The sequence below is a fragment of the Pseudomonas sp. EMN2 genome, from assembly GCF_009650555.1.
In the GTDB taxonomy this organism is placed as follows: Bacteria; Pseudomonadota; Gammaproteobacteria; order Pseudomonadales; family Pseudomonadaceae; genus Aquipseudomonas; species Aquipseudomonas sichuanensis.
Genome location: NZ_VZZR01000066.1, coordinates 1 through 52,568 on the forward strand (window position 1 = coordinate 1; position 52,568 = coordinate 52,568).

At 65.4% G+C, this 52,568-nt stretch carries 53 protein-coding genes; 25 read left to right on the top strand and 28 right to left on the bottom strand.

The window, feature by feature from the left end; all coding sequences use genetic code 11:
- Window positions 1–202: 202 nt before the first annotated feature.
- The gene (hppD, locus tag F6X61_RS19230) at window positions 203–1,279 is read right to left on the bottom strand and encodes a 4-hydroxyphenylpyruvate dioxygenase (RefSeq protein WP_153787963.1); all 1,077 of its coding nucleotides are present in this window, start codon (window positions 1,277–1,279) and stop codon (window positions 203–205) included.
- Between the two features lie 314 nt (window positions 1,280–1,593).
- Here hppD and F6X61_RS19235 point away from each other — a divergent pair, with 314 nt between their 5' ends.
- Both F6X61_RS19235 and rarD read left to right on the top strand, forming a co-directional pair.
- Window positions 1,594–3,180 (top strand): EAL domain-containing protein, encoded by a 1,587-nt coding sequence (locus F6X61_RS19235; protein ID WP_153787964.1) that lies wholly within the window; start codon window positions 1,594–1,596, stop codon window positions 3,178–3,180.
- A 36-nt stretch (window positions 3,181–3,216) separates the two neighbouring features.
- Window positions 3,217–4,104, top strand: coding sequence for an EamA family transporter RarD (gene rarD / locus F6X61_RS19240; RefSeq protein WP_153787965.1), 888 nt, complete (start codon window positions 3,217–3,219; stop codon window positions 4,102–4,104).
- Here rarD and F6X61_RS19245 read toward each other — a convergent pair.
- The gene (locus F6X61_RS19245; protein ID WP_153787966.1) at window positions 4,067–5,638 is read right to left on the bottom strand and encodes a TerC family protein; all 1,572 of its coding nucleotides are present in this window, start codon (window positions 5,636–5,638) and stop codon (window positions 4,067–4,069) included. The two genes, rarD and F6X61_RS19245, sit on opposite strands and share 38 nt — an antisense overlap.
- 260 nt (window positions 5,639–5,898) lie before the next feature.
- Between F6X61_RS19245 and F6X61_RS19250 the strand changes: the two genes are divergently transcribed.
- On the top strand, window positions 5,899–6,483 hold the full coding sequence (locus F6X61_RS19250) for a LysE family translocator (RefSeq protein WP_110992597.1): 585 nt from the start codon (window positions 5,899–5,901) through the stop codon (window positions 6,481–6,483).
- Between the two features lie 72 nt (window positions 6,484–6,555).
- Here the strand turns inward: F6X61_RS19250 and F6X61_RS19255 are convergent, their stop codons facing one another.
- Window positions 6,556–7,335, bottom strand: a complete 780-nt coding sequence (locus tag F6X61_RS19255; protein ID WP_153787967.1) for an AraC family transcriptional regulator — start codon at window positions 7,333–7,335, stop codon at window positions 6,556–6,558.
- A 10-nt stretch (window positions 7,336–7,345) separates the two neighbouring features.
- Window positions 7,346–7,888 (bottom strand): helix-turn-helix domain-containing protein, encoded by a 543-nt coding sequence (locus F6X61_RS19260; protein ID WP_153787968.1) that lies wholly within the window; start codon window positions 7,886–7,888, stop codon window positions 7,346–7,348.
- A 154-nt stretch (window positions 7,889–8,042) separates the two neighbouring features.
- Here F6X61_RS19260 and F6X61_RS19265 point away from each other — a divergent pair, with 154 nt between their 5' ends.
- Window positions 8,043–8,825 (top strand): aldolase, encoded by a 783-nt coding sequence (locus tag F6X61_RS19265; protein ID WP_153787969.1) that lies wholly within the window; start codon window positions 8,043–8,045, stop codon window positions 8,823–8,825.
- A gap of 33 nt (window positions 8,826–8,858) precedes the next feature.
- Entirely contained in the window at window positions 8,859–9,752 is an 894-nt protein-coding gene (locus tag F6X61_RS19270) for a dihydrodipicolinate synthase family protein (RefSeq protein WP_153787970.1), read from the top strand.
- A gap of 66 nt (window positions 9,753–9,818) precedes the next feature.
- Here the strand turns inward: F6X61_RS19270 and F6X61_RS19275 are convergent, their stop codons facing one another.
- From F6X61_RS19275 to F6X61_RS19295, 5 genes are all read right to left on the bottom strand, one after another.
- The gene (locus F6X61_RS19275) at window positions 9,819–10,460 is read right to left on the bottom strand and encodes a hypothetical protein (protein ID WP_153787971.1); all 642 of its coding nucleotides are present in this window, start codon (window positions 10,458–10,460) and stop codon (window positions 9,819–9,821) included.
- 168 nt (window positions 10,461–10,628) lie between these two features.
- A complete protein-coding gene (locus F6X61_RS19280; protein ID WP_153787972.1) occupies window positions 10,629–12,851 on the bottom strand; it encodes a TonB-dependent siderophore receptor in 2,223 nt (740 codons plus the stop codon).
- 158 nt (window positions 12,852–13,009) lie between these two features.
- Window positions 13,010–14,428, bottom strand: coding sequence for a short-chain fatty acid transporter (locus F6X61_RS19285; protein ID WP_153787973.1), 1,419 nt, complete (start codon window positions 14,426–14,428; stop codon window positions 13,010–13,012).
- A 192-nt stretch (window positions 14,429–14,620) separates the two neighbouring features.
- The gene (locus F6X61_RS19290) at window positions 14,621–15,277 is read right to left on the bottom strand and encodes a CoA transferase subunit B (RefSeq protein WP_125463893.1); all 657 of its coding nucleotides are present in this window, start codon (window positions 15,275–15,277) and stop codon (window positions 14,621–14,623) included.
- A 35-nt stretch (window positions 15,278–15,312) separates the two neighbouring features.
- Window positions 15,313–16,011 (bottom strand): CoA transferase subunit A, encoded by a 699-nt coding sequence (locus F6X61_RS19295; RefSeq protein WP_125463892.1) that lies wholly within the window; start codon window positions 16,009–16,011, stop codon window positions 15,313–15,315.
- A gap of 120 nt (window positions 16,012–16,131) precedes the next feature.
- Here F6X61_RS19295 and F6X61_RS19300 point away from each other — a divergent pair, with 120 nt between their 5' ends.
- Window positions 16,132–17,037 (top strand): LysR family transcriptional regulator, encoded by a 906-nt coding sequence (locus F6X61_RS19300; RefSeq protein ID WP_110995782.1) that lies wholly within the window; start codon window positions 16,132–16,134, stop codon window positions 17,035–17,037.
- Window positions 17,025–17,846 (top strand): aldo/keto reductase, encoded by an 822-nt coding sequence (locus tag F6X61_RS19305; RefSeq protein WP_153787974.1) that lies wholly within the window; start codon window positions 17,025–17,027, stop codon window positions 17,844–17,846. The genes F6X61_RS19300 and F6X61_RS19305 overlap by 13 nt, the downstream gene beginning before the upstream one ends.
- A 67-nt stretch (window positions 17,847–17,913) precedes the next feature.
- Here F6X61_RS19305 and F6X61_RS19310 read toward each other — a convergent pair whose 3' ends face one another.
- The 4 genes from F6X61_RS19310 to lexA are packed head-to-tail and all read right to left on the bottom strand — an operon-like array spanning window position 17,914 to window position 23,635.
- Window positions 17,914–21,015: an error-prone DNA polymerase gene (locus F6X61_RS19310; RefSeq protein ID WP_218575547.1), complete on the bottom strand. Its 3,102-nt coding sequence runs from the start codon at window positions 21,013–21,015 to the stop codon at window positions 17,914–17,916.
- Complete coding sequence (locus tag F6X61_RS19315; RefSeq protein ID WP_153787976.1) at window positions 20,991–22,409, bottom strand: DNA polymerase Y family protein; 1,419 nt, start codon at window positions 22,407–22,409, stop codon at window positions 20,991–20,993. The genes F6X61_RS19310 and F6X61_RS19315 overlap by 25 nt, the downstream gene beginning before the upstream one ends.
- 6 nt (window positions 22,410–22,415) lie before the next feature.
- Complete coding sequence (imuA, locus tag F6X61_RS19320; RefSeq protein WP_153787977.1) at window positions 22,416–23,027, bottom strand: translesion DNA synthesis-associated protein ImuA; 612 nt, start codon at window positions 23,025–23,027, stop codon at window positions 22,416–22,418.
- Window positions 23,027–23,635, bottom strand: coding sequence for a transcriptional repressor LexA (lexA, locus tag F6X61_RS19325; RefSeq protein WP_153787978.1), 609 nt, complete (start codon window positions 23,633–23,635; stop codon window positions 23,027–23,029). The genes imuA and lexA overlap by 1 nt, the downstream gene beginning before the upstream one ends.
- A 102-nt stretch (window positions 23,636–23,737) precedes the next feature.
- On the opposite strand from lexA, the gene F6X61_RS19330 reads away from it, so the two are divergent.
- Window positions 23,738–24,397: an HAD family phosphatase gene (locus tag F6X61_RS19330; RefSeq protein WP_153787979.1), complete on the top strand. Its 660-nt coding sequence runs from the start codon at window positions 23,738–23,740 to the stop codon at window positions 24,395–24,397.
- Here the strand turns inward: F6X61_RS19330 and F6X61_RS27305 are convergent.
- On the bottom strand, window positions 24,394–24,705 hold the full coding sequence (locus tag F6X61_RS27305; protein WP_256671387.1) for a hypothetical protein: 312 nt from the start codon (window positions 24,703–24,705) through the stop codon (window positions 24,394–24,396). The two genes, F6X61_RS19330 and F6X61_RS27305, sit on opposite strands and share 4 nt — an antisense overlap.
- A gap of 166 nt (window positions 24,706–24,871) precedes the next feature.
- Between F6X61_RS27305 and F6X61_RS19335 the strand changes: the two genes are divergently transcribed.
- Entirely contained in the window at window positions 24,872–25,600 is a 729-nt protein-coding gene (locus F6X61_RS19335) for a thioredoxin family protein (RefSeq protein ID WP_153787980.1), read from the top strand.
- Window positions 25,601–25,610: 10 nt separating this feature from the next.
- On the opposite strand, the gene F6X61_RS19340 is transcribed toward F6X61_RS19335, so the two are convergent.
- On the bottom strand, window positions 25,611–26,192 hold the full coding sequence (locus F6X61_RS19340; protein ID WP_153787981.1) for a flavin reductase family protein: 582 nt from the start codon (window positions 26,190–26,192) through the stop codon (window positions 25,611–25,613).
- A 235-nt stretch (window positions 26,193–26,427) separates the two neighbouring features.
- Here F6X61_RS19340 and F6X61_RS19345 point away from each other — a divergent pair, with 235 nt between their 5' ends.
- Window positions 26,428–26,766, top strand: coding sequence for a hypothetical protein (locus tag F6X61_RS19345; protein ID WP_153787982.1), 339 nt, complete (start codon window positions 26,428–26,430; stop codon window positions 26,764–26,766).
- A 93-nt stretch (window positions 26,767–26,859) separates the two neighbouring features.
- A complete protein-coding gene (locus F6X61_RS19350) occupies window positions 26,860–28,293 on the top strand; it encodes a PLP-dependent aminotransferase family protein (protein WP_153787983.1) in 1,434 nt (477 codons plus the stop codon).
- On the opposite strand, the gene F6X61_RS19355 is transcribed toward F6X61_RS19350, so the two are convergent.
- Window positions 28,286–29,479 (bottom strand): cyanate transporter, encoded by a 1,194-nt coding sequence (locus F6X61_RS19355; RefSeq protein WP_153787984.1) that lies wholly within the window; start codon window positions 29,477–29,479, stop codon window positions 28,286–28,288. The two genes, F6X61_RS19350 and F6X61_RS19355, sit on opposite strands and share 8 nt — an antisense overlap.
- A complete protein-coding gene (locus tag F6X61_RS19360) occupies window positions 29,476–29,934 on the bottom strand; it encodes a nucleoside deaminase (protein WP_125858446.1) in 459 nt (152 codons plus the stop codon). Before F6X61_RS19360 ends, F6X61_RS19355 begins: the two co-directional genes overlap by 4 nt.
- Before the next feature lie 195 nt (window positions 29,935–30,129).
- Here F6X61_RS19360 and F6X61_RS19365 point away from each other — a divergent pair, with 195 nt between their 5' ends.
- Complete coding sequence (locus tag F6X61_RS19365; RefSeq protein WP_153787985.1) at window positions 30,130–30,567, top strand: carboxymuconolactone decarboxylase family protein; 438 nt, start codon at window positions 30,130–30,132, stop codon at window positions 30,565–30,567.
- Window positions 30,568–30,661: 94 nt separating this feature from the next.
- Here F6X61_RS19365 and F6X61_RS19370 read toward each other — a convergent pair whose 3' ends face one another.
- On the bottom strand, window positions 30,662–31,672 hold the full coding sequence (locus tag F6X61_RS19370; protein WP_153787986.1) for an AraC family transcriptional regulator: 1,011 nt from the start codon (window positions 31,670–31,672) through the stop codon (window positions 30,662–30,664).
- Window positions 31,673–31,838: 166 nt separating this feature from the next.
- Here F6X61_RS19370 and F6X61_RS19375 point away from each other — a divergent pair, with 166 nt between their 5' ends.
- From F6X61_RS19375 to F6X61_RS19385, 3 genes are read left to right on the top strand one after another with little or no spacing between them, the layout of a single operon-like run.
- Complete coding sequence (locus tag F6X61_RS19375; RefSeq protein WP_153787987.1) at window positions 31,839–33,023, top strand: acetyl-CoA C-acyltransferase family protein; 1,185 nt, start codon at window positions 31,839–31,841, stop codon at window positions 33,021–33,023.
- A 12-nt stretch (window positions 33,024–33,035) separates the two neighbouring features.
- Window positions 33,036–33,884: a 3-hydroxybutyryl-CoA dehydrogenase gene (locus F6X61_RS19380; protein ID WP_125463877.1), complete on the top strand. Its 849-nt coding sequence runs from the start codon at window positions 33,036–33,038 to the stop codon at window positions 33,882–33,884.
- Between the two features lie 10 nt (window positions 33,885–33,894).
- A complete protein-coding gene (locus F6X61_RS19385) occupies window positions 33,895–34,482 on the top strand; it encodes a TetR/AcrR family transcriptional regulator (RefSeq protein WP_153787988.1) in 588 nt (195 codons plus the stop codon).
- On the opposite strand, the gene F6X61_RS19390 is transcribed toward F6X61_RS19385, so the two are convergent.
- Window positions 34,479–35,468 carry a bile acid:sodium symporter family protein gene (locus F6X61_RS19390; RefSeq protein ID WP_153787989.1) on the bottom strand — a complete coding sequence of 330 codons (990 nt, stop codon included), beginning with the start codon at window positions 35,466–35,468 and terminating at the stop codon, window positions 34,479–34,481. The genes F6X61_RS19385 and F6X61_RS19390 overlap by 4 nt on opposite strands.
- 133 nt (window positions 35,469–35,601) lie before the next feature.
- Between F6X61_RS19390 and ampC the strand changes: the two genes are divergently transcribed.
- From ampC to F6X61_RS19410, 4 genes are all read left to right on the top strand, one after another.
- Complete coding sequence (gene ampC, locus F6X61_RS19395; protein ID WP_153787990.1) at window positions 35,602–36,741, top strand: class C beta-lactamase; 1,140 nt, start codon at window positions 35,602–35,604, stop codon at window positions 36,739–36,741.
- 2 nt (window positions 36,742–36,743) lie between these two features.
- Entirely contained in the window at window positions 36,744–37,367 is a 624-nt protein-coding gene (locus F6X61_RS19400) for a glutathione S-transferase family protein (RefSeq protein ID WP_153787991.1), read from the top strand.
- A gap of 308 nt (window positions 37,368–37,675) precedes the next feature.
- Window positions 37,676–38,008, top strand: a complete 333-nt coding sequence (locus tag F6X61_RS19405; RefSeq protein ID WP_110995763.1) for a hypothetical protein — start codon at window positions 37,676–37,678, stop codon at window positions 38,006–38,008.
- 96 nt (window positions 38,009–38,104) lie between these two features.
- Window positions 38,105–38,527, top strand: a complete 423-nt coding sequence (locus F6X61_RS19410; RefSeq protein ID WP_153787992.1) for a group II truncated hemoglobin — start codon at window positions 38,105–38,107, stop codon at window positions 38,525–38,527.
- Here F6X61_RS19410 and F6X61_RS19415 read toward each other — a convergent pair.
- The 4 genes from F6X61_RS19415 to F6X61_RS19430 all read right to left on the bottom strand — a co-directional run bounded on the left by F6X61_RS19415 (window position 38,518) and on the right by F6X61_RS19430 (window position 40,636).
- The gene (locus tag F6X61_RS19415; RefSeq protein ID WP_153787993.1) at window positions 38,518–38,823 is read right to left on the bottom strand and encodes a hypothetical protein; all 306 of its coding nucleotides are present in this window, start codon (window positions 38,821–38,823) and stop codon (window positions 38,518–38,520) included. The two genes, F6X61_RS19410 and F6X61_RS19415, sit on opposite strands and share 10 nt — an antisense overlap.
- A gap of 140 nt (window positions 38,824–38,963) precedes the next feature.
- Window positions 38,964–39,152, bottom strand: a complete 189-nt coding sequence (locus F6X61_RS19420) for a hypothetical protein (protein WP_125463870.1) — start codon at window positions 39,150–39,152, stop codon at window positions 38,964–38,966.
- A gap of 140 nt (window positions 39,153–39,292) precedes the next feature.
- Window positions 39,293–39,613 carry a YbjQ family protein gene (locus F6X61_RS19425; protein ID WP_110995759.1) on the bottom strand — a complete coding sequence of 107 codons (321 nt, stop codon included), beginning with the start codon at window positions 39,611–39,613 and terminating at the stop codon, window positions 39,293–39,295.
- Between the two features lie 138 nt (window positions 39,614–39,751).
- A complete protein-coding gene (locus F6X61_RS19430) occupies window positions 39,752–40,636 on the bottom strand; it encodes an EamA family transporter (RefSeq protein WP_153787994.1) in 885 nt (294 codons plus the stop codon).
- A gap of 262 nt (window positions 40,637–40,898) precedes the next feature.
- On the opposite strand from F6X61_RS19430, the gene F6X61_RS19435 reads away from it, so the two are divergent.
- Together F6X61_RS19435 and F6X61_RS19440 are read left to right on the top strand one after the other, a co-directional pair.
- Complete coding sequence (locus tag F6X61_RS19435) at window positions 40,899–42,296, top strand: cytosine permease (RefSeq protein WP_153787995.1); 1,398 nt, start codon at window positions 40,899–40,901, stop codon at window positions 42,294–42,296.
- Between the two features lie 186 nt (window positions 42,297–42,482).
- Window positions 42,483–43,790: a substrate-binding domain-containing protein gene (locus F6X61_RS19440; RefSeq protein ID WP_153787996.1), complete on the top strand. Its 1,308-nt coding sequence runs from the start codon at window positions 42,483–42,485 to the stop codon at window positions 43,788–43,790.
- A 3-nt stretch (window positions 43,791–43,793) separates the two neighbouring features.
- Here F6X61_RS19440 and F6X61_RS19445 read toward each other — a convergent pair whose 3' ends face one another.
- Together F6X61_RS19445 and F6X61_RS19450 are read right to left on the bottom strand one after the other, a co-directional pair.
- Window positions 43,794–45,128 (bottom strand): ATP-binding protein, encoded by a 1,335-nt coding sequence (locus F6X61_RS19445; RefSeq protein ID WP_153787997.1) that lies wholly within the window; start codon window positions 45,126–45,128, stop codon window positions 43,794–43,796.
- Entirely contained in the window at window positions 45,125–45,832 is a 708-nt protein-coding gene (locus F6X61_RS19450; protein ID WP_178125851.1) for a response regulator, read from the bottom strand. Before F6X61_RS19450 ends, F6X61_RS19445 begins: the two co-directional genes overlap by 4 nt.
- A 158-nt stretch (window positions 45,833–45,990) precedes the next feature.
- On the opposite strand from F6X61_RS19450, the gene F6X61_RS19455 reads away from it, so the two are divergent.
- Together F6X61_RS19455 and F6X61_RS19460 are read left to right on the top strand one after the other, a co-directional pair.
- A complete protein-coding gene (locus F6X61_RS19455; RefSeq protein ID WP_153787999.1) occupies window positions 45,991–46,299 on the top strand; it encodes a hypothetical protein in 309 nt (102 codons plus the stop codon).
- Window positions 46,296–46,955: a DUF3313 domain-containing protein gene (locus F6X61_RS19460; RefSeq protein WP_153788000.1), complete on the top strand. Its 660-nt coding sequence runs from the start codon at window positions 46,296–46,298 to the stop codon at window positions 46,953–46,955. Before F6X61_RS19455 ends, F6X61_RS19460 begins: the two co-directional genes overlap by 4 nt.
- Before the next feature lie 55 nt (window positions 46,956–47,010).
- On the opposite strand, the gene F6X61_RS19465 is transcribed toward F6X61_RS19460, so the two are convergent.
- Window positions 47,011–49,245 carry a TonB-dependent siderophore receptor gene (locus F6X61_RS19465; RefSeq protein ID WP_256671386.1) on the bottom strand — a complete coding sequence of 745 codons (2,235 nt, stop codon included), beginning with the start codon at window positions 49,243–49,245 and terminating at the stop codon, window positions 47,011–47,013.
- Window positions 49,246–49,570: 325 nt separating this feature from the next.
- Here F6X61_RS19465 and F6X61_RS19470 point away from each other — a divergent pair, with 325 nt between their 5' ends.
- Window positions 49,571–50,560: a TerC family protein gene (locus tag F6X61_RS19470; protein ID WP_153788001.1), complete on the top strand. Its 990-nt coding sequence runs from the start codon at window positions 49,571–49,573 to the stop codon at window positions 50,558–50,560.
- Between the two features lie 121 nt (window positions 50,561–50,681).
- On the opposite strand, the gene F6X61_RS19475 is transcribed toward F6X61_RS19470, so the two are convergent.
- Window positions 50,682–50,975, bottom strand: a complete 294-nt coding sequence (locus F6X61_RS19475; RefSeq protein ID WP_153788002.1) for a DUF1330 domain-containing protein — start codon at window positions 50,973–50,975, stop codon at window positions 50,682–50,684.
- Window positions 50,976–51,053: 78 nt separating this feature from the next.
- Between F6X61_RS19475 and ribBA the strand changes: the two genes are divergently transcribed.
- Complete coding sequence (ribBA, locus tag F6X61_RS19480; protein WP_153788003.1) at window positions 51,054–52,175, top strand: bifunctional 3,4-dihydroxy-2-butanone-4-phosphate synthase/GTP cyclohydrolase II; 1,122 nt, start codon at window positions 51,054–51,056, stop codon at window positions 52,173–52,175.
- A 207-nt stretch (window positions 52,176–52,382) separates the two neighbouring features.
- Here ribBA and F6X61_RS27030 read toward each other — a convergent pair.
- The coding region (locus tag F6X61_RS27030) for a hypothetical protein (protein WP_178125852.1) at window positions 52,383–52,568 on the bottom strand (186 nt) is incomplete at its 5' end.

Genomic DNA, 52,568 nt, shown 5'->3' on the forward strand with positions numbered 1-52,568 from the left:
TTGGCTGAAAAACATCACTGTAGGAGCGGCCTTGCCGGGGCGCCGGACCGGCCGGAAAGGGCCGCAACGCGGCCCCAGGTTTTCAGCGTGTAAGCAGAAACCGCCGGGGCTGCTCTGCAGCCCTTTCCGGCCGGTCCGGCGCCCCGGCAAGGCCGCTCCTACAGTCTGGACGTGCAAGCCCGTTCAGTGGGCGATGCGCCGATTACTCGACGTTCAACACGCCACGACGCACCTGGTCACGCTCGATCGACTCGAACAGTGCCTTGAAGTTGCCTTCGCCAAAGCCATCGTCACCCTTGCGCTGGATGAACTCGAAGAACACCGGGCCCAGCAGGGTTTCCGAGAAGATCTGCAGTAGCAGGCGCTTGTCGCCGGCCTCGGAAGCACCGTCCAGCAGGATGCCACGCGACTGCAGCTGGTCGACCGGCTCGCCGTGACCCGGCAGACGCTCTTCGAGCATTTCGTAGTAGGTTTGCGGCGGTGCGGTCATGAAACGCATGCCGAAGCCTTTGAGGGCATCCCAGGTCTTGAGCAGGTCGTCGGTGAGGAAGGCCACGTGCTGGATGCCCTCGCCATTGAACTGCATCAGGAACTCTTCGATCTGCCCCGCGCCCTTGGACGACTCTTCGTTGAGCGGGATGCGGATCATGCCGTCGGGTGCGGTCATGGCCTTGGAGGTCAGGCCAGTGTACTCGCCCTTGATGTCGAAGTAGCGGATCTCGCGGAAGTTGAACAGCTTCTCGTAGAAGCCGGCCCAGTAGGCCATGCGCCCGCGATAGACGTTATGTGTGAGGTGGTCGATGATCTTCAGGCCAGCGCCGACCGGATTGCGGTCGACACCTTCAAGGAACTTGAAGTCGATGTCATAGATCGAGCTGCCTTCTTCGTAACGGTCGATCAGGTACAGCGGCGCGCCACCGATACCCTTGATCGCCGGCAGACGCAGCTCCATCGGGCCGGTCTCGATCTCTACCGGCTGGGCACCCAGTTCCAGGGCGCGGGCATAGGCTTCATGGGCGTTGCGCACGCGGAAGGCCATGCCGCACACCGACGGGCCATGCTCGGCGGCGAAGTACGAGGCAGCGCTTTTGGGTTCGTTGTTGAGGATCAGGTTGATGCCACCCTGGCGGTACAGGTGCACATTCTTGGAGCGGTGGGTCGCCACCTTGGTGAAACCGAGGATCTGGAAGACCGGCTCCAGCACGCCAGGGGTCGGCGAAGCGAGCTCGATGAATTCAAAGCCTTCAAGGCCCATCGGGTTTTCGAAGATATCTGCCATGTTCGTGTCCTCATCTGCAGCAAAAAACGGTTGGATTACTGGCTTGCGATGGCGAACGGAACAGGAGGCGAACAGGGGATGCCGCGCACGCTGCGGGCCAGATAGGCACCAATGATCAGCTTGAATGCAGGGTTTTTCATGGGGACCCATTCTCGGCGGGCTTGATCCTCCGGTTGGCGGAGAACCTTATTGTTGTATTCGTAACGCAATTCTACATTGCGTAAATTTGTTTGTCGCGTTTTAGTTCGTAAGCTTCACCGACAAACGGCTATCCTTGGCACTGACACGCCCGTCCGTCACTGGTTCACCTGCGCATGCCCCTGACCCCAAAACGCCCTCCCCGCTGGAGCTGGCGCATCCTGCTGCCCTGGATTGTCGGGGTGCTGCCGCTGGTCTGCGGGCTGGCCGTTACCCGCTGGCAGACCGAGCGCGAATTGCAGGCCAACAGCCTGGCCACCACACGCGAAGTGGTCAGGCACATCGAGATGATTCTAGACAGCCTGTCCAGTGCCGCGAATCACCTGTTGCCCAAGGCCGGTCAGCCCTGCGAACAGGTGCAGTTGGCACTGCGCATCGAAGTCACGCGCAATGCGTTCGTGCGCTCCACCAGCCTGTTCGACCGCGACAACCTGTATTGCACTTCGCTGTTCGGCGATTTCGACGAGCCGGTGAATGCGCGCGACTATACCGACGGGCAGCTCTGGCTGATGGACGGCAACTCCGTCACGCCGGGCCATCCACTGCTGGTTTACCGGGTCAGCCAGGGTGATCGCGGGGCGATCGCCACAGTGGACGGCAACCACCTGCTGACGGCCCTGCGCCTGATCGCTCAGGATGACGAGCTGTTGGTGCGGGTGGGCAGCCACTGGATGGGCCAGCAAGGCCTGGTGCAGCAAGGCACACCGCCCGTCGCTGCCAGCGCCCCTGCCACCGTCTCCTCGACACGCTACCCGTTCAGCGTGCAGGGCGGCTACGCCGCAGGCAAGCTGGGCGAGTTGATGCGCTCGCGCTACCCGGCCCTGCTCAGCTTGCTGCTGGTACTCGGCGTGGTGGCCGGCAGCGTCTGCCGCTGGCAGATACGCCGCGCCACCTCGCCTCGCGCTGAACTCGACCGGGCGCTCGAAGCCGGCGAGTTCCTGCCGTACTTCCAGCCGGTGGTGCGCAAAGGCGACTATCACTGGGCCGGTGTCGAGGTGCTGATGCGCTGGCAGCATCCGCGCGAGGGCCTGGTACGCCCGGACCTGTTCATCCCCTACGCCGAACACAGCGGGCAGATCGTCGCCATGACCCGCGCCCTGATGCTCAACACCGCACAAGCCCTGACACCCCATGTCGCGCTGCTGGATGACGGTTTTCACGTCGGCATCAACATCACCGCCGATCATTGCCGCGACCTTGGCCTGCTCGACGATTGCCGCACCTTCCTCCAGCACTTCCCCCCCGGCCGTGTGGTGCTCACCCTCGAGCTGACCGAGCGCAAACTGATCGAGCCCACCCCGGTAACCCTGGAGCTGTTCGAAAAGCTGCACGAGATGGGGGTCATGATCGCCCTCGACGACTTCGGCACGGGCCAGTCCAGCCTCAACTACCTGCGTCAGTTCAAGGTCGACTACCTAAAAATCGACCAGAGCTTCGTCGCCATGATCGGTGGCGATGCGCTGTCGCAACATATCCTCAACACCATTATCGAACTCTCGGCCAAGCTTGGTTTGGGTATCGTGGCCGAAGGGGTCGAGACCGCGGTGCAGCGCGACTACCTGGAGCGCCACGGGGTGGACTTCCAGCAAGGTTACCTGTTCGCCCGGCCAATGCCCGCCACCGAGCTGCTCACGGCATTGGCCACGCGCCCGGGCAGGCTGCGGTTGCCGCAGGACGCGCCCCCTGAGATCATGCGCGGCTGATCCGCCCGCTCACCCTTCCCGTTTTTCGAGGCATTCGTGTCAAAAGGCATCGTTTCATCGGTCATGGCGTCCTGTCTGTTCGCCGTGATGTATTTCTATACCTCCTTCCTCAAACCGCTCGACGGCGAGGAAATCTTCGGTTGGCGCACCCTGCTGACGCTGCCCTGCCTGACGTTGTTCATGTTGATTTCCAAAGACTGGAAGCGGGTTGGCGAACTGTTCGCGCGGGTCCGCCGCACACCTCTGCTGCTGCTGGGCATGGTCGGCACCTCTTGGCTGATGGGGGTGCAATTGTGGCTGTTCCTCTGGGCGCCGCTGCACGGGCGCAGCCTGGAGGTGTCGATGGGCTATTTCCTGTTGCCACTGGCGATGGTGCTGACCGGCCGCCTGGTCTACGGCGAACGCCTGTCGCGCCTGCAAAAGGTGGCGGTCAGCTGCGCAGCCCTGGGCGTGGGCCACGAGCTGTACCAGAACGGCAGCTTCGCCTGGGAGACCATCCTGGTGACGGTCGGCTACCCGATCTACTTCGTCTTGCGCCGACGCTGCCGCACCGACCACCTGGGCGGCCTGTGGTGCGACATGTGCCTGCTGCTGCCGTGGGCCCTGTACTTCGTGGTCCAGGGCCCGCTGTCAGCCGCGGACCTGGCGCAACACCAGAACCTCTACTGGCTGATCCCGCTGCTCGGGGCGATCAGTGCCAGCGCCCTGATCGCCTACGTGCTGGCCAGCCGCATGCTGCCGTTCAGCCTGTTCGGCCTGCTCAGCTACGTCGAGCCGGTGCTGCTGGTGGGCGTCGCCCTGCTGCTGGGCGAAACCATCGGCCCGGATCAGTGGCTGACCTACCTGCCGATCTGGGCCGCGGTGCTGGTGCTGGTGCTCGAAGGCATCAAGCACCTGCTGCGTCAGCGTCGGCGCTCGGTGTAAGGCGCACCTGGCGCACGCGCCGCTCCTCCACCGCCACCACGGTCATGCTCCAGCCGTTCCACTGCAGACGGTCACCGACCACCGGCAGGCGGTCGAGCAGGCTCATCACCAGGCCCGCGAGGGTCTGGTAGTCCTCGGTGGCACGGGCCACGAAGCCGGTACGCGCCTGCACCTGGGCCAGGTTCAGGGCGCCGCTGACGACGAAACCACCCGCCTCCTCCACCACGCCCGGCCCTTCGACCTCGCTGGCGTCCGGCAGCTCGCCGGCGATCGACTCGAGGATGTCGGTCATGGTCAGCACGCCGGTGAAATCACCGAACTCGTTGACCACGAAGGCAATGTGCGTCGACTGCCCACGCATCTGCTCCAGCGCGTTTAGGATGCTGAAGCTCTCCAGCAGGTTCAGCGGCGCCCGGGCCAGGGCCTCAAGGTCCGGCTCATTGCCGGCCAGCAGCTCCTTGAGCAGTTCCTTCTTGTGCACGAAGCCCAGCGGTTCCTCGATACGCCCGTCACGGATCAGCGGCAGGCGTGAGTAAGAGGAGTTGATCAACGCCTGGGTGATCACCTCGGCCGGTTGCGCCAGGTCGATGGCATCGACCTTGGCACGCACCGTCATCACCGTGCGGATCGGCCGCTCGGCCAGGTTCAGCACGCCGCTGATCATCACCCGCTCGCGACGGTCGAAGACCACTTGCTCGCTACCGTCCTCCACCAGGTCGGCGATCTCCTCGCCCACCTCGTCGGCCTCCACCCGGCGCCCGCCCATCAGGCGCAGCACGGCATGGGCGGTACGCTCACGCAGCGGTCGGTGCTGTTGCACACTGCGCTTGCGGCGGGCGCGGGCCAGCTGGTTGAACAGCTCGATCAGCAGCGAGAAGCCGATGGCCGCGTACAGGTAGCCCTTGGGGATATGGAAGCCCAGGCCTTCGGCGGTCAGGCTGAAGCCGATCATCATCAAAAAGCCCAGGCACAGCATGATCACTGTCGGGTGGGCGTTGACGAAGCGGGTCAGCGGCTTGCTGGCGACGATCATGATGCCGATCGAGAAGATCACCGCGATCATCATCACCGACAGGTGCTCGACCATACCCACCGCGGTAATCACAGCATCCAGCGAGAACACCGCATCGAGCACCACGATCTGCGCGACGATCGGCCAGAACGCCGCATGCCGCGTCACGCCGCCCGACTGGGCGACATGGCCCTCCAGCCTTTCGTGCAGTTCCATGGTGGCCTTGAACAACAGGAACACACCACCGAACAGCATGATCAGGTCACGGCCGGAGAAGGTCTTGCCGAACACCTCGATCAGCGGGGCGGTCAGGGTGACCATCCACGAGATGCTGGCCAGAAGGCCCAGGCGCATGATCAGCGCCAACGACAAGCCGATCACCCGCGCGCGGTCGCGCTGATGGGGCGGCAATTTGTCGGCGAGGATGGCGATGAACACCAGGTTGTCGATACCCAGCACCAGCTCGAGGACGATAAGCGTCAGCAGGCCCAGCCAGGCCGTGGGGTCGGCTAGCCATTCCATTAGCGGGTACTCACAAGGGCGGCGTCACGAGGACGTGGGAAGGATGGCCGGGACGGCCAGAAACTGGGGGGCTCCGCGAAGGTGCTCATATAGACCTTGATCAGAAAAAGGGATGACGATCCTACAATCGAAGCAGCTTTTCCCCACAGCGCGAAACTATTACAAAATCTGTAACAGAGGCCTTGAGCATTTTTGTTCAATACCTGCGCCGCATTTGTCGTCGATCATGGCGGCACTCCATCGTTGCAAGGAATCTGCGCATGAGCTTGTCCCTGTCCATGGCCGCCTTCGCCTTGGCGGCCTCGATTTCCCCAGGCCCGGTCAATATCGTGGCGCTGGGCAGCGGCGCCCGTCACGGCCTGCGCGCCAGCCTCGGGCACGCCGCCGGCGCCACCCTGGGTTTCTGCCTGCTGCTGGTGCTCACCGGCCTGGGCTTGCATGAGCTGCTGCTGCGCTGGCCGTGGCTGCAGCACCTGTTGCTGTGGGGTGGCGTGCTGTTTTTGTTGTACATGGCCTGGAAGCTGGCCAGTGACGATGGCCAATTGCAGGCCGACGCCGAACAACGGGCGCCCACTGCCTGGCACGGCGCGGCCATGCAGTGGCTGAGCCCCAAGGCCTGGTTGGCGGCGGTGGCCGGGGTGGGCGCCTATACCGCTGGCGAGCAGCAGCTGTTGTGGCTGTTCACCTGGATCTATGGGCCGATCTGTTTTGTCTCGGTGGCCAGCTGGGCGTGGGCCGGGAGTGTGATTCGCCAGTATCTGGGGGAGCCAAGGCGGTTGCGCTTGTTCAATCGCGGGTTGGCGGTGTTGTTGGTGGCGAGCGCCGGGTATCTGCTGGCAGGTTGAATGCCTGTCACGACCGCATCGCGGGGCAAGCCCGCTCCCACGCACCTCCGTGGGAGCGGGCTTGCCCCGCGATTATGTTGCCCGATAATGCCCCGGCGTCGCCGCCAGGTGCCGCTTGAACGCCCGTTGCAGATGCGCCTGGTCGGCGAACCCGGCCTCCAGCGCCACCTCGGCAATCGGCCGGCCCAGGCGCAGTTGGGCGCGGGCGTACTGCACCCGCTGGTCGAGCAGATAGCCGTGGGGTGTCAGCCCGAAGCGCTTGCCAAAAGCGCGAATCAGGTAGGCACGGGAAAGTCCCACTGCATTGCAGATGTCTTCGAGAGTCAGCGGATCCAGGCGATGGGCACGGATGAACGCGGCAGCCATTTCCAGCCGCGGATGCTCCACCCTGCGCTGGCCTGTTCGCTCATCGAAATACCCAGGCAGCGCTTGGAAGAATGCAACCAGCAGCGCCTCCTTGTCAGCGGCCGGTCGGTCATCGAACAGGCCCGCAAACACCTCGAGCAACCGCCCGTATAACCCCGAAGAGGTGCTGAGTGTCGCTTGCGGCAGGGCAAAACCATGCTGCTGCAACCACGGTAGGTCGACAAACAGCATCAGGTACGACCAGGGCTCCCCCTGGATCGGGTTGCAGGTATGCACCACGCCAGGGTTCATCAACACGGTGCTGCCGGCGCCGATCTCATGCCGGGCATCCCCCGTGAGGTAGCGACTGCGCCCGCCCGTGATCACACCGATCGAAAAGCTCTCATGGGAATGCGCGGCATAGCACACCTGGCGCCCATCCCCCACGCGCCGGGCCTCGACAAACGGCAAGGCAGGGTCACGCCAAAACCGCGAGGCCTCGATCATCGCCCTGCCCTCACCCTTCCCCGCCCTGCACCACCACCAGCAACTGGGCCTGGCGTTCGCCCACCGAGCGCAGGCGGTGTGGAGTCTGGGCGTTGAAATGCAGGGCGTCGCCCGCGTCCAGCAACACCCGCTCGCTCATGAAGTCCACCTCCACCTGGCCCTCGTGGACGAACAGGAACTCCTCGCCCTCGTGCTCCTTGAAGGTCGGATCGGTGAACACGGTGGGGGGCTGAATCAAGAACGGCAACAAGCTGCGTTGGCCAACCTGGGAGGTGAGCACCGCGTAACCCGGCCCTTGGCCATTGCCGACCAGCGCCTGGCGCTCGCCGCGACGAACCAGGCTATAGCGCGCCTGGCCTTCCTGCTCGCCGTCGAACAGCTCCTCGACATTGACGTTCAGCGCCCGCGCCAGTTTCAGCGCGGCAGCAATCGACGGCGTATTCAGGCCACGCTCGACCTTGGACAGGTAGCTCTTGGTCATGCCGGATTTTTCAGCCAGCACCTCAAGGGTGATCCCCAGTTTCTTGCGCAGCAATTTCAGTCGGATAGACATGTGAAGCGGCTTTCCCGGACAAACGCACTTGCTAATGACACTTTGTGTCATATAGGATTATTTGTGTCATCTGATGGACCGCCCCTCCACCGTCGAAAGTAAGGGGGCGGGCCAGCCGAGACATCCACCATCACGCCACAGAGGATCACTCCCCATGGCCAACACCCTGACACACAGCAAAGACCAACTGGTGCAAAAGGCTCTGACGCAGATGCAAGGCTCGCTCGCGGATAATACGTGGACTGTGCGCGAAAAGCTGGCCCTGACCTGCCGAATTCTGTTCGACCATGGCCACGACTCGGGCCTGGCCGGGCAGATCAGCGCCCGTGGCCCGCAACCGGGCACCTTCTATACCCAGCAGCTGGGGCTGGGCTTCGACGAGATCACCGCCGGCAACCTGCTGCTGGTCAACGAAGACCTGGAGGTGCTGGAAGGCCAGGGCATGCCCAACCCGGCCAACCGCTTCCACAGCTGGGTGTACCGCGCCCGCCCGGATGTGAACTGCATCATCCACACCCACCCCACCCATGTCGCCGCGCTGTCGATGCTCGAAGTGCCGCTGGTGGTGTCGCACATGGACCTGTGCCCGCTGTACGAAGACTGCGCGTTCCTCGAAGCCTGGCCCGGCGTGCCGGTGGGCAACGAAGAAGGCGAAATCATCAGCGCCGCCCTGGGCGACAAGCGCGCCATCCTGCTCTCGCACCATGGCCAACTGTCCACCGGCGCCAGCATCGAGCAGGCCTGTGTCTACGCCCAGCTGATCGAACGCGCCGCGCGCCTGCAACTGCTGGCCATGGCCGCCGGAACCATCAAACCGATCGCCCCTGAGCTTGGCCGCGACGCCCACGACTGGATCGACCGGCCCAAGCGCCATGGCGCCGCTTTCAACTACTACGCCCGGCAGGCCCTGCGCCAGCACGCCGATTGCCTCGCCTGACTCTACCCTGCCTTGCTTGCGGAGCCCTTCAGAATGACCACTCAATTCCATGGCATCATCGGCTACACCATCACCCCGTTCAACCACGACGGCGAGCAGCTCGACCTGCCCGCCCTGGGCCAGTCCATCGACCGTCTGATCGACGGCGACGTACAAGTGATCGCACCGCTGGGCAGCACCGGCGAGGGTGCCTACCTCAGCGACAGCGAATGGCAACAAGTTGCCCAGTACAGCCTGGAGCGCATCGGCAAGCGCGTGCCGAGCATCGTCAGCGTCTCTGACCTGACCACCGTCGGTGCCGTGCGCCGTGCGCGCTTCGCCCAGCAACACGGCGCCGATGCGGTGATGGTGCTGCCGGCCGCGTACTGGAAGCTCAGCGAAGCCGAGATCCTTCAGCACTACCGCACCATCGGCGCGGCCATCGATATCCCGATCATGCTCTACAACAACCCCGCCACCAGCGGCACCGACATGCCGGTGGAGCTGATCCTGCGCATCGTACGCGAGGTGGACAACGTCACCATGGTCAAGGAGAGCACCGGCGACATCCAGCGCATGCACAAGCTGCAGCTGCTCGGCGAGGGCCAGGTGCCGTTCTACAACGGCTGCAATCCGTTGGCGCTGGAGGCCTTCGTTGCCGGGGCCAAGGGTTGGTGCACGGCGGCGGCCAACTTGATTCCCGCGCTGAACCAGCAGCTGTACCAGGCGGTACTGGCGGGCGACCTTGCCCAGGCGCGGGCGCTGTTCTACCGCCAGTTGCCACTGCTGGACTTTATCCTCAAGGGTGGCTTGCCGGCGACCATCAAGGCCGGGTTGGGCATGACTGGGCTGCCGGTGGGCGAGCCACGGCGGCCGGTGTTCGGGTTGGATGAAGCGGGCCGAGCGAAGCTAAGCGCACTGCTCGATGGCTTGCGCCAGCCGAACTGACGCAAGTCCAGCCAGACGCTTTGTGCACGCGTGAGGGCGGGCTCGGTGTAACGCCGCCCTCACACCTCAATCACAGCGTTTCCTCGGCGCCGCGAACCCCGTCACGGGCATCGGCATCACCTGATGTCCCTGACCTATCGGCATCAGCACACGAACATCGAAGCGACAGACCGGCCGCATGTTCTCGCCTTGCCCGACGGCCCCCATGCCGATGGTCACTTCATAGTCGCGCCCCGCCTCGAGGTTATAGACCCGGGCCTGCTCGTCGCAGTAGATGCCCCTGCCCAGCGACGTGCCCATCCCAGCCCCCAGGGTAGCGAGCTGAAACGGCGCTGTAGTCGGCACCCGGTACTCGGCGACCACCTCTTCGACGCGGCCTTCGGCATTGCGCACGGTGGGCGTCAGGCTGAGCAAGGGTGGCGAAAGGCGCGGCGGCATGCCCAGCTTGGCGGGTGCCAAGGGGTACTGTGGGTGGTTCTCCAGTGCGCGACCCGCCGAGAAGTGACCGGCCTGGGCCATTGTGTGACGCACGCTGGGTGCACAGCGGGCAGTGATGCTGTCACCAAACACATCCGAGTTGCTGATGACCCGCATGCGCGCGGAGGGTGTCGAGCCGGCCGGCTCCTGGTAAGGCTGTGTGGGGATGCCGGAGCAGCCCGCCAGCGAGAAAACGATCAGGGTGCACATACACGCCGAAACCTTGTTCATCGAAGCTCCTGAGAAGGCCAAACCTGCCACCTGGCCAGCATGACGGCGAAGGAAGGTTTCACCTGCCCAGAATCAGCCCTGCCGACAGCGTCTTAGTCCAGCAGATCCTTGGCGTTCTGCCAGTAGACGCTGCCAGGCAGGCTTCAGGCGTCAGGATGGCCTTCCCAATTAAAGCCTCCAGTCCAGGCTGACCATCATCGTCCGTGGCTCGCCGTGATACACCCCGTTATAGAAGCCCAGATTGTTGTAATAGTGCTCGTCGAACAGGTTCTTCACGTTCAGCGATGCCGACAGGTGCTCGTCAAACTGATACCGCGCCATCAGCCCCACCACCGAGAAGGCCTTCTGGCTGATCTCGTCGCGCACCGTGATGATCGAACCGTTCGCCGCCCGCCCCACGGGCCGGTTGGCCTGCTTGTGGGTATCGCTCTGCCAGTCCAGGGTGCCGCCCACGGTCAACGCCGGGGTCAGCTTGTAGGTGCTCGAGAAACGCACCAGGTTCAGCGGTTGCTCGGGGTTCTTGCGCTGCTTGTCGGCGTTGGCCGCGTGGGTGTAGCTGTAGCCCAGGCTCATTTGCCAGTCGGGGCGCACCTCGCCGGCAATCTCGGCCTCGAAGCCTTCGACCACGTTGCCCTTGCCGCCGGATTTGTAGAACACCTCGTTGCCGTTGGGCGGTACCGAATCGTCCTGCTCGGCGACGTTGTCCTGTTTGCTGCGGTACACCGCGCTGCTGAGGTTGAGCCGGTCGTCCATCAGGCTGCCTTTGACGCCCACTTCGTAGACCTTGCCGACGATGGGTTCGAGGTACTGGCGGTTTTTGTCACGTACCGATTGCGGGTTGAAGATGTCGGTGTAGCTGGCATAGACGGTGTACTGCTCGGTGAGGTCGTACAGCACCCCGGCATACGGCGTCCACTGGTCGTTCTGGGTCTGCTTGCTGGGCGTCAGTTCGGTGCCATTCTGCGCCGCGTCGTAGGCCCATTCACGGCTCTCGGTCTGCCAGCTGCCATAGCGGCTGCCGAGCACGAAGTGCAGGCGGTCGGTGGGGTTGAGCCGGGTGGCGATATAGCCGGCCTTCTGTTTGATGGAATTACGCGAGGCATCGAGCCCGGTATCGATATCCTGGAACTTGGCGATGCTGCTCATGTACTTCCAGTCCGGGATCTCCCGGTAATCGTCGGGCAGTGGCCCGCCGATCAAGTATGGCGACGTGTCGCGCCGCTCGGATTCACCATAACCGACCATGAAGTCGTGGCTGCGCCCGAACAGCTGGTAAGGGCCTGCCAGGTTGAAGTCGATGGCGTCCATCTGCTCTTCGCCACTGAAATGCTGATACCAGGCTTTCATGCCGCTGCGGTCGGCGGCGGGGAAACCGTTGCCGCCGTAGTACACCTTGCCATCGCTGTCGGACTCGCGATGGGTATAGGCGAGCTTGAGCAGCCAGTCGTTGGCCAGGCGTTGGTCGAGGGTGGCGAACACCGTCTGGTCTTTCAGCGGCCACGACGACCAGGGCGCGGCCAGGTTGGTCGAGCGCGGCAGGTCGGCCTTGCCGCCGGTGGCGTTCCAGTACGGCACGGTGCCCCAGGAGGCCCCTTGTACGTGCTTGTTCTGATAGTCGTAACCCACCGCCATTACGGTGCTGTCAGTCAGGTCGGCCTCGAGGATGCCGTAGGCCACCTCACGCTGGCTGGCATATTTGTCCATGAACGACTGGCTGTCACGGTAGGCCAGCACCGTGCGCCCGCGCAGGCGCCCTTCCAGGCCCAGCGGGCCGCCGACATCGAGGTAACCGTGGTAGTTGTCGTAGCTGCCGGCACTGGCGCCAGTGCTGATCGCCAGCTGCGAGGTCGGGCGCTTGCGCACCATGGCGATGGTGCCGGACGGGTCGCCCGCCCCGGTGGTCAAGCCGGTGGCGCCACGCACCACCTCGATACGGTCGTAGATGATGGTGTCCGAGTCGGACTTGAGGCTCGAGAAGGTATTGAGCATTCCATCGATCTGGAAGTTGTTGATCGAATAGCCCCGTGAATAATAAGCCGGCCGCTCGGAGTCGTTGCGCTGCACGGTGACGCCGGTGACATGGGCCATGGCTTCGGAGAGCGTGTCGAGCTGGAAGTCGTCAAGCTGCTGACGGGTCAGCACCGAGACCGATTGCGGGGTGTCCTTGATCGACAAGTTAAGGCGCGTCGCAGCGCTCATGCTGCCGGTGGTGTAGGAGCCGCTGTGCTCGGTGGTGCTGCCCAGGCCCTGGGCGAGAACTTCGGTGGTGCCGAGTTCCAGCACGTTGTCGTCGGACCGCGTTTCGGTCTCTTCTGCCTGCGCAAGCGGGCTGACGGCGGTGGCACACAGGCCCAGGGTAAGGGCCATGGAACGGCTGATGGGCGCGAACATCGCTGCCTGTCTCCTTGTTCGTTTCGATGAAAGTCCTTGGCTGCCGACCAGGCGGCATTCACATGAAAACGAATCGCACATGCGAATCATTATCGATATGTCATCGAAACGTAAAAAAGGGCGGTGCCTGACCGCCCTTCCCTGTCACTACCCGAGCCTCACGGCATCACGGGCGGCACGTACTGCAAGGTCGTACCCAGCGCCCACAGCAACACCAGCACCAGCGGCACATGCACCAGCAGCTGCACGAACGAGAAGCCGATCAGGTCGCGGGCTTTCAGGCCCAGCACGCCCAGCAGCGGCAGCATGTAGAACGGGTTGATCAGGTTCGGCAGCGCCTCGGCGGCGTTGTAGATCTGCACCGCCCAGCCCAGGTGGTACTGCAGATCGTTGGCCACCAGCATCACGTAGGGCGCCTCGATGATCCACTTGCCACCGCCGGACGGGATGAAGAAGCCCAGCACCGCCGAGTACACCCCCATCAACAGCGCGTAGGTGTCATGGGTGGCGATCTGGGTGAAGAACACCGAGATGTGGTGGGCCAGGGTCGCGCCGTCGACACCCTTGACCTGGGTGAGGATGGCGGCGATCGAACCGTACAGCGGGAACTGGATCAGCACCCCGGTGGTGGTCGGCACCGCGCGGGCCACGGCATCGAGGAAGCTGCGCGGACGCCAGTGCAGCAAGGCGCCGAGCATGATGAACAGCAGGTTGTAGGTGTTCAGCCCGGAGATCGCGGTGATCGCAGGCTTGGTGGCGAACTCCTGGTACAGCCAGCCGCCGGCCAGGGCCACCAGCAGCAGGATCAGGATCGGGCTGTACTCCAGCCACTCGCCCGGGCGCGTGCGCTGCGGCGCGGGCGGCGCGCTGAAGCTGGGGTCGACGCCGCAGTCTTGCGCACTGCGAGCGCTGTTCGGCCCTGGTGCGGTGGCATAGGCGATCACCAGCGAGACGATCACCAGCGCCGCCAGCATGACCCCGGACTGCCAGAGGAAGATGGTTTCGGTGAACGGGATGACCCCGGTGATGGACAGGATCGACGGCGGCAGGCTGGCCGGGTTGGCTTGCAACTGCGCGGCCGACGACGACAAGCCCAGCGCCCATACCGCGCCAAGGCCCAGGTAGGCGGCGGCACCGGCAGCGCGATAGTCCATCTTCAAGTCGGTGCGGCGGGCCAGGGCGCGCACCAGCAGGCCGCCGAACACCAGCGACAGGCCCCAGTTGAGCAATGAGGCGAGCATCGAGATCAGCGCTACCCAGCACACGGCAGAACGGCCGTTTTTCGGGATGCGCGCCAGGCGGTCGATCAGCCGCGCGGCGGGTGGCGAGCTGGCCACCACGTAGCCGCCGATGACCACGAAGGCCATCTGCATGGTGAACGGGATCAAGCTCCAGAAGCCATCGCCGAAGGCCTTGGCGGTGTCGGTGGGCTTGGCGCCCATCACCAGTGCGCCCAGGCACACCAGCATCACGGCCAGGGCGGCGAACACCCAGGAGTCGGGGAACCAGCGCTCGGCCCAGTTGGAGCAGCGCAGGGCAAAGCGGGCGGAGCGGCTGTCTTGGATATCAGCGGCCACGGGGTTTTCCTTTTATTTGTTTTTTTTGATTTTCAACACTGAAGTAACGCAAAAACCCTGTGGGAGCGGCATCGTGGGAGCGGGCTTGCCCCGCGATAGCGCCCGACCGGGCGATCGTGGCACCTGGTCTGACGTCATCGCGGGGCAAGCCCGCTCCCACGGGTCCGCACCCACAGGGCGGGTGATGCTTGATTAGAAAGTCATTTCCTTCACATCGTCCGGCACGATCAGCTTGCCGGCGGTTTTCTCGATGATCTCTTCGACACTCACGCCCGGCGCGGTCTCGCGCAGGATGAAGGCACCGTTTTCGATTTCCAGGTAGGCCAGGTCGGTCAGCACCTTGCGGATGCAACCGGCGCCGGTCAGCGGCAGGCTGCACTTGGGCAGCAGCTTGGACTCGCCATCCTTGGAGGCGTGGGTCATGGTGACGATGATGTTGTCGGCACCGGCCACCAGGTCCATGGCGCCGCCCATGCCCTTGACCAGCTTGCCGGGGATCATCCACGAGGCGATGTTGCCCTCCACGTCCACTTCGAAAGCGCCGAGCACGGTAAGGTCGACGTGGCCGCCACGGATCATGGCGAAGGATTGCGCCGAGTCGAAGATCGACGCGCCGCGGCGGGCGGTGACGGTCTGCTTGCCGGCGTTGATCATGTCGGCGTCGATGGTGGCTTCGGTGGGGAATTCGCCCATGCCCAGCAGGCCGTTTTCCGACTGCAGCATCACGTCCATGTCGGCAGGCACGTAGTTGGCCACCAGGGTGGGGATGCCGATACCGAGGTTGACGTAGTAGCCGTCTTTGAGTTCACGGGCGACGCGTTGGGCCATTTGTTCGCGGGTCAGTGCCATGGTCAGGATCTCTTTTTTGTTCTTGAGGATGGCGCTCAGGCCTTGACGGTGCGCTTTTCGATGCGCTTCTCGAAGGTGCCGACGATGACCCGGTCGACGTAGATGCCCGGGGTGTGGATCTCACTGGGCAGCAGCACGCCGGGCTCGACGATCTCTTCGACCTCGACCACGGTGATCTTGCCGGCGGTGGCGGCCAGCGGGTTGAAGTTCTGCGCGGTGTTGCGATACACCACATTGCCGTAGTGGTCGGCTTTCCAGCCCTTGACGATGGCGAAGTCGCCGGTGATCGACTCTTCGAGGATGTACTTGCGGCCTTTGAACTCGCGCACTTCCTTGCCGTCGGCGACCGGGGTGCCGTAGCCGGTGGCGGTATAGAAGGCTGGAATGCCGGCGCCGCCGGCGCGCATCTTCTCGGCCAGGGTGCCTTGCGGGGTGAGCTCCACTTCCAGTTCGCCGCTGAGCAGCTGGCGTTCGAATTCGGCGTTCTCGCCCACGTAGGAGGCAATCATCTTGCGGATCTGCCGGTCTTCCAGCAGCACGCCCAGGCCGAAGCCATCGACGCCGCAGTTGTTGGAGACCACGGTCAGGCCCTTGACGCCCAGGCGCTTGATCTGGGCAATCAGGTTTTCCGGGATGCCACACAGGCCGAAGCCGCCGGCCAGCACCGTCATGTTGTCGGTCAGGCCTGCCAGGGCCTCTTCGTAGGTTGCTACACGCTTGTCCAGTCCGGCCATGCTCAGTCGCCTTTTGTAGTTGTTGGAACCGTGCGGTCATCTTCACTGTAGTCGACTGATTTGTTAATTTTGTTTTCGTCATCGATTGATAACTTTTGCAAAACAAAGGCCAAGCCCGCCATGAACGTCAAGCAACTGCGCGCCTTCGTCACCGTGGCCAAGTACCAGAGCTTCGCCCAGGCCGGCGAGCACCTGCATGTGTCGCAACCGGCCCTGAGCCTGACCATCAAGGCGCTGGAGGACAACCTCGGCGGCGCCCTGCTCACCCGCACCACCCGCAGCGTCAGCCTCACCCCCGAGGGCGAGGTGCTGCTGCCCCTGGCCCGGCGCCTGCTGGCCGACTGGGACGACACCGAAGAGATGCTGCGCCAGCGCTTCACCCTGCAGCTGGGCAGGGTGTCGGTGGCGGCCATGCCCTCCTTCGCCGGCAACTTGCTGCCGCAGTCGCTGAAAGTGTTCCGCCAGCGCTACCCGAAAGTGAACGTCACCGTGCACGACGTGATCAACGAACAGGTGCTGGAACTGGTGCGCCACCGCCGCGTCGAGCTGGGCATCGGCTTCGAGCCCGACGGCAGCGAGGCGCTACGCTTCCACCCGTTGTACATGGACCGCTTCGTCGCCGTGGTGCCCGCCGACTCGCCCCTCGCCCGTCAGCCCCAGGTGCGCTGGCACGAGCTGTTGGCAGAAGACTTCATCGCCCTGCAACGGCCGTCGGCAGTGCGCCTGCTGCTCGAACAGCACCTGGTGGCCGGGCACGGCAAGCTGGCGGTGGCCTTCGAGAGCCACCAGCTGTCGACCATCGGCCGCATGGTCGCCAGCGGCCTGGGCGTGAGCGCCGTGCCGGCGCTGTGCATCGGACAGATGCAAGAGCTCGGCGCACGCTGCGTGCCGCTGGTCGAACCTACCGTGGAGCGGCGCATCGGCGTGATCGCCCTGGCCGACCACAAACTGTCACGGGCCGCCGAAGCGCTGCTCGACGTGCTGCTGACCCATACCCATCCACAGGAGGTGACATGCGTTACGTGAATCTGGCGGGAACCCGCGTGCCGGCCATTGGCCAGGGCACCTGGTACATGGGCGAAGACCCAGGCAGCAAAGCGGCCGAAGTGGCGGCCCTGCAGCAGGGCATCGAGCTGGGCCTGAGCCTGATCGATACCGCCGAGATGTACGCCGAGGGCGGTGCCGAGCAGGTGGTCGGCCAAGCCATCGCCGGGCGTCGCGACCAGGTGTTCCTGGTCAGCAAGGTCTACCCGCACAACGCCAGCCGGCGCGGCGTACCGACGGCGTGCGAGCGCAGCCTCAAGCGCCTGGGTACCGAGTGCATCGACCTGTACCTGCTGCATTGGCGCGGACAGTATCCGCTGGAGGAGACCGTCGAGGCCTTCGAGCGCTTGATCGAGCAAGGCAGGATCCGCCGCTGGGGCGTGTCCAACTTCGACCTGGATGACCTGCAGGAACTGGACAACCCGGCCTGCGCCACCAATCAGGTGCTGTACAACCCGGCCGAGCGTGGCATCGAGTTCGACCTGCTGCCCTGGAGCCGCCAGCGGCAGCTGCCGACCATGGCCTACTGCCCACTGGCCCAGGCCGGGCGACTGCTGCATCACCCGGTGCTGGTTGAAATTGCGGCGCGTCATGCTGCGACGCCGGCGCAGGTGAGCCTGGCCTGGGTCACGCGTGGCGAAGGGGTGATTGCGATTCCCAAGGCGGTGAGCCCGGCGCATGTGCGCTTGAATGCAGCGGCGGGCGACTTGGTGCTGACCGAGGCGGACTTGCAGGCGATTGACCAGGCGTTTGCGCCACCGACGCGCAAGCAGCGGTTGGCGATGGTGTAGGGCCCATCGCGGGGCAAGCCCGCTCCCACGCAGGTTACGTGGGAGCGGGCTTGCCCCGCGATTGCGGTCAATGAAAGTCGCGACTGCGCACATCCAGCCCCTGCAGCAAGGGGCTGATGTCCTCCAACCGCCGGGCGATCAGGTGACGCACGCCCTGCTCCTGCTCCAGCCGCCCGCTCACCTTGAGCAACCGCGCCCCCACCAACGCCCTTCGCTGCCGTTCGGCCAGCTCTCGCCAGACCACCACATTGACCATGCCATGCTCGTCCTCGAGGGTGACGAAGGTCACGCCGCTGGCCGTTTGCGGCCGTTGGCGGCCAACCACGATGCCGGCCACGGCAATGCTGTCGCCATGCCCGACGTCGGTCAGTTGCGCTGAACTGCGACAGCCCAAGGCGCGCAGGCGCGGGCGCAGCAAGGCCAGCGGATGCGGGCCGAGCGTAGTGCCGAGGGTGTCGTAATCGGCCACCAAGTCCTCGGCCACGCTGGGTACGGGCAGCTCGACCGGCGTTTCTGGTGCTGCTTCGACCTGGGCGAAAAGCGGTAGTTGCGCCTGCACTGCCGCCACCTGCCAGCGCGCCTGATGCCGATCGCGGGCCATCGCGCGCAGTGCACCGGCATCGGCAAGCTGGGCACAGGTGCGGCTGTCGAGCCCGGCACGCAGGCACAGATCCTCGACATCGCGCCAGGGCCGTTGTGCCCGGGCCTGGTCCAGGCGCCGGGCATCGCCTTCGGCAAAGCCGCGGATCTGCCGCAACCCCAGGCGGATGGCCAACGCGCCCTCGCCCACCGGCTCCAGGGTGCAGTCCCATTGGCTGTGCTCGACATCCACCGGGCGCACCTCGATGCCCTGCCGACGCGCTTCCTGCAACAGCTGGTCGGGGCTGTAGAAACCCATGGGCCAGCTATTGATCAAGGCACAGGTGAAGATCGCCGGCTCGTGGCATTTGAGCCAACTGCTGGCGTAGCACAGCAGGGCGAAACTGGCGGCGTGCGACTCGGGAAAACCATAGCTGCCGAACCCCTTGATCTGCTCGAAGATGCGCTCGGCAAAAGCCAGTTCGTAGCCATTGCGCAGCATGCCTTCGATCAGCCGGACCCGGTGGGGCTCAAGGCCGCCGTGGCGCTTCCAGGCCGCCATGCTGCGGCGCAGCTGGTCGGCCTCGCCGGGGCTGTAGTCGGCAGCGACCATGGCCAGTTCCATCACCTGCTCCTGGAACAGCGGTACGCCCAAGGTACGGTCGAACACTTCGCGCAGTTTTTCCGAGGGGTAGCTGACCGGTTCCTCGCCCAGTCGGCGGCGCAGGTAGGGGTGGACCATATCGCCCTGGATCGGCCCTGGCCGCACGATCGCCACTTCGATTACCAGGTCGTAGAAGGTAGTGGGTTTGAGTCTGGGCAACATGGCCATCTGCGCCCGCGACTCGATCTGGAACACGCCCATGGTTTCGGCACGGCTGATCATGGCGTAGGTGGCCGGGTCTTCTGCGGGGATGCTGGCCAGGGTCAGCTCACGCCCACGGTGCAGGGCAATCAGGTCGAAACAGCGACGCAGCGCGCTGAGCATGCCCAGCGCCAGCACATCGACCTTGAGCAGGCCGACCATGTCCAGGTCGTCCTTGTCCCACTGGATCACCGTGCGGTCTTCCATCGCCGCGTTCTCCACCGGCACCAGCTCGTCCAGGGGCTGCTGGGAAATGACGAAACCACCCGGATGCTGCGACAGGTGCCGAGGGAAGCCGATCAGCTCGCCGGCCAGTACCAGGATGCGCCGCAGCGAGGGGCTCTGTGCATCGAAACCGGCCTCGGCCAGGCGTTCGGCATCGGGAATGCGGTCGCTCCAGCGCCCGCAACACTTGGCCAGGGCGTCCACCTGATCGGCGGGCAACCCCAGCGCACGTGCCACATCGCGCACCGCCCCGGCAGCGTGGTAACTGCTGACCACTGCGGTGAGCGCGGCCCGGTGGCGGCCATAGCGGCGAAACACGTACTGGATCACTTCTTCGCGGCGGTCGTGCTCGAAGTCCACGTCGATGTCCGGTGGCTCGTTGCGCTCGCGTGACAGAAAGCGCTCGAACAACAGGCGGTGCACCGTGGGGTCGAGCTCGGTGATGCCCAGCACGTAGCACACCACCGAGTTGGCCGCCGAACCGCGGCCCTGGCAGAGGATGTGCTGGCTGCGGGCAAAGGCGACGATGTCGTGCACGGTGAGGAAGTAGCTGTCATAGCCCAGCGCCTCGATCAGCCCGAGCTCCTTGTCCAGCAGGCCGCGGACCTTTTCGGTGACCCCGCTGGGCCAACGCCTGGGCAGGCCCTGTTCGCACAGGTGGCGCAGCCAGCTGGCTGGCGTGTGAGCCTCGGGGACCAGCTCACGCGGGTACTGATATTTCAGCGCCGAAAGATCGAAGCTGCAGCGCTCGGCGATAACCAGGGTTTCGGCCAGCAGGTGCGCTGGATAGAGTTCGTGCAGTTGATCGAGCGGGCGCAGATGACGCTCGCCATTGGCGAACAGGTAACGCCCCGCCTCGGCCACCGGGCAATGGGCGCGGATCGCGGTGATGCAGTCCTGCAGCGCGCGACGCCCGCGCACGTGCATGTGCACATCGCCGCAGGCCACCAGCGGCACGGCCAGCTGTGCGCTCAAGGCGTACAGCTGGGCCAGGCGTGCGCCATCGTCGGCTGCGCGATGCAGATGCACGGCCAACCACAGGCGTTCACCGAACAGCACATGCAGTTGCTGCCCGACACTGACAGGCGCATCGGGCTCAGGCACCCACAACGCCAGCAAACCCTGATGATGGGCTGCAAGGTCCTCGGCCAACAGCCGGTAGCTGCCTTTTGGCGCCCGGCGCCGTGCAAGAGTGATCAGTGCGCACAGGTTCTGGTAACCGCCGAGGTCCTGCACCAGCAGCACCAGCTTCGGCCCCTGCTCCAGCCGCACTTCACTGCCGACGATCAGCTTGAGGCCATGCTCACGGGCTGCCTGCCAGGCCCGGACGATGCCTGCCAAGGTGCACTCGTCAGTGATCGCCAGGGCCTGGTAGCCCTGCTCTCGGGCACGGCGAAACAGTTCGTCGGCACTGGAGGCACCGCGCTGAAAGCTGAAGTTCGACAGGCAATGCAGCTCTGCGTAGCCCTGGCCGTTCACGCGAACCAGCCCTGCAACCACAGCGGCCCGGGGGCCGCGAGGTCGCGGAAGGCCCAGCCGTGCAGTCCATCGCGGGTTTCGATGCGGTAGTAATCACGCCGCACATCGCCACCGTCCCACCAACCGGACTCGATGCGCTCGGCATGCCCCAGCAGTTGCACGCCAGCCTCGGGCAGCGCTTGGGGTTCAGGCAGCAGCCAGCCGGGGCGGCTGCCCGGTGCCATGACCAACTGGCCTTGGGCGCCCTGCTCCACGCCCTGCCAGGCACATTCAGGACGGTGATCGGCTTCGGCGCGCAGGCCCTTGACGGCTTCATCGCCAAGGCGTGCACGCAGGCGTTCGCGCAGTTGCTCCCAGGGTTGTGCCTGCTGGGCGCGTGGGTCGAACAATGCCTGATGCTGGGGCATGAACGGCGGCAGATCGGCCGCCACCAGGCGCAGGTTGCGTACCGGCGCCGGAATGCGCAGCGGCTCCAGGCGCCCTCGCGCCAGTTCGAAGAGCATTGCAGCATCACGCTCGGCAGCCAGCAGGCCAACCTGGAGCACGGTATCCGGGCCCTCGGCGTGCTCCAGGTAAAGCTCGAAGCGCTGCACACCGCAATCACGCCCGGCGAGGAACGCCGCCAGGTCGTTGAGCAGCCGGCGCAAGGGAAACAACAGGGCCTGGTGCGATTCGACATCGAAGTTCAGCTCCAGCCGTGCTTCGAAGTGCTCAGGCGGTTGGTAGAACGCCAGCCCCAGCGAGCGCAGGCCAAGCAGTTGGTCCAGGTGCAGTTGCACCTGGCTGCTGAAGCGTCGGGCCAGGGCATCACGGGGCAGCGCCACGACCTGGCCCAGCCGGTGCAGGCCCATGCGTGCCAAGGCCACACTGGCCTCAGGTGGCAGGCCGGCCCGTTCGATGGGCAGGTCGAGCAAGGCTGCCCGGGTCTCGTCGGAGCTGTTCACGGCCAGCCCATCGTGGGCATTGGCGAGCATCCGCGCCGCCACCGGGTTGCTGGCCAGCACGATGCGCTGGCGCAGGCCCAACCCGGCCAGCTCATCACGCAGGCGCGCCTCTAACAGGGGCCAGGGCCCGAACAGTTGCAGGCTCGATCCCACCTCCAGCAGCAGCGCACGCGGATAATGCAGGCTGACCTGGGCACTGAACCGGTAGGCCCAGGCGGCCAGCAGCTGCTGCAACTTGTCGATGCTCGCGGGCTCGACTTCGACGCAGGTGAATCCATCGGCCAGGGCGCGGGCAGCGGTCAGCGGCTGCCCGGCGCGCAACCCCAGCCTGGCGGCGGCCGGGCTTACCGCCTGCAGCACACGCCGCTGGCCATGCCCGCCCAGCAGCACCAGTGGGGTGTCAGGGTCGTCGCGTTGGCGCAGGACGCTGTCCAGCGCCAACTGCGGGAACAGGATGCAGGCCCAGAGCATGGTGCTTCAGCCCCGGGCGATGGGGTTGGCGGGGGGCAGGCCACCCCGGCACTTGAGCACCCGCCACTGGGCCGGACGGGTGTCGATGGCGATCCGCAGCGCGGCGGGTGACGGGTTGAGTGCGGCCTGCTGCGGGCGGCAGGCAAACGCCAGTGCGTTGCCGGTTTCCGCCGCCACCTGCAGGCGACGCAAGGCCTTGTCATCGGCGCGCTCCGGCCAGCAAACCACCGCCGCGCAGCTGCCCGAGCGCAGGCATTGCTCGGCGGCCCACAAGGCATCGTCGCGCGCGCTGTCGACCTGCACCAGCCAGCGCAGGTCGACACCCGCTGCCTGCCAGGCCGGAGCATAGGGAATAAAGGGTGGGGCCACCAGCACGACCCGCTCACTGGCTGCGCTCAACCGTGCCAGCGTCGGCCAGAGCAACTGCAGCTCACCCACACCTGGGCTGGCCAACAACAATTCGCTCAATGCCGCCGCCGGCCAGCCGCCTTCTGGCAGCCGTGCATCGAGCGCGGCATGCCCGCTGGGCTGTAAGCCAAGCGGCCGAGCCTGGGCCTGTCGGCCGCGCCACACCTGGCGCTGGTCGAGCAGCCGGTCGAGGTCGACCACCGCGCCCATCAGTCACGCCTCAGCAAGCCACAGAACACGCCTTCGATGAAGAATCCGTGCTCGGGGCCTACGTCGATGGGTTGATAGTGCGGGTTGCGGGGCAACAAGCGGTAACCGTCACGGGTGTGCTGCAAGCGCTTGATGGTGACCTCGCCGTCGAGCCGGGCGACCACGATCTGGCCGTCGCGCGCCTCGCCCTGCTGACGGATGCCGACCAGGTCGCCATCGAAGATGCCGTCATCGACCATCGAGTCGCCACGCACCTTGAGCAGGTAGTCGGGGGTACGGCGGAACAGGCTCGGGTCGAGCAGCAACTGCTCGTGAATATCGAGATCGGGGCCGATTGGTGCGCCTGCGGCGACCTGGCCGAGCACCGGCAGTTCGAGAATCTCAGGCCGGCGCAGCGGCTCGGCCAGGCGGATACCGCGCGCCTGGTTGGGGGTGACGTCGATGAAGCCGCCCTGGCACAGGGCGGTGATGTGTTTGCGCGCCACGCTGCGTGAGGCAAAACCGAAGCGCTCGGCGATATCAGCCAGCGAGGGCGGCTGGCCATGTTCGGTGATGCGCTCACGAATGAAATCGAGAATGGCGCGGCGTTTGGGGGTCAGATTGTCCATGGAGCACACTTGTACTCTTTTTGTAGAACACTGAACAGCCCCCTTGGTCGTCGGCTTTGGCTATGATGCTGCTGAATTGATTCTTCAACGCCAGGATGCCCGATGCTCACCGCCTTGTTGTTCGACCTCGATGGGACCCTCACCGATACCGACACCCTGCACTTGCAGGCCTTCCGCCAGCTCCTGCACGACTACGATGGTCGCGAACTGACCCAGGAGCAGTTCGACCTGCAGGTCAGCGGCCGCTCCAACGGTTTGCTGTTCGCCGACTTGTTCCCTCAGGCCGATGCGGCCCAGCGCCAGGCCCTGGCCGAGCGCAAGGAGGCGCTGTTCCGCGAACTGTCACCGCACCTCGACCCCCTGCCCGGCCTGCTGCGCCTGCTCGACCATGCCCGGCAACATGCGGTGGGCGTGTGCGTAGTGACCAATGCGCCACGCCTGAATGCCGAGCACATGCTCGCGGCCATGGGGCTGGATGGACGTTTCGAGCATGTGCTGGTGGCTGATGAGCTGGCCAGGCCCAAACCGGACCCGCTGCCCTACCTGACCGGGCTGCAGCGCTTGCAGGCTGAGGCCGGGCAGGCGCTGGCTTTTGAAGATTCGTTGCCGGGGGTCAAGGCGGCCAGCGATGCCGGGATCTATACGGTGGGCTTGGCTACCACGCAGACGGCCGAGCGCCTGCATAAGGCTGGGGCGCAACTGGTGATCGACGACTTCAATGATCCGCGGTTGTGGGCATTGATTGAGCGCATGCAGAGCTAGCGCCGTTTGTAGCTTTTGTTGCCGGACGGGGTCAGGCAGTACACACCGCCACGGGGCCCGGTGCAGTAGCTGCCACTCCCGCAAGCGCAGCCATCGTCGCTGGCACGCAGTGGTTGGATGCTGGAGCGCTCACCATATAGGGCGCTGCAATTTTTCTTCGACGCACTGATCGAACCGTCGTTGCAAAGGAAGGTGGCACCATCACAACCGGCGATCCCCCCTTTGCGGCCAGAGCAAGGGGTATTTCCAGCGTTAGCAACCGGTACAGCCAGGCACAGGGCCAACAAGGGTATTGATAGCCAGCGCATGGATAGAAGGGACATGGTCACGCTCCGTGTGAATGATGGCGCGACGATATCAGAAATCTCCGGCGCAGCTATGCTCGCCATTCGTCGGTCGACTGCCTGGTAACCGTCGATTGGCCCTCGATTCATTCGACCACTCAATGAATCCCCCCAGCGCGGAGCGCGCCCCATGAACACGCTCGACAACAATCACACCGTGGCCTCCCGCAGCCAATGGCTCGCCGCCCGCCGGCAACTGTGGCTGCATGAAAAAGCCCTCACCCACCAGCGCGACGAACTCGCCGCCGCCCGCCGTGCCCTGCCCTGGGTACGGGTCGAGGAAAACTACCGTTTCCACGGCCCCGACGGCGAACTGGCCCTGGCCGACCTGTTCGCCGGGCGCAGCCAGCTGCTGGTCTACCACTTCATGTTCGCGGATGGCTGGAACGAAGGCTGCCCGGGCTGCTCCTTCCTCGCCGACCATTTCGACGGCGCCAACCTGCACCTGGCTCACCATGACGTGTCGCTGGTGGCGGTATCACGGGCACCCTATGGCGAATTCCAGGCGTTCCGCCAGCGCATGGGCTGGCGCTTTCCCTGGTACTCCTCCCACGGCAGCCGTTTCAACCAGGACTTTGGCGTGAGCGTGGCCACCGATGGCAGCGCCGAGTACAACTACGCGCCCTACTCAGGCAACGAAGCGGAGCTTCCAGGCCTGAGCGCGTTCATTCGCGACCGCGACGGCAGCGTCTATCACACCTACTCCACCTACGCCCGCGGGCTGGACATCCTGGTCAATACCTACAACTTCCTCGACCTGGCCCCACTGGGGCGCAACGAGGGCGGGACGATGGACTGGGTGCGCCACCACGACCGCTATGAAGGCGCCCATGGCAAGCCGCACTGCTGCGGGGAATGACCGGCTCGGATCATTCGCCCTGGTCGATCACCAGGGGTTCGCCGATGGCATAGAAGTGCCCGCCCGCCACGTAATGCAGGCTGCGCCAGTCGGGGTCGGCATGCTCGTAGGCCCAGTGCCCGTCGCGGAACACTCGGTCATCGGCCCAGGCCGCGACCACTTCGCCGATGAACAGGTCGTAGGTTTGCTGGTTGTGCGGTTCATCGATCACCCGGCACATCAGCCAGGCCGAGCAGCCGTTGACCAGCGGCGCCTCGAACCCCGCGACGCGGGCCAGCTCGACACCGATACGCGCCAGCTTGTCGGGCTGGTCGAACAGGCTCTGGCTGCCCACCTGGTGGGTGAGCCGTGCCTGGGCGGCGTTGGGCACCTGCAGCACGAACCAGCCACTGCCCTCCACCAACTGGCGGGTACGGGCGCTCTTGTCGAGGACCACGGTCACCTTGGGCGGGTCGAAGTCCAGGGCACAGGCCCAGGCGGCAGCCATCACATTGTCGACCCCGGCATGGCTGGCCGAGACCAGCACGGTGGGGCCGTGGTTGAGCAGGCGATAGGCCTTGGTCAGGTCGACGGGCTGGAAGTGGCTGTGCATGACAAACCTCGGTGCTACGCAGGGGGACAGGTCGGCCATTGTGCCGCAGCGGGCAGACCGGCGACAGCAATGATCCGGATCAAGGCAAGGCGCGGGGCGCTCGCATAATTTATGACTCTTCCTACAATTCAGTCGGAAGTGGCCCGCTTTCCGTCTTACACCAGCCAAAACATGATCGGACTTGGATGTCGTCATGCCCGCCCTGCGCGGCCAGCCCACCCGACGAGGCCCCACCATGCCCAACCAAGCCCGCCACACCGAAGCCCTGCAACACACCCTGCGCCAACTGCTGGCCCATGAGGTCAGCAACCCCGATGACAACCCGCACCTGTCCGGCGTGCGCTTTTTCTGCGCCACCGACGAACACACCCGGCAACTGATCGAGCGCGTCGAGCTGCTGGCCAGCGAAGCCTTCTTCGACCAACAGGGTCGCGCCATCCCGGCACACATGCAGGCTGCGGCCGTCGATGGCATCAGCATCCGGCAAAAACGCAAGGTTCCACAGGACGAGACGGTGATCCGCATCGCCCTGCCCGACAAAGGCTATATCACCATCAGCACCGCCCGCCTTTGACCCATTGTGCAAGGGCCGCCTGTTCGGCCCTCTTGCAGCTTGCCGCACGAACCCCGAAGCTTTGACATCCCTGCGCTTCGGACACAGCCCCCGATGGAACTGCACATCCGCCTCGAAGGTCGCAAAGGCCTTGCCGAGCAGCTCTACCAGCAATTGCGCGCCAGCATCGACAGCGGCCACCTGGCTGCCGGCACCCAACTGCCACCAACGCGCCTGCTGGCCGAGCAACTGGGCGTATCACGCAAGACCGTGGCCGAAGCTTACTCGCGCCTGACCTACGACAACCTGCTCAGCGGCGTGGTCGGCCGCGGCACCTTCATCACCCCTCGCCAGCCCCTGCAAGCCAACGCCGCCGAGGCCATCCCGCTGGCCGCTGCCGACGCTTTGGAGCGCTGGCGCCTGCGCGCTACGGTGCTGGGCCGCCGCGCGCTGGATGCCCCCTCGCGCTATGACTTCATCGGTGGCGCCTCAAGCAAGGCGCAGTTCCCCTACGACCAGTGGCGCAGCTGCCTGCAATACGCCCTGCGACGCAGCCAGCGGCACACCGAGCGGCAGTTCTCGCCGCAGGGGCTGCCTGAATTGCGCGAAGCCATTGCCCACCACATCGCGTTCGCTCGTGGCGTGCACTGCAGCGCCGCCGATGTGCTGGTGTGCAATGGTGCCCAGCAGGCCCTGGACCTGATCGCCCGGGTGCTGGTCGAGCCGGGCTGCAAGGTGGCCATGGAGGACCCCGGCTACCCACCGGCCCGGCAACTGTTCCTGGCCCTCGGCGCGCAGGTGCAGTCGGTGCCCGTGGACGATGAGGGGCTGTGCGTGGAACAGATCGAGGCCGGCACCCGGCTGATCTACGTCACCCCGTCGCACCAGTTCCCGTTGGGCATGCCCATGGGCGCACGACGGCGCCAGGCGTTACTGGTCCGAGCCGCCGCGCTGGGGGCGCTGATCATCGAGGACGACTACGACTGCGAGTTCCGCTACCAGGGGCCGGCCGCCGAGGCCTTGCAACGCCTGGACCGCCACGGGCTGGTGGCCTATGTCGGCACCTTCTCCAAAACTTTGCTGCCCGAATTGCGCCTGGGCTATGCGGTGCTTCCGCCGGCAGTGCTGCAGGCCGCCTGCGTGGCCAAGCACCTGACCGACTGGCACAGCCCGAGCCTGCAGCAATGGGCCCTGGCGCGCTTCATTGGCGAGGGCCACCTGAGCAAGCACATCCGTCGCTGCCACGAGGTCTACAGCGCCCGCCGCGAACGAATCCTGGCGCGCCTTGACGGCGACCTGGCGCCCTGGTTCGAGGCCGTGCCGGCCAGTGCCGGCTTCCACCTGAGCGCTTTGGCCAAGCCGGGGGTCGATGTGGAACTGCTGGTCAACCTGGCGCGCAAGGTCGAGGTGGGGCTCTATTCGTTGGCGCCGTTCTTCAGCGAGGCCCCGGTACGCCCGGGGTTGCTGCTGGGCTTCGGCGCCATCGAACTGCTGGATATCGACCCGGCGCTGGACCGGGTCCGCGATACCCTGCAGCGTCTCAGCTGAGCGCCGCAGCACCGGCCTGCCCTGGCCGGGCGATGGCCCGGGCATAGCCAGCCGGGGCGAAGCGCGCGGTGACCAGCAGCATGGCCAGCACGGTGCAGGTCAGCAGGGTCCAGGACGCCTGGAAGTCGCCGCTGACATCGCGCAGCCAGCCGGTGATATACGGCACGATGCCGGTGACGATGAACCCCACCCCCTGGACGAAGGCCGCCAGGCTGCCGGCTTCGGCCGGGGTGCGCAGGTGTTCGAGGGTCAGCGTCAGGCTGAGGCTGAAGCACGCGCCCAGGCCCAGGCCAATCATCGCCACCCACAGGCCCATGGCGCTGGCCGGCGCCAGCAGCAGGCCGAGGAAGCCACCCAGCTGGATCAGCAGCGCCAACCACAAACCCGGCCGCCGATCCGCCAGGCGGCGAAGCAACAGCGGCAAACCGAGGGCGCCGGTCACCTGGAAGATGGTCATCAACCCCACCAGCTCACCACCGCCCTGGGCCGTGCCGCCATGCTCCAGGTGATAGGCCGGCAACCAGGCCACCATGCTGGTGTAGCCGCCATTGATCAGGCCGAAGTACAGCGCCAGCAGCCAGGCGCGGCGATTGCCGAACCAGTGCCCGCCACCCGTGCCAGCCAGCGTGGGGCTGGCCTGGCGTGGCCGCAGGGCAATCCAGGCGACCACAGCCAGCAGCGCGGGCAAGGCCCACACGCCCAGCCCCGCCTGCCAATGGCCAAAATGCGCGGTGATCGAAGGGCCCAGCACCGCCGCCAAACCGCCACCGGTCATCAGGGCTGCCGAATACAAGCCCATGGTTGCCGCCAGCCGCGTGGGAAACCAGCGGTTGACCAGCCCCGGCATCATGCCCTGCACCAGCGCCACACCCAGCCCGGCAACCACCGCACTGGCAATCAGTGCCCAGGCGCTGTCCAGTTGCAGCCGCCACAGGCAGGCCAGGGCAATCGCCGCCAACCCGGCGAGCATGCCGCCATGCTCGCTCAGCCAGCGCCGCAGCCAAGGCTGCAACAGCGGCACCAACCCCATGCACAGCACCGGCAGCGCCGTCAGCAATGCCGCCTGCTGGTAACCCAGGCCGGTGCTCTGGCGCATGGGCTCGAGCAGTGGCCCGATGCTGGTGAGGATCGGCCGCAGGTTGAGTGCCAGCAACACCACCAGCAACAGATTCAGGGCGCCCCTCATGCCTGGCTGGCCTGCTGCCATTGGGCATACAGACCCGCTTCGCCTGCGGGTTTGAGCGGGCGCAACGGCAAGCTCTGCTGCTGCGGCGGGCGGGCCATCTGCGCGTACACCGCGGCGGTGGACAGCCCGTAGGGCTCGCCCTCGTCGTTGCCATAGGCGAACCAGGCACGTTCGACGCCGCACAGGTGCATGGCCGCCAGGCACATCGGGCACGGATGGCCACTGGCGTAGATCTCGGCACCGTCCAGGCGGGCCCGGCCCAAAGCCTGGGCGGCCTGGCGGATGGCCTGCATCTCGGCGTGGCTGGTCGGGTCCTGGGTGCTGTGGATCTCGTTGACGGCGCGGGCGATCACCTGGCCCTGGTACACCAGCACGGCACCGAACGGGCGGCCACCGGCCTGGATATTGGCGCGGGCCAGGTCGAGGGCCTCGCGCATGAAGTGTTCTTGGGACATGAATCGGTACTCCGCAATTGTCCCGGCCATTATCCCGGCTTGGCCGCAGCGGTAGAAATGAAGAGATTGGATGCACCTCAGTGGCCAGGCGAATGCCGGATTGGCCTCCTGGCAAAGCGTGGGATTGGCTATTCGGCACGCTGCCGGGCGGCGTTAAGGTGGCACCACGCCTAATTACCTTTCCGGAGAAACACCATGCACGACCGTATCGAATGGGCCAAAGCCGCCCCAGAAGCCTACAAAGCCATGGTCGGCCTTGAGCAGGCCCTGATCCAATCGGGGCTGGAGCATTCGCTGCTCGAACTGATCCGTCTGCGCGCCTCGCAGATCAACGGCTGCGCCTACTGCGTCAACCTGCACGCCAACGATGCACGCAAGGCCGGCGAGACCGAAGCCCGCCTGCAGACCTTGAGCGTGTGGCGTGAAACCCGCTACTTCACCCCGCGCGAGCGGGCCGCCCTGGCTTGGGTCGAGAGCCTGACCCGCTTGCCCGAGCGGGGTGCGCCGCAGGATGAGTATGAGGCGCTGCAGGAGTACTTCGAGCCTAAGGAAGTCGCCAACCTGACCCTGGCCATTGCCACTATCAATGCCTGGAACCGCTTTGGCGTAGGCTTTGCGATGGTGCCGGCCTGAGAATTAGGCGTAATTGGGACCGCTGCGCGCCCCTATCGCGACACAAGCGGCCTTGTGTCGCGACGGGCTTCATGGCATCTCGACAGAGATGGCTCTAAACCACTCTGAGCCTGGCCCGATAACTGCCCGGGCTCTGCCCGGTCCATTTCTTGAACGCCCGGTGAAACGCGCTGGGCTCCTGGAAGCCGGTCTGCTCGGCAACCTCGGCAATGCTCAGGCAACCCTCGCGTAACAGCTCGAAGGCCATCGCCCGGCGCACTTCGTCCTTGATCTGCTGATACGAACGCCCTTCACGCTCCAACTGGCGGCGAAAGCTGCTGGCACTGAGCCGCTGCCGCTCGGCCATGGCATTGAGGGTTGGCCACTGCCCATAGTGGCGAGCGCGCAAGTGTCGGTACACCTCCGCCACCAGACCGTTCTGATTGCGAAAGCGGATCACCAGCCCCTGGGGCGCACTGCGCAGGAAAGTCTTCAGGGCAGGCAGATCCTGCATCACCGGCAAGCGCAGCCAGGCGCTGTCGAACTCCACTTCGGTGCGGCCACTGCCCAGGCGCAGGTCCGGCCCCCACAGCAAGGCGTCGTCCTCCTGGGCCGGGCGCGGCAACGCAAGCTCGGTACGGTCGATGGCGATCCGCCGCCCGGCCAGCCAGCACAGCAGGCCGACCACCAGCACCAGGTAGGTTTCCTCGGCGTACACCCGGGTCAGCGGGTCTTCGATGCTCGACTGCACGCTGATCACCGCACGCGCACCGCGCACCGTGACAGTGCCGCGCAGGTCACGCAAAAACAGCGCGAAACTGCTCAGGCACTGGCGCAAGGCCTTGTCCAGGTTGGGCTCCTGGATCAAGCCACGGCAGATCAGGGCGAAGCTGCCCAGCGGCATACCGTGGCTGTCGAGGTGAAAGAACTCATCGCTGAGCTCGTCGATCAACGCCAGCCACAACTGGGCGAAGGCCTTGGCCGGTACCCGCGCCTGGGGCTGCGCCAGCAACCCAGGCTCGATGCCGACCGCGCGCAGGTGGGCATCGCGCGCCTGCGGGCGCTCGCGCAAGGCGTGGAGCATGGCGTTGAGAAAGTACACCGCGACCGTATCGCTATCGCGCATGGCTGAAGTTCGCTGTCTATGCTGAGTGGCAAAAAATGCCAGGTTGACTGAACAGATCCGGCATAGGCCGCCTTGAGGCCTTTGCCTAGACTCGATCCACCCTGAGGCGGCGCCATTCTCGCAGAGCCGGCCCCCGCCCCGCCATGTCTTTGCAAACGGAGCCTTTATGAGCAGCACAGAAATCTACGTTGTCAGCGCAGTGCGTTCGGCCATCGGCAGTTTTGGCGGTTCGCTCAAGGACCTGCCGCTGGCCGACCTGGCCACCCAGGTGACCCGCGCCGCCATCGAGCGCTCGGGCGTGAGCGCCGAGCAGATCGGCCACGTGGTGATGGGCACCGTGATCCCCACCGAACCCCGCGACGCCTACCTGAGCCGCCTGGCCTCGATGAATGCCGGCGTGCCCAAGGAAACCCCCGCCTTCAACGTCAACCGCCTGTGCGGCTCGGGCCTGCAGGCCATCGTCTCGGCCGCCCAGGGCCTGTTGCTGGGTGAAAGCGACATCGCCCTGGCCGCCGGCGCCGAATCCATGAGCCGCGGCCCGTACCTGCTGCCACAAGCCCGTTGGGGCGCGCGCATGGGTGACCTGCAGGGCATCGACTACATGGTCGGCATCCTGCAGGACCCGTTCGAGCACTTCCACATGGGCATCACCGCTGAGAACGTCGCGGCGGCCCACGGCATCACCCGCGAAATGCAGGACGAAGTGGCCCTGACCAGCCAGCGCCGCGCCGCCCGCGCCATTGCCGAAGGCCGCTTCGACAGCCAGATCGTCCCAATCGAAATCAAGACCCGCAAAGGCAGCGTGCAGTTCAGCGTCGATGAGAACGTGCGCGGCGAAGCCAGCGCCGAGCAACTGGCCGGCATGAAGCCTGCGTTCAAAAAAGACGGCAGCGTCACCGCCGGCAACGCCAGCAGCATCAACGACGGCGCCGCTGCCCTGGTGCTGGCCACCGGTGACGCCGTGCAACGCCTGGGCCTGAAGCCGCTGGCGCGCCTGGTGGCCTACGCCCATGCCGGCGTCGAGCCCGAGTTGATGGGCCTGGGCCCGATCCCGGCGACCAAAAAAGTGCTGGAAAAGGCCGGTCTGAACGTTTCCGACCTGGATGTGATCGAGTCCAACGAAGCCTTCGCTTCCCAAGCCTGCGCCGTCTCCCGCGCCCTGGGCTTCGACCCGGAAAAGGTCAACCCCAACGGTTCGGGCATCTCCCTGGGCCACCCGGTGGGCGCCACCGGCGCGATCATCGCCACCAAGGCCATCCATGAACTGCAGCGTGTGCAGGGCCGCTATGCCCTGGCCACCATGTGCATCGGCGGCGGCCAGGGTATCGCCGTCGTCTTCGAACGCGTGTAAGGAGCCGGCAACATGACTATCGAACAGATCGCCGTGATCGGCGCCGGCACCATGGGCAACGGCATCGCGCAGGTGTGCGCGGTGGCCGGTTACCAGGTGTTGCTGGTGGACGTGTCCGACGCCGCGCTGGAGCGTGGCGTGGCCACCCTGGGCAAGAACCTCGAGCGCCAGGTCAACAAGGGCACCCTGGATGCAGGCACCGCAGCGGCGGCGAAAACCCGCATCCGCACCAGCACCGACTACGCCCAACTGGCCAGCGCGCAGCTGGTGATCGAGGCAGCCACCGAGAACCTGCAGCTCAAGCAGCGCATCTTGCAGCAGGTGGCGGTCAACGTCGGCAGCGACTGCCTGATCGCCACCAATACCTCGTCGCTGTCGGTCACCCAACTGGCCGCCAGCATCGAGCACCCCGAGCGCTTCATCGGCGTGCACTTCTTCAACCCGGTGCCGATGATGGCCCTGGTCGAGATCATCCGTGGCCTGCAGACCAGCGACAGTACCTATGCCCAGGCGCTGCTGGTCACCGAAAAGCTCGGCAAGACCCCGATCACCGCCGGCAACCGCCCGGGCTTCGTGGTCAACCGCATCCTGGTGCCGATGATCAACGAGGCCATCTTCGTGCGCCAGGAAGGCCTGGCCAGTGCCGAGGACATCGACACCGGCATGCGCCTGGGCTGCAACCAGCCGATCGGGCCGCTGGCCCTGGCCGACCTGGTGGGTCTGGATACACTGCTGGCGATCATGGAGGCCTTCCACGAGGGCTTCAACGACAGCAAGTACCGCCCTGCCCCGCTGCTCAAGGAAATGGTTGCCGCCGGCTATCTGGGCCGCAAGAGCGGTCGCGGCTTCTTCACCTACTAAGGAACGCGCCATGCCCCCGGTCAACGCGGCGATGCGCTGTGCCAACTTCGAAGAGCGGCGTGACAGGGCCATGGCGCTGTTCGCCGAAAAGGGCTTCGGCCAGGTCAGCATGCGTGAGCTGGCAGCGCACGTGGGGCTGACCGCGGGCTCGCTGTACCACCATTTCCCCAGCAAGCAGGACCTGCTGTACGACCTGATCGAGGAGCTCTACGAAGAGCTCCAGGCCACCCTCGACCAAGGCCGCAGGGCCTTGGCCAAGGGCAAGCCGGTGCTGGCCTGCCTGATTGAAGCGCACTGGCAGTTGCATGGCGAACGTCCGTTGCAGTTCCGCCTGGCCGAACGCGACTTTTGTTGCCTGAGCGAGGCACAGCAGGCGCGCCTGCTGCTGTTGCGCGAGCGCTACGAGGCCGGCCTGCTGCGCCTGATCGCCCCGCAAGCACGGCTCGATGGCGCCGCCCTGGCCGCCACCGGGCATGTGCTGGCGACCCTGCTCAACCAGCTGCCAGGCTGGCTGCGCGAGCGCGACCTGGGCGAAGCACAGGGCCTGGCGCTGATGGAAAGCCTGGTCCTGGGCGGTATCGAGCGCACCCTCGGCTAGCCTACGGTCGCCGCCTCACCTGCGGTGTCCCGCGCGGCATAGCGCTGCGCCAGCACCGCGCAGACCATCAGCTGGATCTGGTGGAACAGCATCAATGGCAGGATCATCGCCCCGATGCCACTGCCCACGAACAGCACCTGGGCCATCGGCACGCCGGTGGCCAGGCTTTTCTTGGAACCCGCGAACAGGATGGTGATGCGGTCTTCCACGCTGAACCCCAGCACACGCCCGAGCACGCGGGTGCCCAACAACACCACCGCCAGCAGGATCCCGCACACGGCGAACAGCCCGGCCAGGTGTTGCGGCGACACCGTGTGCCACAGGCCAGTGACCACCGCTTCGCTGAACGCGGTGTAGACCACCAGCAGAATCGAGCCCTGGTCGACCAGCTTCAGCCAGCGCGCATTGCGCTTGACCCAGTCACCGATCCAGCGCCGAGCAATCTGCCCGGCCACGAACGGCACCAGCAACTGCAGGGTGATCTTCAGCACCGCATCCAGCCCCGAGCCGGTATCGCCGGAGGCACCAAGCAGCATCATCACCAGCAACGGCGTGAGGAAGATCCCCAGCAGGCTCGACGCCGCCGCGCTGCAGATTGCCGCTGGCACGTTGCCGCGAGCCAGCGAGGTGAAGGCGATGGCCGATTGCACCGTGGCCGGCAGCGCGCACAGATAGAGCACGCCCAAGTACAACTCGTTGCCCACCAGCGGCACGAACAGTGGCTTGAATGCCATGCCCAAGAGTGGGAACAGTACGAAGGTGCAGGAGAACACCAGCAGGTGCAGGCGCCAGTGGCCGGCACCGGCGATGATCGCCTCGCGCGACAGCTTGGCGCCGTGCAGGAAGAACAAGAGGCCGATGGCCAGGTTGGTCAGCCAGCCGAACATCAGTGCGCCCTCGCCGGAGCAGGGCAGCACGGTGGCAATGAACACCACCCCGAGCAAGGCCAGGGTGAAATTGTCGAACAGCATGCGCAAGTACTTCATCACAGGTTCCGTCTTGTCATTGTGCAAGGCCAGACGATAAGGTTTCGTGCCTTGCGCCGCTAACGCTGGAACCCCTGCCAGTGTCGCGCAACGGACACCACCGCCCCGCCCCTGACAAGGACAGCCCCTTTCGATGATCCGCACCCACCACGCACTGCTTACCGCCGCCCTGACGCTCGTGGCGCCACCACTGCTGGCCGATGACCTGCAAAGCCAGGTCGATGGCATCATCCAGCCGCTGATGCGCGAGCAAGGCATCGCCGGCATGGCCGTGGCGGTCTACGCCAATGGCCAGTCGCATTACTTCAGCTATGGCTGGGCCAACAAGGCCGACAAGCAGGCCGTGACCCGCGACACCCTGTTCGAAATCGGCTCGCTGAGCAAGACCTTCACCGCCACCCTCGCCGCCCTGGCCAGCGCCGAAGGCAAGCTTGATCTCAACGCCCCCGCCAGCCGCTACCAGCCTGCCCTGGCCAAGGCCCCGATCGGCAGCGCCAGCGTACTGGAGTTGGGCGCCTACAGCGGCGATTGCCTGCCGCTGCAGTTCCCGGACGAGGTGCAAACGCCCGAGCAGACCCTGGCCTGGTTGCAGAACTGGAAGCGCGTTGCCGAGCACGGCACCCAGCGCTGCTATTCGAACCCGAGCCTGGGCCTGTTCGGTGACCTCGCCGCCCGTTCGCAGCAGCGCCCTTTCGCCGAACTGATGACCCAGGACCTGCTGCCACGCCTGGGCCTCAAGCACACCTATCTTGAGGTTCCGGCCAAGGAACGCGGGCTCTACGCCCAGGGCTACGATGCGGCCGACAAACCCGTGCGGGTGAATCCGGGCCCGTATGCCGACCAGGCCTACGGCATCAAGACCAGCGCCAGCGACCTGCTGCGCTACGTGCAGTTGCAGGTGCAGCCCGCCGAGCTGGACCCGGCCCTGCGCAAGGCAATCGCCATCACCCAGGGCGGCTACTTCCAGGTCGGCGCGATGACCCAGGGCCTGGGCTGGGAGCGCTACCCCTATCCGGTTACGCTCGACACCCTGCTGGCCGGCAACGGCGCGAAGATGATCCGCGAGCCCCAGGCCACCCATGCCTTGAGCCCAGCAGAGCCTGCCGAACCTGCAGCCTGGTACAACAAGACCGGCGCTACCAGTGGCTTCGGTGCATACGCCGCCTTCGTGCCCGCCAAGCAGTTGGGCATCGTCCTGCTGGCCAACCGCAACTACCCCAACGAGGAGCGCGTGCGCGCCGCGCAACGCATCCTGTCCAGCCTGGAGCAATGAGCATGTTGAAGATCCTCGGCAAGGCTTCGTCGATCAACGTACGCAAGGTGCTGTGGACCTGCGCCGAACTCAACCTGCCCTACCAGCGCGAAGACTGGGGCAGCGGCTTCCAGGCCACCGACACGCCGGCGTTCCTGGCCCTGAACCCCAACGCCATGGTGCCGGTGATCGTCGATGGCGATTTTGTGCTGTGGGAGTCCAACAGCATCCTGCGCTACCTGGTCAACCAGTACGACGGCGGCCACCTCTACCCGTCGGCGCCACGCGCCCGGGCCGCCGTGGACCAGTGGCTGGACTGGCAGGCCACCGACCTCAACGACGCCTGGCGCTACCCGTTCATGTCGCTGGTGCGCCAGTCGCCAGCCCACCAGGACCCGGCACAGCTGGCCGCCAGCAGCGCTTTGTGGACCGCCAGGATGGGCCTGATCGAGCAGCGCCTGCAGGTCACTGGCGCCTACATCGCCGGTAGCGATTTCAGCCTGGCCGACGTGGTCATCGGCCTGTCGCTCAACCGCTGGCGCCGCACCCCGCTGGAGCACCCGCCGCTGCCGGCGCTGGAGGCCTACCATGCCCGGCTGCGGGAGCGCCCGGGCTTCCTTGAACACGGCGATAACGGCTTGGTCTGACAGCAAATGCAGGATTGTCGGACAACATGTAGTGACTAAAAATATTCACTACAAACCTATTGACGCACTTCCCGGGCCTTGGGCATGATGAGGCCGTCTCCCTGATCGGGAGCGGTGGCAAGGGTGTTCCAGACGGCTTGCGCGGTAACGCAGGCCGTCCGTGGAGAGGGAAACTGCCCAGAAGGCAGCGTGAGAAAGCCCCTGTTGCGATGCTGCTGTAGCAGCTTTGGTTAGTGCGCTACATGTTGTGGCGCCGAATGTGAACTTCACAACGAACTTCACCCAACGAATAGGGTAATGGGGGCTTTATGATGAACTTGAACAACAATCCAACCATCGACCAATTGGCCCAGCTGTTCGCCGCGCGCAAGGACAGCCTCGACGACCATCTGCTGTGGGTCAGCCAGTCCGGTGAAGTACGCCTGGACCGTCTGCCGCCGAACACGGTCGAAAACGAATTCGAATCGCACATGCCCAGCATGCGCGCCCGTTTCAAGGTCTACCGCCGTGGCCAGGGCTACGTCGGCAAGAAGGCCGCCGCCGACACCGGTTTCGTCGGCCGCGTGCTGCAGACCCTGCAACAAGAATGGCCCGGTGCCCGTGAGCACCAGGCAGTCAAGGTGATCGACACGTTGAACTGACACCCCCCGTCGTCCACCACAGCTTGAGCCCGGCCCCGCAAGGCCGGGCTTTTTCATGCCTGCTAGAATGCCCGCCTTACTGAAGCGGAGCGCCCGATGAACACCCCCACCTACGGCACCGACGATGCCTCCTACCAAGCCGCTGGCGGCATCGATGGCCTGCGCCGGCTGGTCGACGATTTCTATCGGTTGATGGATGAACGGCCGGAGGCCGCGCCCCTGCGGCGCATGCACCCGCACGACCTGTCTGCTTCGCGCGACAAGCTGGCGTGCTTTCTGAGTGGCTGGCTGGGTGGGCCGCGCCTGTACAGCGAACGGTATGGCTCGATCGCCATTCCGTCATTCCACGCGCAATGGCCAATCGACCAAAGCCACAGCGCGCAGTGGCTGGACTGCATGGCCCGGGCCATTGCCCTGCAACCCTGGCCCGTCGACTTTGCCGAATACCTGTTGCGCCAGCTACGGGTGCCCGCCGAACGCATCGTCCAGGCCAGCCGCAACCGCCACCCTCAGGCCTGAAGCCGGCGCGGCGCCTGCACGGGCAGCGGCACGGCCCCCGTGGCCAGGGCGCGGGCCCGGTCCACGCCCCACACCAGCGCGCGGGTCATGGTTTCGCCGGGGCGCGCCGGGTAGTACTCCTCCACCAGCGCCCTGCCACCCTGGGCATACACCCCAAGGAACATCTGCGTGGCACCCAGGCGCGACAGACGCACCTGCACCTCGATGCAGGTGCCGTCGCTCAGTGCCTCGTCGTGGCTGCGGCTGTGCAACTGTGGGTCGGCCCACTGCCAGTAGGTTTCTTCCCTGATACGCATTGAATCGGTACTCCGTGAGTGAATCGCGCAAGCAAAGCACAGTGGCGGGCCTGCGACGAGCACGACCCTGCGTTGCCATGCGCAGGATCAAGGAATGCAAAAAAAACCCCGCCGTTGGGCGGGGTGTTCGCTGTGCAGGTTTACTTTTTCGGTGGTAGCCGCGGGGTGAAGCGCCCCTTCTTGGCACGCTGCAGGTGCGCCGGTTGCAGCTGCTCCGACTCATCCAGGGTCATGTTGGCGAAACCCAGCCTGAACGCCGACTGGCCGCACCACACCTGATTGTTGATCGGAAATGAATCGTTCAAGTCTTCGACGTAGGATTCGTTCATGCCCGTGACTCCCTCCAATGCTGACCGTGCCGGCAAACAGCGTGTTTGCCCAAGTGAAGCGGCGGCCTGATGAAGTGAGACTAGCCGGTCATTTGCAGACCAGTCGGACAAAACACCCTTGCCCGACCAATGGCACATTGCTATTTCAGGCGCACCGCCGTGCCGGTGGCGAACACCACGACCATGCCGCCCTGCACCGATGGCATGCTGATCTCGAAGTCCACACCCAGCACTGCATCGGCTTGCAACTGCCGTGCCCGCGCCTGCAGCTCCTCGGTGGCCTGCTCGCGGGCCAGCTTCAGTGCGCCTTCCAGGGTCTGCGAACGACCGCCGAAGACGTCGCGAAAGCGTGCGAAGAAATCACGCACGAAGTTGATCCCTTGCACCGATTCGGCGCTGACCACGCCGAGGTACTCGGCAACCGGGCGGCCTTCGAGTTGGCTGGTGGTAGAGATGATCATGGGCTGCTCCGTTGACATGGCAAAAAGGCCGAGTCTAACAGAGCGTATGCGGCTTGCCGGCGATGAGGTCAGAACAAGCAATACAAGACAGTTGCTACCGCACCAACCCCGTAATACCGACCTATGCCCGCTGAAACCCTACGCGCTGGCCGCCTTCAAGCGCTGCCCCAGCCGTGGCCCGAACACATTGATCAGCAGCCCCAGCATCACCAGCAGGCCACCCCAGATCTGCATCTCGCTCAAGCGCTCGCCCAGCAGCAGCGCCGAGGAACTCAGGCCGATCACCGGCACCAGCAGCGAGAACGGCGCCACCTTGCCCGCCGGGTGGCGCGACAGCAGCGTGCTCCACAGGCTGTAGCCGATCATGGTGGCGACGAACGCCAGGTAGGCCAGGGCCAGCACCGAGCTCCAGCTGATGTTGAGCAGTGCATGGGCGATCAGCTCCGGCCCTTCCAGCCACCACGACAGCGCCAGGAATGGCAGCGGCGGGATCAGCCCGCCCCAGATCACCAACGCCACCAGGTCGACCTTGCCGAAGCGCCGGGTGATGATGTTGCCCATGCCCCACATGGCGCCGCCGCACAGGGTCAGCAGCAAGGCTATCAGCGGCACGTGGCTGCTGTGCTCGCTGCCGATCACCGCCAGCCCACCGGCCGCCACCAGCAGCCCAAGCACACTGGCCAGGCGCAGCCGCTCACCAAGGAACAGCGCGGCGAAACCAAGGGTGAAGAACGCCTGCGACTGCAGCACCAGCGATGCCAGCCCCGGCGGCATGCCGCTGTACATGGCCTGGAACAGAAAGGCGAACTGCCCCAGGGATATGGTCGCGCCGTAGGCGATCAGCCAGCGCCACGGCAAATTCGGACGCCGCACCAGCAACACTGCCGGAAACGCCACCAGCAGAAAGCGCAAGGCACCCAGCAGCATCGGCGGCAGACCGTCGAGGCCGACCTTGATGACCACGAAATTGACGCCCCAGGCGATGATCACCACCAGGGCGATCAGCAGGTCCTTGAGTGGCATGGCACGCTTTCCTTCTGCAGGCTTGTTCTAGACATATTTCGTTACAGCATAAGGCGATTGCAGGTTCAGGAACCAGCACAGTTGTGTGCCGACCTTACGTAACAGTGCGCTGTATCGGCTCCAGGAAAGCAAGAAAAACTGGCCCCAAGCTTCACTTGACCGAACTTGTATAGACATGCTCATATCAAGCCTCGGCCATCCGCCCTGCGTCCCGCCGATAGCCGCCGCCCTTCACAAAAACAACGAAGCGGAGCCCTCCCCGATGTCCAGCAAACCTGTGATCGAGCGGCGCTCGATCGACTACATTCCCGAAGCCGAACGCCATGGACGCGTCTACAGCCAGTTCACCCTGTGGCTGGGTGCCAACCTGCAGATTACCGCGATCGTCACCGGCGCCTTGGCCGTGGTGCTCGGCGGCGATGTGTTCTGGTCGTTGATCGGCCTGTTCATCGGCCAGCTGATCGGCGGCGCGGTGATGGCCCTGCATGCCGCCCAGGGTCCGCGCCTGGGGCTGCCGCAGATGATCTCCAGCCGTGTGCAGTTCGGGGTCTACGGCGCAGCCATCCCCATGGTGCTGGTGTGCCTGATGTACATGGGCTTTACCGCCACCGGTACGGTGCTGTCCGGCCAGGCCATCGGCCAGTTGCTCAGCGTCAGCGACAGCACCGGCATTCTGCTGTTCGCCGGGGTGATCGTGCTGGCGACCCTGGCCGGCTACCGGGTGATTCACTGGATCGGCCGCGTGGCCAGCGTGCTGGGGATCATCGCCTTCGTCTATCTGTTCAGCCGCATCCTGATGCTGGCAGACATCAGCGAACTGCTGGCCAACCGCCATTTCAGCTGGGCGACCTTCCTGCTCGCGGTCTCCCTGGCGGCGTCCTGGCAGATCGCCTTCGGCCCCTATGTGGCCGACTATTCGCGCTACCTGCCCAGCAACACCTCGCCACTCAGGACCTTCCTCGCCGCAGGTCTGGGTTCGGTGCTCGGCGCCCAGGCCTCGATGGTCCTGGGGGTGTTCGCCGTCGCCATCGCCGGCGGGCAGTTCTCCGGGCGTGAAGTGGCCTACATCGTCGGCCTGGGCGGTGCCGGTACTACCGCGGCGCTGCTGTACTTCTGCATCGCGTTCGGCAAGGTGACCATCTCGACGCTCAACAGCTACGGCAGCTTCATGTGCATCGCCACGATCATCAGCGGTTTCCGTGGCCACCTTGAGATCAGCCGCGCCCAGCGCCTGGTGTTCGTGCTCGGTATCGTCGGGGCCGCCACGCTGGTCGCCCTGCTCGGCCAGCACTCGTTCCTTACGGCGTTCAAGTCGTTCATCCTGTTCCTGCTGACCTTCTTCGTGCCCTGGAGTGCGGTGAACCTGGTGGATTACTACTTCATCACCAAGGAACGCTACGACATCCCGGCACTGGCCGACCCCGACGGCCGCTATGGCCGCTGGAACTGGCCGGGGATCAGCGTGTACACCTTCGGTGTGCTGGTGCAGATGCCGTTCATCGATACCAAGCTGTACACCGGGCCCATGGTCGCGCACCTGGGCGGGGTGGATGTGTCCTGGTTGATCGGACTGGTGGTGCCGAGCGTGCTGTATTACTGCGTTGCCCGCCGGCGGGCCGGTGAGGCGCCGGCGCATATCATCGTGCCTGAGGCGCGGTGATTTGGCGGGATATTGGATGAGGGCTTCCAGGTGCCCGCCGATGTTTCTGCGGCGCTCGATCTTGAGAGCGCTGCAAACCTGTCGCCATACACCTGAAGGCATCAAAAGCCACCTGCCGCCCCTGTCATCCAACAGTCACGCCACTGTCGTAATCTGCGGCGCAACTCTGTGCCAAAGGTCCCCGGCATGCACCGCCTGCTCCCCCTTCTGCTCTGCCTGCTCCCTACGCTTGCCATGGCCGAGCCCGTGCAACTGCGCCTCCAGGGCTCCAACACCATCGGCGCCGTATTGGCCCCGGCGCTGGTGCGCGGGCTGTTGCAGGCGCAAGGCGCCAGTGCGATCGACAGTCAGCCCGGCGCGGCGGTCAACGAGATCGTGATCCGCGCCCAGAGCCGCAACGGTCAGCCGCTGCGCATCGACATCGCCGCCCACGGTTCGAGCACCGGCTTTGCCGCCCTGGCCCGGGGCGACGCCGACCTGGCCGCCGCCTCGCGGCCGATCAACGACCTCGAAGCGCAGCAGCTGCAAGCCTTGGGCGACCTGCGCGGCGGCGGCTCGGAACAGGTGATTGGCCTGGATGGCGTGGCGGTCATCGTCCACCCCGACAACCCGCTGGCGCAACTGACCACCGTGCAACTGGCGCAGATCTTCTCCGGCCAGCTGTCACGCTGGGAGCAGTTGGGGGTGCCCGGCGGCGCTATCCACCTGTATGCCCGCGACGACCGCTCGGGCACCTTCGAAACCTTCAAGGCACTGGTGCTCGACCCACGCCACGGCGAACTGTCGGCCCAGGCCCGGCGCTTCGAATCCGCCGACGCCCTGGCCGAACAGGTCAAGGCCGACCGCCAGGCCATCGGTTTCAGCGGCCTGGCCACGGTGCACGGGGCCAAGGTAATGGCGGTGGCCGACGGTGACGCCGCCGCCCTGCCGCCCAGCCGCGCGCTGGTGGCCAGCGAGGACTACCCGCTGTCGCGGCGCCTGTTCTTCTACCTGCCGGCCAACGCGATCCCCCAGGCCCGGGCCCTGGCCGAGTTTGCCCAGAGCCCCGCCGGCCAGGCCATCGTCGCCGAGCAGGGCTTCGTTTCGCAGCAGATCAAGGCGCTGCCGGTGCCGGCACAAGCGGACATGCCGGTGCGCTACCTGAACCTTGCCCGCGAAGCCAGCCGCCTGACGGTCAACTTCCGTTTCCAGGAGGGCAGCGCCGGCCTCGACAACAAGGCCCTGCGCGATGTGCAGCGGGTCGGCGACTACCTGCGCCAGGCCGGCAAGCTGCAGCGCAAGGCCGTGCTGGTGGGTTTCGGCGACCCCAAGGAAACCCCGGGGCGCGCCGCCCTGCTCTCGCGCCTGCGGGCCATGGCTGTACGCCGCGAACTGGCGCGCCAGGGCGTGGAGGTCAAGGAAGTGACCGGCATGGGCGACGAGCTGCCGGTCGCGGGCAACGACCTGGAACAGGGGCGCTTGCGCAACCGCCGGGTCGAGGTCTGGGTGTACTGAGCCTCAGCGGTAGTCCGGCAGTTCGATCCGCGCCATCAGCCCCGCGCCCCGGCAGTTGTGCAAGGTCAGCTCGCCACCCTGCTCGCGCACCATCGCCCGCGCCGCCGACAAGCCGAGCCCGACGCCGCCGGTATGCCGGTTGCGTGAGCCTTCCAGGCGGAAGAACGGCTCGAACACCTGCTGCAATGCCGCTTCGGGGATGCCCGGCCCCTCATCGCTAATCTCGATCAATACCCTATGGGCCTCACGGCTCAGGGCGATGCGCGGGGCGCGCGCGTACTTGATCGCGTTCTCCAGCAGGTTGACCACCACCCGCTTGAGCGCCAATGGCCGGCCCCAGTGCACCAGATGTGCGGGGCCACTGAAGTCGACGTCGATATGCTGGTCGCAGTAGTCGTCGAGGATGGTCTGCAACAGCTCGGACAAGTCGAACACCGTCGCCTGCTCCAGTTGCGTGCCTTCGCGGAAGAACGCCAGGGCAGCGTTGATCATCGATTGCATCTCGTCGACATCGCGCACCAGCTTGCGCTGGTGCTCCAGGTCCTCCATGAACTCGCTGCGCAGGCGCAGACGCGTCAGGGGGGCACGCAGGTCATGGGAAATGGCCGCGAGCATCTGGGTGCGCTCGCGCACGAAATGCTGGATCTGCGCCTGCATGGTGTTGAACGCGACGATGGCCTGGCGGATTTCCTGCGGCCCCTCGACGGCGATGGGCGGGGCCTGCAGGTCGCCGCCGAAGCGCCGCGCCGCGCTGGCAAAGCGCTGCAGCGGGTTGGCCAGTTGCCGCGTGGCCAGCCAGGCCACCAGCAACGTGGCGATCAGCCCCAGGCCGAGGATCACCGCAATCCGTGCCGGCGCACTAAGCCCCCAGCTGCGCTCGGGCGGGACGAACTCCAGCCAGCTGCCGTCGGCCAGGCGCACCAGTGCGCCGTAATGCGCCTCGGCACTGCCCGCAGGCCAATCCGAGGGGTTGAACGCCTCGATCGTCCGGCCCTGCCCCAGCAATGGCCGCAACGCCGGGATCCGCTCGGCCTCCACTGGCATGCCTGCGGCAGGCAGCCCGAGTGCGTCACGCTGATCGCTCCAGGTCACCTGCAAGGCCGGGTTGCTCGCCGCCTGCGCCAGTTGCCCGCGCAAGGGTACCGGCGCCGCCTCCAGCAGGCGCGTGGTCACGGCGATCTGTTCGAGCAGGCCGGTGCGCTCGATCGGCGGGCGAGCCCAGATGCCGGCCACCTGGACGAACAGCGCATTGAGCGCCAGCGACGCCAGCATGGCGGCGAAGATGGTCAGGGCGATCCGCCAGCGCAGGGTGTCGCGTCGCAACAAGCGGCCGATCATGAGCGGGTGACCTTGGCAGTGAACAGGTAGCCGCCGTTGCGCACGGTGCGGATCAAGTCCGGCCGCTTGCTGTCCGGCTCGATCTTGCGCCGCAGCCGGCTGACCTGCACGTCGATGCTGCGGTCGAAGGCGTCATGCCCCTGGCCACGGGTCAGGTCGATCAGTTGCTCGCGGGTGAGGATGCGCTGCGGGTGCTCGAGGAACACCACCAGCAGGTCGAACTCGGCACCGGACAACGGGATCATCACCTGCTCGGGCGAACGCAGCTCGCGACAGGTGACATCCAGCTGCCAGCCGGCGAAGCCGATCAGCGGGCGCACGGCCTCGGCACGGGGCAACTGGCCACCGGCCCGGCGCTGCACGGCGCGCAGGCGGGCGAGCAGCTCACGCGGGTCGAAGGGTTTGGTCAGGTAGTCGTCGGCGCCCAGTTCCAGGCCGACGATACGGTCGCTCAGCTCGGCCATGGCGGTGAGCATGACGATCGGGATGCCGGTCTGGGCCCGGACCTTCTGGCACAGGCTCAGGCCACCCTCGCCCGGCAGCATCAGGTCGAGGATGATGATGTCCGGGGCTTGCCGGGCAATGGCCGCCCACATGGCCTGGCCGTCGGCGGCCAACTCGACCTCGTAGGCATGCTGCATGAAGAACTGCTTCAGCAGGGCCAGGATTTCCACGTCGTCGTCGACGATCAGCAGTCTGCTCACGGTCACTTGGTCCAGAAAAAGGGCGTATCTAAAACCATTGCGCGGCTGCGGTCATTTATTTCAACCGCGTAACATTTCTACAGTGTGGACATCACGCCGACATTCGCCGGCAAACATCCTGGGGCACCCTGCAGGCCTTCGACCACCAGGGGGCACCGATGAACGTCTCGCACCGCAGCACCAGCACCGAGGGCCCTGCCCTGATCCTCAACCAGCGCACCAGCACCCGTGGCGACGGCGCAGCCCTGACCATCCAGCAGGCGAGCCTTGAACTGGGCGAGCACAACGGCCAGATCGTCCTGCGGCGCTACTTCGAACATTACAGCCCGGCGCACGGCGAATGGGTGGAGTACAGCCATACGGTGACGGCGAACGAACTCATCCACTGGATGATGGTCAAGGGGCAACTGCACATCGAGCATTCGCCACAGGACCCGGCGGCCGCCACAGCCGGGGGCCAGCCATGAAGCGTAATCCTGCCTGTGCCGTGCTGCTGACCTGCGTCTTAGGCCTGTCTGCATGTAGCAGCAAGACGCCGCCGCCTGCCGGTTTCCTGCCGGACTACAGCGTGCTGAGCCCGCACCCGACCCCTTCGGGCGGCACCGCCCTGACCTGGGTCGACCCGAAACTGCCGCGCGGCCGCTATATCCAGGTGTACCTCGCACCGAGCCGGCTATACCCTGCGCCCGCGCCAACCGCACGCATCCCGCAGAGCACGCTGGCCAGCATTACCGGCTACTACGACGCGGCGCTGCGCAACGAGCTGGGCAAGGTCATGACCGTGGTCGAGCGCCCTGGCCCGAACACCCTGGTGATCAGGCCGGTCATCAGCCGGGTCGATGCCCATACCCAAGGTTTGCACTTCTATGAATGGCTGCCGGTCACCCTGGTGGCGGCCGGGGTCAGCAGCGCCGCAGGCTGGCGCGACCTGGACAGTGAAATTGCCAGCGAGCTGCGTTTCGAGGCGGGCACCAGCGGCAGGCTGATCGGCGCGGCGGTCCTCAGCGGCACTGGCGTGCCGCTGGAAAACGACCGCCAGCAGATGACCGCCGACAACGTCAAGGCGGTGCTCGATGGCTGGGCCAGCGATGTGCGCCAGGCGTATGCCGTCAACCATCGCTGATTGACTGCGCACGCACCGGGCAACCCCGATACGTGCGCAACAGGCGAGGCCAGGCTCAGAAGGCGTAGCGGGTGGTCAGCATGAAGTTGCGCGGATCACCGTAGAAGCCACCGTTATAGAAGCCCAGGTTGTTGAAGTACTTCTTGTCGGTGAGGTTGTTGCCGTTTAGGGTCACCGACAGCTGCTCGGTCACCTGGTAACGGGCCATGGCGTCGAGGATCAGGTAGTCCGACTGGGTGTAGCGAATGGTCTGGTCAGCCACCACCGGGCTGTCGAGGTCCTTCCACACCTTGCTCTGCCAGTTGGCCGAGCCACCCACGGTCAGCTTGTTCCATACCCCGGGCAGGCTGTAGCTGGTGGACAGGCGCAGCAGGTTCTCCGGTTCGATGGTGGAGATCTTGTCGTGCTCGCCATCGCGGGTGATGCGGTGGGTGAATCCGCCTTGCACCTGCCAGTTCGGCGTCAACTCACCCGCCAGCTCAAGCTCGAAGCCTCGGGTCTTGGCGCCCTGGATCGAGCGGTAGATGCCGCGGTTGGTGATCGGGTCGGTACGGTCCAGCTCTGCCAGGTTGTCCTGCTGCACTTCGAACACGGCCAGGCTGGCGTTCAGACGGCCATCGAAGAACTCGCCCTTCAGGCCCAGTTCGTAGGCATCGCCCTCCTCCGGCTCGATCATCTTGCCGCTGGCGTCCTGCTCGCTTTCGTGCGGCTTGAAGATGCTGGTGTAGCTGCCGTACACCGACCAGGTGTCGTCCAGGTCGTAGACCAGGCCGGCATAGGGCACTACCACGCCGTTCTCTTCCAGGTCCTGGGTCTTGCTGCGCTCGCCGCTGGTGGTGTCCAGGCGGGTGCTGTCGAGCTGCCAGTTGGACAGACGCCCGCCGAGGATGATCGAGAGCCGGTCGGTGGGTTTGAATCGACCGGTCAGGTAGGCGGCATCTTCACGCAGACGGGTGTCGACTTTCGACAACGGGCGGCCCCAATCCTGTTCGGGGTAGTCGCCGCTCCATTGGTAGATGTTGGCGCTGCCGAACAGGAACGGCCAGTTCTCTTCATGGGCCCGGGTGTCGCGGTGGGAGATACCGGCCACCAGCTCGTGTTCACGGCCGAGCATCTGGAACGGCCCGCTGGCATACAAGTCATAGGCGTTCTGGTCGGTTTGGTAGCGGTAGCGCCCCAGCCACACGCCCATGCCGGCACCGGTGGCCGAATCCGGATAACCACTGGCCGCAGAACCGAGGGTTATCGGCGAATCGGTCTCGCTGCGGGTGGCCGAGGCCTTGAGGGTCCAGTCGTTGGCCAGGCGCTGCTCGAGGGTGACGAACAGGTTGTCGGCGGTGTTGTCCCAGGCGCTCCACTTGGCGCCCGGGTTGAACGAGCGCGACATGCCGAACTCATTGCCCTTGTTGTCCAACAGGGGTGTCGATGGCCCCCAGGAGGAACCCTCCGGGCGGTTGGTCTGGCGGCTCAGGCCCACACTGAGCAAGGTGTCCTCGCTCAAGTCGGCTTCGACGATGCCGTACATCACCTGCTTCTTCTCGGACAGGTTGTCCATGAACGACTGGCCGTCTTCATAGGCGGTGACGAAGCGTCCACGCACATTGCCTTCGGGGGTCAGCGCGCCACCGATGTCGAACTCACCGCGGTAGGTGTCCCAGCTGCCGGCACCCAGCGACACATAGCCCGACAGATCGCGGGTAGGCCGCTTGCGTACCAGGTTGACGGTCGCCGAGGGGCTGCCGAAGCCACTGAGCAGGCCTGTGGAGCCACGCAGCACCTCCACCCGGTCGTAGATGACCATGTCGGTCTGGTCGATGCCGTTGCCGAAACGGAAGGCCGCCGGGATGCCATCGATCTGGAAGTTGTCGATGTCGAAGCCACGGGCCTTGAAGCTGGCGCGGTTGCTGTCGAGCTTGTTGACGGTGACACCCGGGGTCTTGCCCAGGACATCGCTGATGCTGGTGAGGTTCTGGTCATCCATCTGCTGACGGGTGATCACGCTCACCGACTGCGGCGTCTCGCGCGGCGACAGCGCCATGCGCGTGGCGGTGCGGGTGGCGCCGGTGGTGTAGGAGCCGCTGCCTTCGGTGGTTTCACCCAGCGACGAATCGGTGATGGCGGTGGCGCCCAGCTCCAGGGTGCCCGTGCCGCCGGCCTGCTCGGCCCAGGCCATGCCGGCGGGCGTGGCGAGGGTGGCGGCGAGAATGGCCAGGGCCAGTGGATGGCGCTGGCGGACGGTGGTGGCGTTCCCTGCCCCTTGAACCGTGTTCAGAGAGTGCTGCTGTTGCACGCTTGTCGACCCCTAGTGTGTTGTGAAGCTCGCTACGTAAGGGGCTAATCACTGACATTTTTTATGGTTGTAGATGCGCTGCGCCAAGTGGCGCGCCCGTTCTGCGACGGCTGCGGCGCATCCTAGGGTTTTTACGAAATTTTTACAATTGCTAATGATTCGTAATAATTATCTGACTGGAAAAGAAATGTAACAGCCCTGCCATCGGCATCCCCGGCATTCAGGACTAGCCTCAAGAGCATGTGATGCCGGGCCCCTCTGACGGTTTGCGCCGCCATGTCGGAATCACTGTTGCCTGGCAACGTCGACAATCAAGGAGGGGCTCATGACAGCTCTGCATGCATTTCTCGTTAACCCATTCCTCGGCACCAGCACCTGGTTGTGGCTGGTGTTCATCGCGATCGTCATCGCCTTGCTCGTGCTCGACCTGGGTGTGCTGCACCGCCAGGAACGCGAGATCGAAATGCGCGAAAGCCTGCTGCTGTATTCCGGCTACTTCAGTGTCGGCGTGCTGTTTGGCGTGTGGGTCTGGCACGAGCTGGGCGCGCAGTCGGCGCTGGAGTTCTACACCGGGTTCCTGGTTGAACAATCGTTGTCGATGGACAACGTGTTCGTCATGGCGATGATTTTCAGTTTCTTCGCCATCCCCCGCCGCTACCAGCACCGCGTGCTGTTCTGGGGCATCCTCGGGGTGGTGGTGTTGCGGGCGATCATGATCGGCGTGGGCGCGGCACTGGTGCAGCACTTTGCCTGGGTGTTGTACATCTTCGGCGCCTTCCTGCTGTTCACCGGGGTGAAGATGGCGCTGTCGAAAGACGACAGCCACCCGGACCTGGCCAACAACCCGGTGCTGCGTTTCGTGCGTCGGCACATGCGGGTCACCGAACAGATCCACGGCCCGCGCTTTTTCGTGCGGCTCACCCCGCCCGGCGAGCAACAGGCCATCCGCTACGCCACACCGCTGTTCCTCGCCCTGGTGCTGATCGAGCTGGCCGACCTGGTGTTTGCCGTCGACAGCGTGCCGGCGATTTTCGCCATCACCCAGGACCCGTTCATCGTCTACACCTCGAACATCTTCGCCATCCTCGGCCTGCGCTCGCTGTACTTCGCCCTGGCGGCGCTGATGCACCGCTTCGTCTACCTCAAGTACGCGCTGGCGATGGTGCTCATCTTCATCGGCTGCAAGATCTTCTGGCACGGGATGGTGGGCAAGGTGCCGGCTGGGGTGTCGCTGGGGGTGACGTTCGGGCTGTTGCTGGGCGGGGTGCTGTTGTCGCTGCTGCGGACCCGAGGGCAGGCGAAAGAAGATGTGTGAATGGGGCCGCCTTGCGGCCCTTCGCGGGTAAACCCGCTCCCACAGGGACAACGCAGGCCAATGTGGGAGCGGGTTTACCCGCGAAGGGCTGCGAAGCAGCCCCAGTACCCCCGTTCAAGCATCAAGGCTCAAACCCCTCGACGATGATCACCTCCGCCTTCGCCACCCCCTGGCGGTGGCGGCAAGCCTCCTGATACAGGTCCGAGCGATAGCACGCCAGCGCCTGCTCATATGAATCGAACTCGATCACCACGCTACGCTGAGGAGTGGGCCGCCCCTCCATCGCCTCGCTGCGCCCGCCCCGGGCAAGAAAGCGCCCACCGAAGGCAACGAACGCCGCCGGGGCGCGCTGGGTGTACTGCTGGTACTGCTGCGGGTCGCTGACGTCCACATGGGCGATCCAGTAAGCCTTCATCTGTCGTACTCCTGCTTCAGGGATATTTGTGTATGATGGTATACCATAAAATTCACCCGACCACCGTGAGCGTGCAGCATGGCATTCAACAGCATCGAAGAACTCCTCGAGGACTACCGGCAGGGCAAGATGGTCCTGCTGGTGGATGACGAAGACCGCGAAAACGAGGGCGACCTGCTGATCGCCGCCGAGCGTTGCGACGCCCAGGCCATCAACTTCATGGCCCGCGAGGCGCGTGGCCTGATCTGCCTGACCCTCACCGACGAACACTGCCAGCGCCTGGGCCTCGAGCAGATGGTGCCGGCCAACGGCAGCGTGTTCAGCACCGCCTTCACCGTGTCGATCGAGGCCGCCAGCGGCGTCACCACCGGCATCTCCGCTGCCGACCGGGCCCGCACCGTGGCCGCCGCCATGGCCCCCGATGCCCGCCCGGAAGACCTGGTGCAACCCGGCCACATCTTCCCCCTGCGCGCCCGCGAAGGCGGTGTGCTGACCCGCGCCGGCCATACCGAGGCCGGCTGCGACCTGGCACGCCTGGCCGGCTTCACCCCGGCCTCGGTGATCGTCGAAGTGCTCAACGACGACGGCACCATGGCCCGGCGCCCGGACCTGGAAGTGTTCGCCTCCCGTCACGGGATCAAGATCGGTACCATCGCCGACCTGATCCACTACCGCCTGAGCACCGAGCAGACCATCAAGCGCATCGGCGAGCGCGAACTGCCCACCGTGCACGGCACTTTCCGCCTGGTCACCTATGAAGACCGCATCGAGGGCGGTGTGCACATGGCCATGGTCATGGGTGACATTCGCCGCGAGCAGCCGACGCTGGTGCGCGTGCATGTGATCGACCCGCTACGCGACCTGGTCGGTGCCGAGTATGCAGGCCCCGCCAACTGGACCCTGTGGGCGGCGCTGCAGAAGGTGGCCGCGGAAGGCGCCGGGGTGGTGGTGATCCTTGCCAACCATGAGTCTTCCCAGGCGCTGCTGGAACGTGTACCGCAGCTGACCCAGCCGCTACGGCCCTACCAGCGTGGCCAGTCGAAGGTGTATTCGGAAGTCGGTACCGGCGCGCAGATTCTGCAGGATCTGGGTGTGGGCAAGCTTCGCCATCTGGGGCCGCCGCTCAAGTATGCAGGCCTTGCCGGCTATGAGCTGGAGGTGGTGCAGAGCATTCCGTTCGAGCCCGGGATGCTTAGCTGAAGCACGCCCTCGCAACCAACCCGTGGGAGCGGCGGTGCGCCGATGCGACTTGCCCCGCGATTGCGCAAGGTCTGCAAATTGCGAGCAAGCCAGTTGCTCCCACTGGATTCAGGCTTGTGCGGTGCATGGCCTGCGGTTACCGGGACAGCGAATTCCATTTCCTGAAGATCAGCAATGAGGTTCCCGGTAATCCGTGAAGAACCGTTTTCATATCAGGTTCAGAGGGTCATTCGGATCGCTCTGGGCGTCGAGCATGGCGAAGATCTCGTCGGAGGTGACTACCTTGATCTCCGGCACCCTCGAGGCACGCTCCGCCGGCGCCATGGCCAATGGCTCGACACGGGTGTTGCCGACCTGCGCCTGCCACCGCGCCAAGGCTTCGGCCAGTTGCGG

Bases quoted from the DNA above. Each gene is read 5' to 3' on its own strand.
- F6X61_RS19360 (WP_125858446.1), bottom strand. From the start codon at position 29,934: ATGTCCCAAGAACACTTCATGCGCGAGGCCCTCGACCTGGCCCGCGCC.
- F6X61_RS19390 (WP_153787989.1), bottom strand. From the start codon at position 35,468: ATGAAGTACTTGCGCATGCTGTTCGACAATTTCACCCTGGCCTTGCTC.
- F6X61_RS19435 (WP_153787995.1), top strand. From the start codon at position 40,899: ATGTCCAGCAAACCTGTGATCGAGCGGCGCTCGATCGACTACATTCCC.
- F6X61_RS19370 (WP_153787986.1), bottom strand. From the start codon at position 31,672: ATGCGCGATAGCGATACGGTCGCGGTGTACTTTCTCAACGCCATGCTC.
- F6X61_RS19265 (WP_153787969.1), top strand. From the start codon at position 8,043: ATGGCCAACACCCTGACACACAGCAAAGACCAACTGGTGCAAAAGGCT.
- ribBA (WP_153788003.1), top strand. From the start codon at position 51,054: ATGGCATTCAACAGCATCGAAGAACTCCTCGAGGACTACCGGCAGGGC.
- F6X61_RS19235 (WP_153787964.1), top strand. From the start codon at position 1,594: ATGCCCCTGACCCCAAAACGCCCTCCCCGCTGGAGCTGGCGCATCCTG.
- F6X61_RS19375 (WP_153787987.1), top strand. From the start codon at position 31,839: ATGAGCAGCACAGAAATCTACGTTGTCAGCGCAGTGCGTTCGGCCATC.
- F6X61_RS19290 (WP_125463893.1), bottom strand. From the start codon at position 15,277: ATGGCACTGACCCGCGAACAAATGGCCCAACGCGTCGCCCGTGAACTC.
- lexA (WP_153787978.1), bottom strand. From the start codon at position 23,635: ATGGACAATCTGACCCCCAAACGCCGCGCCATTCTCGATTTCATTCGT.
- F6X61_RS19445 (WP_153787997.1), bottom strand. From the start codon at position 45,128: ATGATCGGCCGCTTGTTGCGACGCGACACCCTGCGCTGGCGGATCGCC.
- F6X61_RS19415 (WP_153787993.1), bottom strand. From the start codon at position 38,823: ATGCGTATCAGGGAAGAAACCTACTGGCAGTGGGCCGACCCACAGTTG.
- F6X61_RS27305 (WP_256671387.1), bottom strand. From the start codon at position 24,705: ATGCGCTGGCTATCAATACCCTTGTTGGCCCTGTGCCTGGCTGTACCG.
- F6X61_RS19410 (WP_153787992.1), top strand. From the start codon at position 38,105: ATGAACACCCCCACCTACGGCACCGACGATGCCTCCTACCAAGCCGCT.
- F6X61_RS19305 (WP_153787974.1), top strand. From the start codon at position 17,025: ATGCGTTACGTGAATCTGGCGGGAACCCGCGTGCCGGCCATTGGCCAG.
- F6X61_RS19330 (WP_153787979.1), top strand. From the start codon at position 23,738: ATGCTCACCGCCTTGTTGTTCGACCTCGATGGGACCCTCACCGATACC.
- F6X61_RS19315 (WP_153787976.1), bottom strand. From the start codon at position 22,409: ATGCTCTGGGCCTGCATCCTGTTCCCGCAGTTGGCGCTGGACAGCGTC.
- F6X61_RS19420 (WP_125463870.1), bottom strand. From the start codon at position 39,152: ATGAACGAATCCTACGTCGAAGACTTGAACGATTCATTTCCGATCAAC.
- F6X61_RS19260 (WP_153787968.1), bottom strand. From the start codon at position 7,888: ATGTCTATCCGACTGAAATTGCTGCGCAAGAAACTGGGGATCACCCTT.
- ampC (WP_153787990.1), top strand. From the start codon at position 35,602: ATGATCCGCACCCACCACGCACTGCTTACCGCCGCCCTGACGCTCGTG.
- F6X61_RS19345 (WP_153787982.1), top strand. From the start codon at position 26,428: ATGCCCAACCAAGCCCGCCACACCGAAGCCCTGCAACACACCCTGCGC.
- F6X61_RS19380 (WP_125463877.1), top strand. From the start codon at position 33,036: ATGACTATCGAACAGATCGCCGTGATCGGCGCCGGCACCATGGGCAAC.
- F6X61_RS19455 (WP_153787999.1), top strand. From the start codon at position 45,991: ATGAACGTCTCGCACCGCAGCACCAGCACCGAGGGCCCTGCCCTGATC.
- F6X61_RS19405 (WP_110995763.1), top strand. From the start codon at position 37,676: ATGATGAACTTGAACAACAATCCAACCATCGACCAATTGGCCCAGCTG.
- F6X61_RS19270 (WP_153787970.1), top strand. From the start codon at position 8,859: ATGACCACTCAATTCCATGGCATCATCGGCTACACCATCACCCCGTTC.
- F6X61_RS19255 (WP_153787967.1), bottom strand. From the start codon at position 7,335: ATGATCGAGGCCTCGCGGTTTTGGCGTGACCCTGCCTTGCCGTTTGTC.
- F6X61_RS19335 (WP_153787980.1), top strand. From the start codon at position 24,872: ATGAACACGCTCGACAACAATCACACCGTGGCCTCCCGCAGCCAATGG.
- hppD (WP_153787963.1), bottom strand. From the start codon at position 1,279: ATGGCAGATATCTTCGAAAACCCGATGGGCCTTGAAGGCTTTGAATTC.
- F6X61_RS19250 (WP_110992597.1), top strand. From the start codon at position 5,899: ATGAGCTTGTCCCTGTCCATGGCCGCCTTCGCCTTGGCGGCCTCGATT.
- F6X61_RS19470 (WP_153788001.1), top strand. From the start codon at position 49,571: ATGACAGCTCTGCATGCATTTCTCGTTAACCCATTCCTCGGCACCAGC.
- F6X61_RS19295 (WP_125463892.1), bottom strand. From the start codon at position 16,011: ATGGCCGGACTGGACAAGCGTGTAGCAACCTACGAAGAGGCCCTGGCA.
- F6X61_RS19245 (WP_153787966.1), bottom strand. From the start codon at position 5,638: ATGGAATGGCTAGCCGACCCCACGGCCTGGCTGGGCCTGCTGACGCTT.
- F6X61_RS19280 (WP_153787972.1), bottom strand. From the start codon at position 12,851: ATGTTCGCGCCCATCAGCCGTTCCATGGCCCTTACCCTGGGCCTGTGT.
- F6X61_RS19430 (WP_153787994.1), bottom strand. From the start codon at position 40,636: ATGCCACTCAAGGACCTGCTGATCGCCCTGGTGGTGATCATCGCCTGG.
- F6X61_RS19400 (WP_153787991.1), top strand. From the start codon at position 36,744: ATGTTGAAGATCCTCGGCAAGGCTTCGTCGATCAACGTACGCAAGGTG.
- F6X61_RS19350 (WP_153787983.1), top strand. From the start codon at position 26,860: ATGGAACTGCACATCCGCCTCGAAGGTCGCAAAGGCCTTGCCGAGCAG.
- F6X61_RS19425 (WP_110995759.1), bottom strand. From the start codon at position 39,613: ATGATCATCTCTACCACCAGCCAACTCGAAGGCCGCCCGGTTGCCGAG.
- imuA (WP_153787977.1), bottom strand. From the start codon at position 23,027: ATGGGCGCGGTGGTCGACCTCGACCGGCTGCTCGACCAGCGCCAGGTG.
- F6X61_RS19440 (WP_153787996.1), top strand. From the start codon at position 42,483: ATGCACCGCCTGCTCCCCCTTCTGCTCTGCCTGCTCCCTACGCTTGCC.
- F6X61_RS19385 (WP_153787988.1), top strand. From the start codon at position 33,895: ATGCCCCCGGTCAACGCGGCGATGCGCTGTGCCAACTTCGAAGAGCGG.
- F6X61_RS19365 (WP_153787985.1), top strand. From the start codon at position 30,130: ATGCACGACCGTATCGAATGGGCCAAAGCCGCCCCAGAAGCCTACAAA.
- F6X61_RS19355 (WP_153787984.1), bottom strand. From the start codon at position 29,479: ATGAGGGGCGCCCTGAATCTGTTGCTGGTGGTGTTGCTGGCACTCAAC.
- F6X61_RS19300 (WP_110995782.1), top strand. From the start codon at position 16,132: ATGAACGTCAAGCAACTGCGCGCCTTCGTCACCGTGGCCAAGTACCAG.
- F6X61_RS19340 (WP_153787981.1), bottom strand. From the start codon at position 26,192: ATGCACAGCCACTTCCAGCCCGTCGACCTGACCAAGGCCTATCGCCTG.
- F6X61_RS19460 (WP_153788000.1), top strand. From the start codon at position 46,296: ATGAAGCGTAATCCTGCCTGTGCCGTGCTGCTGACCTGCGTCTTAGGC.
- F6X61_RS19275 (WP_153787971.1), bottom strand. From the start codon at position 10,460: ATGAACAAGGTTTCGGCGTGTATGTGCACCCTGATCGTTTTCTCGCTG.
- F6X61_RS19475 (WP_153788002.1), bottom strand. From the start codon at position 50,975: ATGAAGGCTTACTGGATCGCCCATGTGGACGTCAGCGACCCGCAGCAG.